Below are 57,671 nucleotides of genomic sequence, written 5' to 3'. Positions count from 1 at the left end.
GCAAAAAGCGTGAACCAGGTGATCGGCGCGGCGAGCGGGTGCGAGGTCGCGCGGACCAGCAAACGGGCATCGTCGGCATTCAACACCGCGCGCCCACGCGCATCGAGCGCATGGGTCACCACCCACTTCACCGCGAGCAACTCCTCCACGCTGCGCGAGCCGAAATCGCCGAGATGGTCCTCGCCGATGTTCGTGATCAGGGCTGCATCGGCCCGCTCTACGCCTAGGCCTCGCCGTAGCAAGCCTCCGCGCGCCGTCTCCAGCACGGCCACGTCCACTTCGCGGTGACGCGCGACGGCGCGCGCGCCGCCAGGGCCTGCGTAGTCACCGCGATCGAGGATTTCATCGTCGACGCCGATCCAATCGGTGGAGCTCAGCCCTGCCTTGAGTCCGGCGGCTCGGATCATCTGCGTCAACAGTCGGACGGTGGTGGTCTTGCCGTTGGTGCCCGTCACCAGTCCTACGGGAATGTCGAAGGTGTCCTCGGGAAGCTGCGAAGGAAGATCGCCGACGGGCCACGTGTGAGAGCCTCGGCCGATCCCTGTTGAGGCCTCGTCGTCATCGCAAAAGAACGCCACGGCGCGCTCGCGCGCCGCATCGCGCAAGGCGAGCAGTGGCGGATTGCGCTCCTCCTCGATGGCCCTGCGCAGGCGAGTCACCGCGCCGTCGGTGGCCTCCTCCACCGCCTCGCCGCCGAAGCGCTCCACGAGGAGGGCGACGGAGTACTCGATCAGGTCCACGGCGGCGTACAACGCGTCGATCGGTGCGGAGACCGCGAGGCACAGGCCCCCGATCACCTCGCGGGTGGTCGCCTGCTCATCGGCCCACCCCACCGAGGCCAGCACCTCTCGGGCGATGGCCATCCAGGCCCCGGCGATCGCCTCGCCATCATCGGCCTCAGCCAGCCCGAGGTTGGCGGTGGCACCGGGGTGATCCCAGAGCAGGCTCTTGCCCGTCAGCCGTCGCGCGTCGAGCAGTTCCATGGCGGCTCAGCCTCGTCGCCGACAGCGGGCGAGGCCGCCTTGCGCGATTGCACGAGCACGCCGCACTAGTCGCCGTCCTCGTCGTACACGGCGGCCAGGCGCACCCCCCGCTCGTCGCGGATCACCTCCACCTCCGCATCCATCTCGAAGCCGCGCAAGCTCGGCAAGGGGCGACGGGCAGGCTCGACCGAGGCTGGCTTGCTCGCCTCGCGCTTGGCCGCACTATCGAAGTAAATGATCTGCTTCCAGCAACGCTTGATGTTGTCACCTAGCACCAGCACAAGGTCACCGGCACTGGCGACACTCATCCCGCGCTGGGTCGCCTCCTGCTCGTCGGGCACAACCTCTATCGCATCCTCGGGCACGCCTTCCTCAATGAGCGTCGCCTTCAGGATCTTAGGCACCTCGCCTGGCTCACGGCCGCGCGGGTTGTCGTCCGACTTGCAGATGTAATGATGGAAGCCCTTGGCGGCCGCACGCGCGATGTTGACGATGTCCTCCTCGCGCCGATCACCGGGCGCGGCCAGCACCAAGATGCGCTTACCGCTCACATCGAGCAGCTGCACCAAATCGCAGATAGCGCCGACCGCCGCCTCATTGTGGGCGTAGTCGAGAATGACCTTGAACTCGTGCTCATCAAACACGTTCATGCGTCCCGGCGCTTGGAAGAAGGAGGACCCAAAGGTACGCAGACCCTGGCGAATATCGTCCAGCGCCACGTTCATGTTGTAAGCCATGGCGGCAGCGAACATCGCGTTTTGCACATTGTGCATCGCCCGCCCTTCCATCGTCGCCGGAATCAGGTGCGTCCACAGGAGCGGGATGTGATTTTCCTGATCGTAGAGGGTAATCATGTGACCATTGATACCCTCCTCCAGAGCGACCGCCTGGCCTCCAGCACGGATATGTTCCTTCACCAAGGGGTGCTGAGGGTTCATCGTGGCGTAGCAGATGCGCTTCGCTTCCGTATGGTCCGCCATGGCGAGACAGTTTGGATCGTCTGCGTTCAGCACCACTGCATCGCGGGCCACCTCGATCGGGATGCGCTTAATCTCGGCCAGCTGCTCGATCGTATCGATGCCTTTCAGGCCTAGGTGATCGCCAGAAACATTCAAGCAGCAGGAGACGTTGCACTCGCTGTAGCCCATACCGCCGCGCAGAAGCCCGCCGCGCGCGGTCTCCATCACGGCGACGTCGATCGTGGGGTCGCGCAGCACCATCTGGGCGGACACCGGACCGGTCATGTCGCCGGTCACGCTGAGCTGGCCGTTGATGTACACACCATCTGTGGAGGTCATCCCCACCGTATGGCCAGCGAACTTAAGCACGTGGGCGAGCATGCGCGAGGTGGTGGTCTTGCCGTTGGTGCCGGTGACCGAGGCGATCGGGATTCGCGCCGGTGTACCCGGCGGGAACAGCATATCGATGACCGGACCCGCCACATCACGCGCCTTGCCCTCACTGGGCGCCACGTGCATGCGGAAGCCAGGCCCGGCGTTGACCTCGCAGATAGCACCGCCAACCTCACGATAGGATTGGGTGATGTCTGTGGTGAGGAAGTCCACGCCGCCCACGTCCAAGCCGATCGCAAGGATGGTCTTGATCGCCATCTCACGATTGTCCGGGTGGATCACGTCCGTCACGTCGATGGCCGTGCCGCCCGTAGAGAGGTTAGCGGTGGTACGCAGGTATACGGTCTCGCCGGCGGGTGGCACCGTATCCGCCGTATAGCCGAGCTCCTTAAGGAGTCGCTCCGCCTGGTGATCGAACTCCAGGCGCGTGAGCACTTTTTCATGCCCGACACCGCGGCGCGGGTCTTCATTGACAATATCAACGAGCTGCCGGATCGTATGCTCGCCATCGCCCACCACGTGGCCAGGCACGCGCTTGGCCGCGGCCACGAGCTCTCCGTTTACCACCAGCAGACGATGGTCGAGGCCTTGGATGAAGCTCTCCACCAGAATGGAGCGACCGTGTTCGGCGGCCTTCTCAAAGGCCACCTCAACGTCTTCGGGGGTGAACAGGTTGGTGGTGACGCCGCGGCCATGGTTGGCGGAGAGCGGTTTGACCACCACCGGGTAGCCGATGCGCTCCGCGGCGCGTACGGCTCGGGCGGCAGACTGCACCGTGAACTGCTGCGGGACCGGCAAACCGAGATCGCGCAGGATGGCGTTGGTCTCCTCCTTGTCCGAGGCTAGCTCTACGGCGATGTTGCTGGTTCGGCCCGTACAGGTGGCCTGAATGCGTTCCTGGTAGCGACCGTGGCCAAATTGCACGAGGCTGTAGCGATTGAGGCGAATCCAAGGGATACCGCGCGCCTCCGCAGCCTCCACCAGGGACGCCGTCGACGGCCCCAAGGCGCGGCGCTGGGCGAAGCGAATGAAGTCGTCGCGCTCCTCATCGAAGTTCCAGTCCTCGCCAGGCGCGTCGCTCGGCTTAAGTTGCGCCGGTAGCAAGTAGTGCAACAGCTTCAGGGCCAGGCGACTGGACTCCCTGCCCACGTCGCGATCCTTGTACTGGAACACCATGGTGTAGTGGCCTGGCGTGTCGGGCACGGAGCGGGTGCGACCGTAGGTCACCGATTGCCCCGCCACGGACTGCAGCTCCAACGCGACGTGCTCCATCACGTGGCCGAGCCAGGTGCCCTCGTCCTCGCGCAGGCGGCGCACGAAACCGCCCGGCTCACGGTAGGAGCACCCGTGCTCGTCAAGGCCCGGCAGAGCTTTCAACAGTCCGTCTACGAAGGCGGGGCCGAGGCGTCCCGTGGGCCACTCCTCGAGCTCGCCCAGGTCGAGCACGTGGCGAATCACCGGGAAGTGGGCGTACTGGTTCGGGCCGACGTAGACGTTGGTGGAGAGAATCCGCATGGGTACCTTCCGTTGGTGGGCCGGGACTTCGAGCTCACCATGATAGGCGCGGGGGCCGGCGCGGATGCAAGGGGCCGCTTAGGGTCGGCCAAGGGGTGTGGGGCCTAGAAGACGACGCTGCGGCATTCGGCCGGCACGAACTTGATGTTCTGCTCCGAGGTATTGCCGTCCTGGCCGCACTGCCAGCGCATGGCGCTGCCGGAGGGCACCGGTTGCAGGCCCAGCTCGAGCTGCCCGCCGATGCCTAGGGCGGCCTCGTCGAACTCGATCTCGATGCGCTGGTCCGGGTGCCAATCGATGGACTCGATGTAGGGGCTCTCACTCTCGGCGCGCAGGCCAGCGCCCTCGTTGTCACCGCCTGGGGGCAGCTCGGCGAACACCGAGTAGTACTCACCGATCACGTTCTTCGCCGAAGCCGCGGCGAGCACGCCGTCCGTGACCTTGGCGCGCACGGCGTAGTCCAGGTAGGCGGGAATCGCGATGGACGCGAGGATGCCGACGATCGCCACGACGATCATCAGCTCCAACAAGGTGAATCCATTTTCCAGTGTGGAGCGCATCGGACGAACGGTAGCACCCGGACAGGCGGGGCCACACTAGTCGTTCCAGCGATTTGCGGAGGTGGAATCTCCAAAGTGTGAAGCGCGTCACAAGTTCGCTCCCCGGCGCCCGGACTGCGGCGATCGCGCTGCCCTCGTTTCGCCTATGCGATCGAAGGCCGAGAGGGCCTAGCCTCCACCACTAGGCGCTCGCCGCGGGCCGCTCCTCGGAGGACTCGCCGGACACGGTTGGAATGAGCATTGTCTGGTTGCGACCGGCTTGCTTGGCGCGGTAGAGCGCCTGGTCGGCGAGCTCCAGCAACATCGACATGGAGGCGTGCTCATCGCGAGGGGCTGCGGTGGCCGCGCCAACGCTCATCGTCACATGGGGGCTCAAGGGCGAGGCAGGGTGGGTGAGTTTTTCGGCTTCTAGGCCCTGTCGAATGCGCTCCGCGACGGTCTTCAGGTGCGCATCGCTCTGTACTTCGCGCAGTAAGACGACGAACTCCTCGCCGCCCAGGCGCGCGGGCACGCCCTCCCCTCGCCGATACAGCTCCTGGAGCACCTTCGCGACCTGCTGTAGGCAGTCATCACCCGCCTGGTGTCCGAGCGTGTCGTTGTAGGCCTTGAAGTAGTCGACGTCGCCGATGAGCACGCCCACCCGACGATCCCGCCGCTCGGCGGCGATCCAGGCCGACTCCAGCTCATCTTCCAGGCGCCGGCGATTGAACAGACCGGTCAGCGGGTCCCGCTCGGCCAGCCGACGCAGCTCGTTGGCCAATTCCTCGTTGCGCAGGCGCGAGCGCACAGCGTCCACGAGCGTGGTATTGACCACCCGAGAACACATAAAGATGAAGCCGAAGAACACCGTCCATAGGGCGAGGGGACCGGCCCATTGGCCAGATGCGATGTCCACCGTGCTGAGGGTGGCGAAGGCGAATGGCGCTACGAAGGCAGCAAACATGCTGCGCCATGCGGCCATCGATCCCAGGGAGGCACCGGCCATTCCCGTCACCGACAGCACCGCGTAGATGTGCATCGAGGCGTCGTCCAAGGTTAAGGCGCCGTGGATCAAGGGCATCCAGGCGATGCCGTGCAGGGCCACGCACCCAGTGAACAGCCAGCGAAAGGTCGTGGGGGCGAAGCGATCCGGCGAGTGCAGGTACAGCCCGTAGACTGCGAACCGAGCGACGAAGGCCGCGGCGAAGAGCGCCCCCCAGACCGTCAGCATCGCGCCCGGTAGGGCCTCGCGATACAGGTACAGATCGATCAGAAACACCAGCAGGGCACCCACGCTGGCCGTGGGCGTGTGCTTGAACATGATCTGCAGAAGCCGACGCTCGAGCTCCTCGGCGGCGGGGATCGCGTTGTATTCGTCAGCCGTAGCCGTCATGACCCGGTATCACGGTTGCAGCGGTCGATTCTCTCACCGTACGCGAGCCCAGGGCCCACACCCGGGCGCATGACTCGTTTCCGCAAGTGAGCGCGCCGCCGATGCCGGTAACCGCGAACTGGTGCACGGTTCGCCGGGGCGGACCTAACCGGCGCCGCGGCCCCGGCCACCATCGCCAGCCAGGGTGGCCGACGGGGAGCTACTCCGGATGCGCCTCGCGCGTCGAGATGTCGAAGCGTCCCCCGTGCACGAGGATATGCAAGCGCACGTTGATCAGGCTCACGGGCTCGCCACGGCGCGCACTGTCCATGGAGGAGTGGCTGAGCTCGGTAGGGTCGACGATGGTGATGCCACCGCTACCGACCACCTCCAGCGAGTCGCCGGGGCGAATGAACGCGGCCGTGTCCTCATCGAGACCGATGCCAACCACGAAGGGGTTGTAGGCCAGCGCCGTGAGCAGGCGTCCCAGGCGATCCCGCTGACGGAAGTGCTGATCGATCATGAAGGCGTTGGTAAGGCCAAGGCCCGGTGCCAGAGTGACCATATCCGGCATGGGCGTCGAGCCTTCGTAGCCGCCGGCGATCATGTGCTCAGGCATGAAGGCAGCCCCTGCCGAGGTGCCGGCCACGTGCATGCCTTCAGCGTTGCGGCGGCGGATGAGCCGTGCCACCTCCGTGCCACCTAGCGTGGTTGACAGGCGAAGCTGGTTGCCACCGGTCATGAACACACCGTCGGCGCGCTCGATGTACTCGAGATCGGCACCATCGGTGCACTCTGCGCGGGTCTCGAACTTGAGCACCTGCGCGTGGGGAATACCTAATCGTCGAAATAGCTTCTCGTAGTTGCGGCCCGTATCCTCGAGCTCCGAGGCCGTGGGGATGATCGCGATGCGCGCGTTGCCGCCGCCACACTCCTCCACGAAGCGATCCAGGATCTTCGGGTCCTGCAGCTTCTCCTCCGCGCCGCCGATAGGGATGATCAGACCGCGTTCGGTGTTCTCTACGCTCTTCGCCGGGGGCATCGGTGTCTGAGATCCTCGTTGCTATCGCTGTTCGAAGGGGCCGCGGACGAGCTGCTCGCCGTGGCGGCGGTGCCAGGCGCCACCCAGCATCACCGAGTCAATATCGTACTGCGCATCCAGCACCACCAGGTCCGCATCGGCGCCCTCGGCGATCACCCCCTTGCCTGGGAGGCGCAGCAGGCGGGCTGGGTTGGCCGTAAAGGCGGCCACCGTGCGCTGTAGGTCGGCGCCGTGCTGGAGCAGGGCCTTCAGCGTCCCCGCCAAGGTCGCGGGTGTGCCGATGTCCATGTGGGTCAGCACGCCGTCGGCATCGAACTGGGGCAGGCAGCCGCCGCCATCGGAGCTGATGGTGATGCGGTCGGCCGGCGCGGCGCTGGCCAGATAGCGTTGCATCGCCTCCACGGCGCCGTAGCCGGCGTCGCCATCGGCAAGTTCATAGGCCGTGATGTCGACGTAGCAGCCGCTTCGCGCGAGTATTAGCGCCTCTTCAAACAAGGCCACCTGGCGATTGATGTGCGTGGGGTTGAAAACGCGAGGTGGCAACTCGCTCAGGGCGAGCGCCTCACGCACCATGGACAGGCCACGCGGGCCGTCCCCAAGATGGAGGTGACAGATGCCGGCCTTGCCCGTGATGAGACCGGCCACGTGGCAGTCGCTCGCAACGCGCAGCAGCTCCTCCAAGGTCGGCTGGCTCGAGCGGTGGTCGCTCAGGGCGAGTTCGCCCACGCCCAAGATCGGATCGACGTTGACGATGTCCCCACGCACGCTGCCCGTGAGCGTGACCGGAGGCACATGATAGCCGCCCGTGTAACACCAGGCGCCGAGACCGAGCTCGCGCAAACCGTAAGCAGACGCCACCAGGGACTGGGTGTCGCGGGTGGTATCGTCCGTGCCGAGTAGACCAACGGCGGAGGTTACGCCCGCGGAGGTGTAGTGGCTCAAGGCCACCGGCGGTACGCGGCTGGCGAACCCGGACTCGCCACCACCGCCGGTCATATGCGTATGACCATCGATGAGGCCCGGCAGGGTGAGGGCGCCGTCCAGATCCACCACGTCCACTTCGAGCGCATCGTCCAGCCGCGGCGTATGGGTGCCGAACCACAACACCTTGCCACCGCCGATCAGCAGCGTGCTCACAGCGTCGGAAGGCGGCGCCGTCGCGAGACGGGCATTGAGCAGTAGGGTTAGCACAGGGCAGCTGCGAGTGCGATGGATAAAGGGCGCCATGGTATCACCGCAGCTCGCTGTTTCGCCTTGGCGAGCAGCACCTCGCGGCGCGGGTGACAGCACCGGATCGGGCCGCGCTCGCGGCACATGTTTCGAGTGGTTCGCCCGTGGCCTATTGACCTATAGCCAACCGGTTATATATTCTTCGCGACATGGACACCGTGTTTCGCGCCGTCTCCGACCCCAACCGCCGCGCCATCCTCGACCTTCTGAGCGAGGGCGAGCGGACCGTCAACGATCTGCTCGCGCACTTTTGCTTCACTCAACCCGCCCTCTCAAAGCACCTCAAGGTGCTGCGCGACGCCGGGTTAGTCGCCGCACGCTCGGCGGGGCGACAGCGACACTACTCGCTGCAAGCCGAAGGGCTTCGATCGGTGGCGGATTGGGTCGCACACTACGAACGCTTTTGGAACGAGCGACTGGATGCACTTGGCGCGGTGCTGGACGAGGAAGCCTCGTCGTGAGCACAGGAGGCGTCTGCCGCGTCGATCGCTTCTACCCCCATCCGCCTGAGGCCGTCTGGCGTGCCCTGACCACGCCGGAGCTCCTCGCGCGCTGGCTGATGCCTAACGACTTTGCGCCAGTGGTGGGACATCGCTTCACCTTTCGCACGGAACCCGGGCCGGGCTTCGATGGCGTGGTGCATTGCGAAGTGCTGGAACTCGAAGCGCCCAACACCCTGGCCTTCTCATGGCACGGCGGCCCCCTCGACACTCACGTGCGCTTCAGGCTCGCGCCGGAAGGCGACGGCACACGTCTGCACATGGAGCATTCAGGATTCCGCGGCCTCAAGGCGCGCCTGGTGCAACGGATCCTGCAGATCGGCAATCGCACGCTCTACGGCAAACGACTGCCCGCCCTACTCGACGACACGACCGGCCACACGCCGGACGATCAGGCTTGCATGGAGAGCGAACAAGGCCTTTGGGTCCGCATCCTGCGCCTATTCTCAAGGAGACGACGATGAGTGAAACCAAAGCCGAGCGCTTCATGACCATGCACCCCCAAGGCAAGAAGGGGGTGAACATCGAGAAAGCCAAGTACGATGGCATGCGTGCGGCGTTGCTGCGCGTAATCCCTAAGGACGACGAAGGCATCCCCTTTGGTGATCTCAAGGCGTTGATAGAACCCCACCTTGATCACGAAGTGTTTACCGCGGAGGTATCACGTGGCTGGTACGTCACCTCGGTGAAGCAAGACCTAGAAGCGCGCGGAGAGATCGTGCAGGTGCCGCGGTCGCGACCGCAACGCCTGCGTCGTCCCTAAACCTGGGCGGGAAGTCCCGCCGGGTGGGCATGATCCCGGCGGGCAGTGGCCCTCGCTACTGGCGTTGCTTGTGCTTCGACTGAGCGCTGGTCGATCGCTTGGGCTGAGCACGACTACTGCTACTGGACGAGCGAGGCTTTGATCGCGACGCGGACCGACTCGAGGACGACGCCTTCGGCTTCGATCGCGAGGAAGAAGCACTGGCGCTTCGGCTAGAGGAGTTGCTACGACTCGACGACGCGCCACGACTCGACGACGCGCTACGACTCGACGACGCGCTACGACTAGAAGTCGACCGCGCCTCCTCCCGCGTCGAGCGCTGCGGCCGCGCATCACGCTCCACGGCGATCGACCGCAGCCAGGTTAGCTCACGAGCGCTCGTCGGGGCGCGCTGCGGCTTCGCATCGCGTTGTGCCACCGACTGCTGCGGCCGCACCTCACGTGGCGTGCGCGCGGTCTGTGGCTTCGACTCACGCCTGCTCGTTGTCGTCGACGCACGCACAGCTCGTGCCGTTGTCGTCGACGCAGTCCTCGGCACCGTGCGCAGCGCTGCATCCGGGTCGCGCTCACTGCGCACGCTGAAGCGCTCCACACCGCCATCGCGCGCACCGCTGTTGTAGCGACGCGTATTGGCGGTGCGTGACGGTGCAGGCGAGATCGCCCGCGACGGCGGCGGTACCGCATCGCGCACATCACGCCCGCGATCGCGCCCCCGCGGCCGATCCCCGTACCGGGGTCCCGGCCGCCAACGGTTGGCACCGGGATCCACGATCACCGGCTGCACCACTACCGGTGACGCCACGATCGGCGAGCGGTAGAAGGGCGAGGCGTAGCGAGAGCCGTAGAAGGGGTGGGTTAGGTGCCAGCGATCATGAACGAACAGGCTGGACGCCCCCCAGCCGATGCTGAACCAGCTCGTTACGCCCCAAAAGCGCGACGATGAGAAGCGATAGCTTGCCGGATAGGGGTAGTAGTAGATCGGGCACGGGCGCGGGTAGTAACGAAACACTCGCTGCGGTTGGCGCTGGTAGAGCACCACTTGGTCCGGTTCGTAGTCCGGCACGTAGAGCACCTCATCATCCACAGGCTCCACAGTGATGATGTCATCCTCTACGTTGACCAGCTGATACTGATCCGAACGCAGGTTGCCCGCGTCGTAGGCGCGCAGGCGGAACTGCTCCACAGCGGCGAGGACGTCCTCGCGTTGGTGGACCACCGCATCACCGAGGCGCCAAGTAGCGTTGAGATCCCTGTCCATCAGATCGAGGACGTCGGGGTAGTTCAACAGGGCCACGATGGCATCGTCCCAGTGCTCAGGAACATCGCCTTGGACGCCCGCATCTAGATCCTGCAGGTAGCGCTTGGCCTCTACCAATTGAAGTGGATAGGTAGATGCAGGGAGCACGATGGCGAGCAGATCGTCCGGGTACAGGGCGTAGGGGCCGATCAGCGATTCCAACTCGGTCAAGGAGTAGCCGCGGGCGGGCGGATCGTGGGCATCCTGGCGCTGTGATGGCGCGCGCGCGTCAGCGTCCACCCACACGGTGCCCAGCTCGTCGGCGTAGGTCGACGGCGGATGATCGACGATCACCTCCTGGGCGAGAACGGGGCTGAGGGCCGTAAGGGCTCCCAACAGCATGGCGCTCGCCTCATGTAGTCGTTGAGGTTTCTGCATTTGCCCTCCCTTGCGGGGCAATTGGGATAGCTTGGGGGTCAGGATAGCGGTGTATTTCTGAACAGCGCCTGAACTGCCCTTCGAGCGGTCGAAAGTGTCCCCACAAGGGCTGCAAACGTGGTCAGTTGTAGCTACCCGCCCAAGGGGGGCGCGGTGACCTGGGGCCAGCAGCGCATCGTGTACACTCCGCCGCTATGCAGCACACGAGTGAGCACGCGCCTGAAAAAGGCAGTTGTCGAGGGGTGGCGCGGGCGATCCTCATGCTCGGGGCCCTGTGGACGACGGGCGCAGCAGCGCAAGCGGAAACCGGCCTGCCGACCCCGGTTATCGCTGCCGAGGTGTCGCTTGCCCCCAGCGCTGCGCAAGTGCCTCTGACGGGGACAGTGGTGGCTCGCCGAGTCTCGCAAGTCTCTGCCGAACTCGCCGGCTACGTCGCGTCCATCGCCGTGGATGTGGGCGATGAGGTATCCACCGGTGACGCCATCGCCCAGCTCGACGCCACTATCGCCCTGATCAATCTTCAGGCTGCGCAGGCCACGGTGACACAGTCTGAGACCGCCTTGGCGGATGCCGGACGGCGGCGCGACGAAACGCGTGAACTGGTGGCCAAGAGCAACGTGGCGGAGAGTCAGTACGAGTCTCTGGTTGCCGAGGTGGATCAGGCAGGTGCCGTGCTCGCGCGCAACAAGGCCGCCCTCGCACTACGCGAAGCCCTGCTCTCGCGTCATCGCATCACGGCGCCCTTCGCGGGCGTGGTCGCCACCCGCAGCACGGAGGCCGGCGAGTGGCTGCAACCTGGTGCCACGGTGGTGGAACTGCAGGAGTTAGACGTTGTGCGCGTGCGCGTGGATGTGCCGCAAGCACTGTACCCTCGCATCGCTGTAGGTACGGGCGCGCAGGTCACCTTCGACGCCTATCCGAACGAGCCTTGGCGCGCCGCCGTGAGCATCCGCGTGCCCGTGACCGACGCATCCAATCGCGCTTTCCCCGTGCTCCTCGAACTCGACAATCGCGACCGACTGCTCACGCCGGGCATGTCCGCCCGCGTCTCCCTGCAGGTGACCGGTGAGCGCCGCGGTGAGACCGTGGCCGTTCCTCGCGACGCCGTGTCGCGCGGGCCCGACGGCGTGACCCGCGTCTGGGTGATCCGTGCCGCTACCAACAGTGATCGCACGGTCCAGCCAGTCGCCGTGCGCCTTGGACGAAGCTTCGATGCCCTGGTGGAGGTCATCGGCGGCGATCCGCTGCAGGCTGGTGAGCAGGTGGTCATCCGCGGCAATGAGACGCTTCGCGCAGGGCAGTCCGTGCGACTTGTTAACACGCCGTCCGGCAGCAGCTAACGCTTTCGATCACTCGGCCGGGAGGGTCGCCGCTCGTGTTCCAGTTTCTCCTGCGCAATCCCATTCTGGTCGCCGTCGGCACGCTCCTCGCCTGCCTGTTCGGCGTGCTCGCCCTAGTGCGCGTGCCAATCCAGCTGATCCCCGACCTCGACGTGCGCGTCATCTCTATCGTCACCGGCTGGCCCGGCGCCACGCCGCAGGACGTAGAGCGCGAGATCCTCATCGAACAGGAAGACTACCTGCGCGGCATCACGGGCATCGAGCGCATGACCTCCCGCGCCTCCATGGGCCGCGCCGAGATCGAACTCGAGCTCGCCCGCGGCACGGATCTCAACGAGGCCTTGATCCAAGTCAACAACAGCCTCTCTCAGGTACCCTCCTACCCGGAGAACGTGGACGAGCCGCGTATCGTTGCCGACGCCTACTCCAATAGCCCCTTCATCTTCGTCGGTATCACCACCCTGGCGAGCAACCCCTTCGGCCTCGATCTCTACTCCATGCGGGACTATCTCGATGACAACGTGCGCCCGCGCCTGGAGCGGGTGGCAGGGGTAGCCGAAGCGGAGCTGCGCGGTGGCGCTGAACGCCAAATCCACATCCGCATCGATCCGGCGCGCCTCGCCGAGCGAGGCATCAGCCTCGCAGCCCTGCGCACGGCGATTCGCAACCGCAACCGCGACACTTCCGGCGGCGATCTCGACGCCGGCAAGGCCCGCTACCTTATTCGCACTATAGGTCGCTTCGAGTCTCTGAACGACATCGAGGACATGATCGTCGCCCAGCGCAACGGCGCCCCCGTCTACCTGCGCGACGTGGCAAGCGTCTCCCTGGATCAGTCGGAGCTGCGCTACGTCAACCGCGTCGATACGCGCCCGGTACTCAGCATGGCCGTGCGCCGCATCCCCGGCGCCAACGTGGTGGGCGTGCGCAACGCCGTGCGCGATCAGCTCGAGCGCCTCAACGAGGGCTACCTCGGCAGCATCGGCCTACAGGCGCATATCGTCACCGAGGATGCGCGCTACGTGGAAGATGCGGTCGTCAACGTGCGCAGCAACCTCGCCCTCGGCGGCGTGCTCGCAACGCTCGTACTATTCGCCTTCCTACGCTCGATCGGCGCCACGGTGGTGGGCGCCATCGGCATCCCCGTCTGCACCCTTGCGGCGTTTATCGGCCTGCTCCTAAGCGCGCGCACGGTCAACGTAATCTCCCTAGCGGGAGTCGCCTTCGCCATCGGTATGACCCTCGACAATTCAATCGTCGTGCTGGAGAACATCGCCCGCCATCTGGCGCGTGGGCAGCGCCGCATGCAAGCCGTTCTAGAGGGGGTCAGCGAGGTGTGGCGCGCCGTCCTCGCCTCCACGCTCACCACCGTCTTCGTGTTCTTACCGGTCCTGTTCATCCGCGAGGAGGCGGGGCAACTCTACTCGGACATCGCCGTGGCTATCTCCAGCTCCATTCTCATGTCGATGCTGGTGGCGATCGCAGTAGTGCCCTCAGCCGCTAAGGCCCTGAGCTTCCGTCCGAGGCAGCCCCCAGACGATTCGGGCGAGGCGAGAGGCCTCACCGCCCTGGTCCTGGCCAACGCGCGCTGGGTCGCCGATCGCCCCATTCGACAGCTAACGCTCATGATCGCTCTGCTCGCCACCACAGGTGCTGTACTCGCTTTCCTCACGCCCCAGGCCGAATATCTGCCCGAGGGAGAGGAGAAGAAGGCCTTCGCCCGCCTGTTCCCACCGCCGGGTACCAACCTTGAAGAGATCCGCTTGGTGATGGATGAGATCGGCGAGGAGCTCAAACCCCACCTCGGCCGCGATCCCAGTGAGTTCGATCGCGGCGAGATGGACTACCCAGCGATCGACTACATGTTCCAGTTCGCCCGCCAGACCGGCGTCACCTTCGTGATCGAGACCACTCGCCGCCAGGACATGGGCGCCCTGATCGAAAAGCTCACGGCGCGCTTCGAGCAGGTGCCGGGGATGAACGGGTTCGTCAGCCGCGGCTCTATCTTCGCCGGCAACGAGGGCGGCACGCGGAGCATCAACGTGGACATCACTGGCCCGGATCTCGCCGGTCTCTACGACGCCGCCCTGGCCCTGTTCAACGGGGCCAAGGCGGCGTTTCGCCAACCCCAAGTCCGCGCGGAGCCCTCAGGGCTGACCCTGGGCCAACCGGTACTCGAGGTGCATCCGGACTGGACTCGAGCCGCCGAACTCGGCTTCACCGCGCCGGAGCTTGGCTACGCCGTGTGGGCGCTCACGGACGGCGCGTTCGTCGACGAGTTCTTCCTCGAAGACGACAAGATCGACATGTACCTCTACGGCACCCAGGGCACCGTTCGCCAACCGCAGGACCTCGCCGATATCCTTGTGTTCGCCCCCGTCGGCGCGGTGGTGCCGCTCAACGCGATCGCTGAGGTGCGCGAGACCCGCAGCACGGACGTGATCCGCCGCGTGGACGGCTTCCGCACGGTCACCGTTTCCATCGTGCCGCCCCGAGACGTACCCCTGGAAGGCGCCGTCGCGCGCGTGGAGGAGAAGCTGATCCCGTCCCTGCGCGCCGAGGGACTCATCGCCAGCAACGTGGACATGCGCCTGTCCGGCGCCAGCGATCGCCTCGCGGCAACCCAGCGCGCCCTTGCCAGCAACTTCGCCATCTCCGCCATAATCGCCTACCTACTGCTGGTGGCGATCCTGCGCCATTGGGGCTTCCCGCTGGTCATCATGCTGGTAGTGCCGATCGGGATCTCTGGCGGCATCGTCGGCCTGTGGCTACTGAATCAATTCGGCGCGGCGTTGCCGCTAGTGGGACTCGAGGGCTTCACGCAGCCCTTCGACATGATCACCATGCTCGGCTTCCTGATCCTCATGGGCACGGTGGTGAACAACCCCATTCTCATCGTGGAGAAGACCATGAGCGGGGTGCAGGCAGGACTCGTGCCCCGTCAGGCCATCCTCGACGCCACGCACTCGCGCCTGCGCGCCGTGCTCATGTCGACGATCACCACGGTGATCGGCATCTCGCCGCTCGTGTTCATTCCCGGCGCGGGCACGGAGCTGTACCGCGGCGTGGGCGCCGTAGTGCTCTTCGGCCTGCTGTCCTCGGCCGTGGTCACCCTGTTCTTCCTGCCCGCGGTACTGGGGCTCGTGTACGGCGTTGCCGGCCGCCAACGGCGAGGGTCGACCGCGGTGCCTAACCCAGGTAGCGGCGCCGCTTGGTCGCCGGCAGATCCGCCGGCGAAACGCTGAGCAGCAGACCCGGCGTCGCGGCGAAGGTCTGATCCACGGCCACGGCATGAAAGCGAGCGTTGAGGCCGACGTAGTGGCGCAGGAGCACCGGCACGCCCTTGCCGTCCGGTTCGCGGGCAGCAATCAGCGCGTTGAGGGTCGCGAGATCCACCGGATGCTGGCGCCGGTATTGATGCCACTCCGCCGGCAACACATCGGGCAAGGGCACGCGGGCGCTCACGCCCTGCGGCGCATCGATGAGTACATCGCACATCATGGCGATGGATACGGGGTCGTAGCGCCGGGTCAGGGAGACCGTGCCGTACATCAGCGAATAGCGAGGATGCGCCCTCAGGAAAGCACCGATGCCGCGCCAGAGCAGGTCCAAGGCGTAGCGACTGCGCTGGTACTCGGGCACCACGAAGGAGCGACCCAGTTCGATCGCCGGCTGTCTCGCCGCAACAAACGACTCTTCAAAAGCGAACACTCCCGATAGGTACGTACCTCCTTCGGCCGCAAGGGTGTCGCGACAGGCGATACGATAAGCGCCAACTAGGGCCTGAGCCTGCGTATTCCAACAAAACAAATGAGTGACGCGCTCATCGAAGTGATCCGTATCGACCGGCTCACCGCTGCCCTCTTCCTCGACGCGATAGGTGCGCTCCCGCTCGCGAGTGATCTGCGCCACCACCTCAGGCAGCTGCGCGGCACGCCCATAGGCGACGATGCAGTCGTGGGCATCGAGCAGGCGCTGATCGGTGGGTAACGCGGCCACTTCTCGCTCGAGCACGGCGGGAGATCGCGCAGGGGCTAACGCTCTCTCGCGCACCGCCGCGATGCCAAGAGCTACTGGGGCGGCCAGTGCGGCGCTCTCCACCTGCAGGTATTGGGTCAGCGTGGAGCCATCCAGCCGATCGACATCGCGCGCCGCGATCGGCTGGCCTACGCGCAGTGCGATTGTCTGCCCCACTTTATTCATCACCTCGCGCGCCAGCATCAGCAGGCGGAAGCGGTACCAGAGGCTGCCAAGGCCGTAGAACAACCGGCTGTTCTTGCCCATGAAGCGGATGGGGAGCACCTGTGCATCGGTACGCCTCGCCAGGCGCCCCAAGGCCGTGCTCCACGGGCTGTCCGCGATGTAGCCGAGATCGGGCTGGTGAAAGGAGGTGCGGCCGGCCGGGAACATCACGAGCGCGCCGCCGTCGCTCAGGTGACCGAGGCACGCGCGCAGGCCCTTGCGATTAGCGGGATCGCCCGGCGCCAGCGGGTTGACGTAGATCGACAGGGGCGCGAGCTCTGAGAACACGCGCAGTGCGGTGTTCGCGAGGATCTTCACATCCGGCCGCAGGGCGGCCAGGAGGTGAACCAGCACAAGCCCCTCGATCCCGCCGTGCGGATGGTTGGAAGCGACGATCACCGGCCCCTCGCGGGGCAGCAGCCTCGAGAGGGCACCGCCGTCATCCACCCTCACCGCAAGGGCCTCGAGCGCCCGATCGGCAAAGGTGGCAGGCGCCAAGCCGTACAGACGATGCTGCTGGCAGAAGCGATCGATGGCCTGGATGCCCAGCACCCGATCGAGCAACGGCGCGAAGGTGCTCAGACGCCGACCGAGTTGCGTTGAGGAGTTGGCCACTGCGCGGAGGGAGACGCGTTGGGAAGCAGGCGCGTTCGCGCTCATGACAGCTCACCCAACGACGGCTCGCACTCGCGGTCGCTGCGGGTCAGGGCCAGGGCGTAGGCCACCGCGTAAGCGGAGCCGAAGATCCAGCTCGGCAACACGGTCAACCACAGCTCGGCTGTGCCCGCGAGGAGATGGATGGCCACGGAGGAGACCACCAGCAGCGCCACGCTGCCGATTACGCAGCGCGCGAATCGCAGGCGCCGTGGCTGACGCCCTCGGTAGAGCAACTCAACCACCGAGGTGAGCGCTAGGGTGACCGAGGCGCTGTACGCCCCCTGCGTGAGGGCAGCGGTCTGCTGTGCGCTGGGGGAATGCAGGCGATTCGCCCACCACGCCCACAGGGCGTAGAAGGTGAACGCGACGGCGGCCGCCGCGAGCGAGCGGATGATGGGGGAGTGCTGCAACTGCACGATGTTCGATCTTGCACCTTGGCGGCTAGCGCAGCGTGGCGCGGCGGGTGACCGCTGCGGACACTAGCCCGACACGGATTGGATCGCTACCCCCTGGAGTCGTTCCAAGCGGGCGGCTCTCTGGCTTCTCGAAACCCGGTGAACCCTCGAAGAGGCTGGGAGGTACCCACGGGGGTGTGTGCTCGCCAACACCCGCGCAGCTTGTCAGGCCCGTCGGGCAACGTAACATCGGATTTTATCGCGCTCAGCACACGGGATCGTGCGTTGTACAGCTGCCCTGTGAGGGATCATGTCAGCCCCTAGCGCTGTTGCTCTAAGGACCCGAAGGATCACCCGGTGCGCACCCCAACGGACGAGACCGCTGGCCCCGACATCTTCCTGAGCTACAAGCGCGAGGAACGCCGCGAGGCCAGCGCCATGGCTCAGGCCCTCGAGCAGGTGGGCTGGGATGTATGGTGGGATCCGGATCTGCGCGGCGGCGAGCACTTCGACGATGTGATCGGCGACGCGCTGACGCGCAGCGGCTGCGTCGTGGTGCTTTGGTCGCGAGCGGCCGTCGAGTCGCGCTACATACGCGACGAGGCATCCTTTGGCCTAAAGGAAAGGAAGCTCGTGCCCGTGCGGCTCGACGACTGCCCGTTGCCGTTCCGCTTCGAGGGGCTACACACGCTCGATTTTTCGCGCTGGGCGGGGAAAGTCGACACGCCGGAGTTCGCCCTGCTGCAGCGCGATCTGCAGCCGCACATCGGAACGCCACCCAACGCAACCGGACACACCGATCCTCCACTGGTCATCGATCCGCCTAGACGCAACCAGAGCCTAACCTTTGTAATCGCTAGCATCAGTACCCTGGCCCTGGCGACCGCACTCGCCTGGAGCTGGATCGACGGTGGGGGCGAGAGCGGAGAGTGCATCATCCGGTTCACCGTAGACAGCACCGGCACGCGCGTGACGCCGCGCGCCTTGGAGCTTACCGACGAAGCGGATCGATCCCGCGCCCTGCCTCTCCAGCGCGATCCGCAAACGCAGGCCCGAGTGACCACCACCAGCCTTGAGCGACAGGCCTTGAGCAAGTGGCGCGTGAGCGTGCGGTGGGATGACGGCACACAGTCTCAGTTTCCGGTACGCAACGGCTGCGAGAGCGGCGAGGAAGTCTCCAACGATGGACTGGCAAGACTACGCATCACCACGCTCTAGGCGACGCCGCGAGCTTACCATTGCGCTCGCTGCAGGCGTGCTCCTGGGCGCTTGCGTGAACGCCTATGCGATCGACGCCCTGCTCGCCGGCGACCTCACCAACGCCGCGACCGGCCAACCGGTGGTGGGCGCCACGCTTACCGTGCGCTTCGAAGACGAGCGTTGGCAGGTGGCCAGCGATGAGCAAGGCCACTTCAGCGCGACGATCGACTTGCCGGGCGAGCAACGCCTACACATCGTGCAGGTGAGCGCGGAACACCCTCGTTTCGCAGCGAAAACCCTCGAGGTGGCGATCGTCGACGGCGTCCCCGAGGACCCCATCACCCGCCTGCATCTATTCCCCGCAGCCCTCGCCGAATGCCTGCTGAAGAAGGACAACCTGGTGGTGGTCGGGCATTTCCGTTCGCCACTTGGCGAGGACATTCCGGATCTCCCGGACCGCCTGGCCGAAGCGCTGCAGTTCGATCTACTCACGGTGATGCAACAGCTGCACTTGCCGCCAGCCTTACAGCCCGTGTTCGCCCCCTGCCGCGACGCCAAACCGCGTGTGATCACCCAGGCTGGCACCCTAGCACGCGCCCTGCGCGCCCACGCGGTGGTGCACGGCGATGTGAGCCGAAGCACGGGCGAGTTTCTGGTCCGCTCTCACGTGAGCGACGCCTACGATATCGTATCGGTACCGGTGACCACACAGAACCCGGCCGTAGACCTGGCCAACCCGAGCGCGGCGCAGTTGAATCCGCAGACCTACGGCGCGGTCCTAATGGCCGTGGCGGCCGGCATCGCCAGCCGGCGCGACTGCCCGGGTGCGCTCACGGTGATCGCTGCCGCCGAAGCGCTCGGAGAAGACGTCTCCGCCCTCACCGCCCTGATGGAAGGCAACTGCGGGATGAACCCATGAGCGCGCTACACCGCCTACCGCTGTCCAAGCCTCACCGCATCCACCTTGCGCTAGCGTTGGTGGCGGCTTTGATGATGAGCGTCGCACCTAGCGACGCCGCAGTCGATGTACCGATGGACGATGAGATCAAACGTCTGCAGACGTTGGAGTCGCTCCTGAAGGACATCGAAGCCGCCCACAGCGAAGAGGATCTACGCGACCTGCGACGGCGCTGGGAGTCCGTGCGCCGCGATCTCGATCGAGCGGAGAGCGGCTCCGCGCGGCGGCGCGCGCGCAGGATCGTCAACGTGGGGGAGGCGCTCGACGCGCTCTCCTCAGACGTGGAGCAGCTGCGCGATGAGGTGACCCGTTACTTTCCCAAGGCAGACAACCGCGTGGCGGTGTTCACCCTGGACGATCCAGACGGGTTGGGCTTGGGCGATGACCTCAGCTTCCTGATCGCCAAGCAGCTGTTGTTCTCCGCCCGCGCGCCATCCTTCGCCGTGGTCAACTTCCAGCAAGGGGTGACCCCGGCGCGAGCGGGTGACCTCGGCTACTTCGACAAGGTGGAGCGCCTCACGCGGGATCAAGACTATTCGATCGCCCTGTGGGGCCGTCTGGTCCGCGCGCGCGACGGCGTGCGGCTCAGTCTCTTCGCCCAGGCCTTCCCCAAGATGGGCGAGCGCACGCGCTTCGCCCACCGCGTTGCGATGCCCACGGCCCAGGGCAGCCAGTGGCTCACCGCGGAGCTCACGCACGATCGCTTCAAACTCCTGGATGTGATCCTGCCGCAAGCCTTCGTCGAGCGCTTGCCGGCCATCGCAGCGCAGACCCGTACCCTTCGCGCCGACCCGCAGCTGGACGCCCGAGGCGTCGGCAAGCTCACGGACAAGGCACCCCACTACATCGCCGAGGCTGCTGGCGACTGGGTGCGCCTGCAGGTGCGCGGTGGTGCCGGCGGGTGGACCTCCGTGCGCGCGCCATGCCGGGGCGAATGCAGCGCGCTTCTCGATGCGGTGGCCTTCGCCAGCGAACTGGTCGCGGCGGGCGCAGGGCTGGCGCCGCGCGCACCGGCCGCCTCCTTGAGCGCTGACACCAAGATCGTCTTCGAAGAACTTTCAGCGTTGCATGCACTGGAGCGAACGGACTACGCGGCAGTGCAAGCGCGCGCTGAGCGCAGCGATGCACCGCGAAGCCAAGCGGCGGGCCTCGCGAACATGGCTGCAGTGGCCCAGCTGGCCGAGCGCTTGCGCACCGCCAGCACCGTGGACACGCCCACTCTGATGGCCCAAGCCGACACCTTGGCCTCGCTGCGCGCCTACGCGCCGGAAGCGAGCCGCAACCTGCGCGTGCTCGCCGATGCTGTCCCCAGCAGCAGCGGCGAGGGGCCCCAGTCATGGAAGGCGAGCACCGAGCGCCAGGCGTTCTTGGCCCAGCGCAAATGGGCCTTGGTGATCGGCGTAGCCGACTACGCGCATCTCAACGCGCGCCAGCACTCGGTGGAAGATGCCCGGCGCGTCGCGACGGTGCTCGGCGACAGCGGCTACCGAACGGACCTGCTTATCAACCCATCGAAGCGCGAGGTAATCGCCGGGGTACGCGCCCACGCCAGCGACGCGGAGGTGGTGATCTTCGTGACCGGCTACGTACGCGCCGTAGATGAGGTGCCATCGCTGTTGCTACCTAGCTTCGACCCCACTGCCCCGCACACGGCCGACGCGGTTACCCTCGCCACGCTGGCCACGGGGCACGGCCATCGCACTCTGGTCCTCGCCCCACCGCTGGGGCCGCCCCTGCTGCGGGCCTTGCCCCTGGATCAGGGCGATCTCCTCGCCAACATCACGCCACCCGACGCACCGCGCGTCTCGATCGGTGCAGGCCCCTTCGCCTACTTCTTTGCCCGCAGCCTGCGCCGCCAGGGCGAACTGGGCGGTCGCCACGACGGGTTGGTGACCCTGCAGGACCTCGCCGAGCAGATGAACGCGGACGCAGCACGTCTCGGGGTATCGCTCCGAGCGGGGGCGCTAGTGGGCAACGGGCGCGCATCCACGGCCACGGGCCTTCTCGCGACGCCTCGGCAGATCCGGACGACGGGTCGAATGGATGGCCCCTAGCCATCTCGAGCACGCCAGAAAGTAATATTTCGCTGAATTACCTAATTTATTCCTAGAACTAATATTCTATAAATAAGTTCCTAATCAGAGGACCAACACGACTTAGATCACGTTTGACCCGAGTGCTCGTTCTGAGGTCGGACGTCGCACGCCGCCCCGCTCCCGCTCGCCCCTGCGTAGCGCCGGCGCTACGCCTGCGGCACACTTTCTACGACATTGATCGCATACATTCCTTGCGCTTCGATTCCCCCAGGGAGGGTTCCCCATGCACGCCCACTCGCTCACTACCCCTCTAAAGACGCTCGACCGCGCGGCCGCGGCGCTACTTCTCCTAACGCTCATCGCCGCCCCAGGCATGGCCCACGATGATGGGGACCACGCCCCCGCGTTGGCACCGCTTATCGACCACGCCGGCGAGCAAATCCCCGCCCACCTAATAGCGGCCGTCTGCGGAATGCCCGGGCGGGCTAACGATCGAGGGTTTCAGCGCCGCCTCGACCTCGCGCAGTTCCTACTCGCCAAGGCCGAACGGGCCGTGGACACACTCGCGCCTGCACGCCCCCCACTGCTAGAGGGCATGGGCGTCTACCATCGCGACATCACGACGAACGCCCCCCTCGCCCAGCGCTACTTCGATCAGGGCCTTCTCCTTGCGTACGCGTTCAATCACCCCGAGGCGGTCGCGTCCTTCCGCGAAGCGCGGCGCATCGATCCCCAGTGCGCTCTGTGCTGGTGGGGTGAGGCCTACGCCCTAGGCCCCAACATCAATGCCGCCATGGAGCCGCAGGCCGCCGGCCCGGCGATCGCCGCCCTCGAGCACGCGCAGGCCGCCGCGCAGGGTGCTACTCCAGTCGAACGCGCGCTCGTCACCGCCATGACCCGCCGCTATGACGATTCACCGCAAGCGGACCAAGGCGAGCTCAACCGGCGCTTCGCTGAGGCGATGGCACAGGTCGCCAAACGCTTTCCCGAGGACGCCGACGTCCTCGCAATTTACGCCGACGCCCTGATGAACACCCAGCCCTGGGACTACTGGGAGGCCGACGGCAAGACCGCGCATCCAAACTTGCAAGCCCTGGTGCCGACGCTCGAAGGCTCCCTCGCGCTCGACCCAGACAACCCAATGGCAATCCATCTCTATATTCACGCCGTGGAGGCCTCCAACCACCCCGAGCTCGCCGCGCCCCACGCCGACAAGCTGGTCACCGCGGCGCCAGGGGCTGGCCATCTCGTGCACATGCCCTCTCACCTATTCATTCGCTTAGGAAGATTTGAGGACTCGATTCGAGTCAATCGCCTTGCCATGGTGGCGGATGAGGCCTACCTCGCGCAGAAGGACGAGGACACGCCCTACCGCTACACCTACTACCCTCACAACGTGCACTTTGTGCTCGAGTCTGCACGCTTAAGTGGCGATAGCGCGAGTGCCCTGAGCGCGGCGGAGAAGCTCGGCAAGCTGACCGACCTGGAGATGTCCCTCACCCTGCCGTGGGCGCAGCTGATGGACGCCGCACCCTACTTCGCCCATGCGCAGTTCAGTGCTCCGGAAGACGTGCTGGCGCTGGCGCCACCGAATGAAGCCCTGGTGTACGTCACCGGCGCGTGGCACTACGCGCGGGCCCATGCATTCACGGCGCTCGGACGGCGCGAGGAGGCACGCGCTGAGGTCGCCACCCTGCGCGAGATTGCCGCGGTGCACGATTGGGAGACGCTGCTGCCCGACACCCCGGGCCAGGCCCTGCTCAACCTCGCGGCCTACGTGATCGAGGGACGTCTAATGCGCGCGGAAGGCGACTCGGAGGGCGCGATCGACGCGTACCGCGCGGCCGTCGCGCTGCAGGACGAGCTGCCCTACCTCGAACCGGCCATGTGGTACTACCCGGTGCGCCAATCCCTGGGCGCTGCGTTGGTGGAAGCACAGCGCCCCAGCGAAGCGGTCGACGTGTTCGAGCAGGCACTCGTGCAAGACCCAGACCAGGTCCTGTTGCTGTTCGGTTTGTCGCAAGCGCTCAAGGCCGCGGGGGATCAGGAGCGCGCGCGAGAGATCGCCTCGCGGTTCGCCGAGCGCTGGGCGGGGGAGCAGAGGGCATCGCCTCGCCTAGCGGACATCTAGTGTTCTGAGTTCTGTCGCTTCGAACATCGCTACGGTCGAGGGCGAAGCGCCCGCCATCGCCTCGTCAGCGGGCGAGGGGAGCAGGGCCCAGGGCGCCGCCACCGCCATCCCTGCCATGGCCAGGAGCACGCTTACGACCGGCAAGCGGCGCCGGCGCGTTCGGGTCGGGCGGCGCCCACTCGCGCGCACGAAGGCCTCGACAAACTGGGCGACGGTTGGCGTGCGCGAGGCGCGATCGAAACGCAGGGTGCGTTCGAGCGCCGCCCATTCACGGCGGTTCAGCTTTGCTGGCCTAGGCGGGCGATGGCCTAAGTCGCGCGCTTGGTTGGCAGGCATTCGACCGAAGGGATGGGTGCCCGTGAGCGCCTCGTAGGCGACGCAGCCAAGGGCGTAAACATCGTCGCGCGGATCGGGGGCCTTGTGCTCGAGCATCTCCGGGCTGGCGTAGGCAGGGGTCATCGCACCCAGCGCCCGAGGATCGAAGCGGGTCTGTTCCAGGGCTGCGGCGTTAGGTTGGTAGGCGCGGGCGATGCCGAAGTCGATCACCTTCGCGTCTGCGTCGCGGGTCACGAACACGTTGCTGGGCTTGAAGTCCGCGTGGAGGATGCCGTTGGCGTGCGCGTAGGCCAGCGCCTCGCCGGCCTGGCGCACGAGGCGCCGCGCCAGCGTGGGGGCCAGCCCACCTGGGCCGGCGGCGTCGATGCGCTTGCGCAGGGAATCGCCCTCGAGCAACTCCATGGTGGCGAACACCGTGTCACCATCGCGATCGAAGTCGTTGACTCGCACGATATGACGGTGCGTAAGCGACTGAGAGCGTTGTACTTCACGCTCCAACGCGACGGTCGCCGCCTCGACCCCGATCTCCGCCACGGTCATCACCTTGATCGCCACATGCGGGGCTCGCGAGTGGGCCTCCAGCTTGCGCTTGTCCAGGGCCTTGAACACCCTCCCCATGCCGCCGCGACCGATCTCTGCCTGCAACAGGAAACGGCCGTTGATCTCATCGCCCACGGCCGCGGTCTTGCGTCTCGGGCGCGCGGGAAGGTGAACGCAAGTGCTGGCCAACTCGGTACCGGCAGGGAACACTTGGGTTTGCGTGTACTGATCGTCGACCAATTGCAGGGCGAGGGCGGCGGAGGCAACCATGATGTCAGGGCTCACTCGAGTGAATGCGGATGGACCTGTGGGCGCGCGCACTGCGCTGCTCGCCCACGCTTACCCGTTATGTCCCAGCCCACTCGTCGGCGGTTCAAACGCCGCGTCGAGCGGCGATGAACGGTCGCTTGAACCTTTTCGGGGTGGGGCGGTACCTACGAGCAAACCAGCAACGTGAGTGGTAGCGAAGGGATGACCCGGCGAGACGCAGGCGACGACAACCAGTTGATGTCGAGGATCTCCCGCCAGGACAAGGCGGCGCTGCAGGCGCTGTACCTGGCCTACCACGGAAAATTGATGCGCTTCGCGCTGCGCGTAGTCCGCCGGCCCGAAGACGCGGAGGAAGTGGTCAATGATGTATTCATGGTGGTCTGGCGCGACGCCGGCACCTTCGAGGGACGCTCCCGCGTGTCCACCTGGCTCATGGGCATCGCCTACCGCCGGGCGCTCAAGCACCTGCGCCGGGAGACGAGTCGCCTTCGCCTCGTCGCCTCAGGCGGCGGCGAGCGCGATGAACCGGACCAGTACCTGGAGAGCGCCGAAGACGATGGCCCCCTCCCTGACGACGCCCTCGTCCAGCAGGAAGTGGCCAACGTCGCCCTCAAGTCCCTACCCGCCGACCAGCGACTCATGGTGGAGCTCGCCCTGGTCATGGGTCACTCGTATCCGGAGATTGCCGAGATGGCGGATTGTCCGGTGAACACGGTGAAGACACGCATGTTCCACGCTCGGAAGCGGATGCGCGATGCGCTCAAAGCGACCGGCCTGGGCACCGACCTGGCAGACGCCCTGGGAGCCTGACGATGAGCAACCCACAAGACGACGACACGAATCGCGCCCGCCTAGCGCCCGAGCTGGCAGACGATGCAGGATGGAACCTGCTGGCCCGCTCCCTGCACCAGCGCAGCGATGAGGAGATGGCGCGCAGCGAGGCCGCCGGCATGAGCGCCGAGCACGGGCTTCAGAACCTGATGTCGCGCATCGACACACAGGCGCCGGCCGAAACCACGAGCACTCTCCCCACCGAGGAGCAACCCTCACCGGGCGAGGGGGCGCCCTGGTGGATCGTGCGCACGCAGACGGCGGCCATCGTCGCCCTCGCCGCCTCCCTCGCCGTCGTCGCCCTCTGGCTCCCGAGTCTGCAGGGCCCGACTATCGGCTACGAGACGTATTCGGATCAGCAGGGACCTGCGCCGAGCACACAGCTGCGCGTGGTGTTCAACCCCGACACCTCGCTCGCGGAATTGCGCTCGCTGCTGCAGTCGATAGACGCCCAGGTAAGCGCAGGCCCCACCTCGGGCGGTGTTTTTGATCTCTCCCTCGCCGGTGCGGATGATCGCGCTGTGGAGGTAGCCTTAGAGAGCTTGCGTGCTGACGATCGCGTCGTATTCGCCGAGCCGGTGACCGACGCCCGCGGCAGCGGCGACGGCAACGATGGACGTCCTTAAGATGTTCCCGCGCACGCTCATGGCGAGCCTACTGCTCCTCCTGGGGCAGGTGACCGCCTTCGCCGGGGCTGTGGAGCCCCACCAGCCGCAGAACGACGGCGACGGTCGCATGCTGATCACTATCGTCGATCCCCACCACAACCAGCGCGTGGCGATTCCCGGCGAGACGGGTGCCTACGCCGTGCGCCGCGGCTATGAACCCTCGGCACTAGTGCAAAGGCGCTTGCGCGGCATCGCCCGCCGCCACGCACTGCAGATCATAGATGGCTGGCAAATGGCCTCCCTAGGCGTGTACTGCGCGCTGGTGGAGGCGAAGGCCGAACCTGTGCGCACGCGCCAACAAGTGCTGCAGGCCCTGCGCGCGGATCGACAGGTGGAGTCGGCACAACCGCTAAATGCCTTTGACGTGCGCGGCACGATGGCGCCCGACGATCCGTACGCCGCCCTACAAGCCGCCCATACAGCCATGGCCATCGACAAGGCGCATCGCTGGGCCACGGGCAAGGGCGTGCGCGTCGCCGTGATCGACACGGGAATAGACGCGCGCCATCGCGATCTGCGCAAGCGCATCCGCGAGTCGCGCAACTTCGTGCCTGGCGAGCACGCGGCAGAGGTCCACGGCACAGCCGTGGCAGGGGTCATCGGCGCCATCGCAGGCAACGGCCTAGGCGGCTACGGCGTGGCACCGGACGTGGCGCTGTTCGCCTACCGCGCATGCTGGGACGCGCCAGGCTCGGCAGGCAGCGTGGGTCGCTGCGACTCCTTCACCTTAGCCCGGGCCCTGGACCGCGCCATCGACAAGTCCGTTGACGTGGTGAACTTGAGCCTGGCGGGGCCAGCCGATCCGTTGCTGACCCGCCTCGTGGACGAGGCGCTCGCGAAAGGAATCGTCGTGGTCGGCCCCCAAGTGGCGGACACTCGCGCCCAGTTCCCCACCGCGATCGACGGCGTCATCGCGGTCACATCGGCGCCCGTGGACGGCGCGATCTCCGCCCCGGGCGCCGACGTCCTCACCACCGTGCCCCGCGATGCCTTCGACTTCATGCAGGGCGTGTCCTTCGCCACCGCACACGTCAGTGGCGTGGTGGCCCTCATCCGCGAGCGACAGCCGGACGCATCACCCGGCGCAGTTTACGAAGCTCTTAGGTCGAGTGCCGACACGGTACCGGCGGGCGCCGTCGTGAACGCTTGCCGCGCCCTCGATTCGATTGCGGGCACCTCCTGCGAGTGAGGATCGAGCGGCGCTAGCGGGCGTAGCTGATACTCAGGACTAGGCGCGCATCCCCGCGATCGCCCTGGATACCGTTCACATCTCCCAGCGTGCCCTCGCCCGCCAGCTGCACGGCCACCCGCTGGTGCAGCCACTGCACGCCCAGGCGCCAGAAGCCGTGATTGTTCCAGGTATCACGATCGAAGAACTGGGCGCCACCGGTGGCCGTGAGGCGCCAACGATCGGCGAGCGGATAGTGGCCGCTCAGCTCTACAGCACCGCCCGGCTCGTTCTCCCCGAGGGCGTCGCGCGTGTAGGTCAAGCGGCCAGAGATGGCCTGGCGAAAGCTCCAGCCCAGGGCAATCTCCGTGTAGCTGAACTCGAGCGCGTTGGGAAAGTCGTAGCGCACCAGATCACCGCGCAAACGCCAGTTGTCGCCCACGCTTACGCTTCGACCGAGATAACTCTCCACCAGCGTGCGACGGATCTCGTCAGGCCGGCCCGGCAGGTCGATGGTGGCAAATGTCACGCCTAGGTACGCCGCATCCCCCAAGGGCTGATCTATGCTGATGGCTGCGGCAGGGTGCCCTGCGGAACGGCTCAGGCCGCGATGCTGCAAGCTGGTGGTGGCCTGCAGCAGCAGCGTTGGCGGCGCGGACGCGGCGATCGGCGTGATCGAAAGCAGCGCGGTCGCACCAAGCAACGCGCGAGGACAGGGTAAACAGGTGAAGCGCATGCCATCCTTTGGCGGTCACGGGCTAGCGGACCCTCGAATTATACCCCGCATGCGTAAGGCTGACCGCTCCGTTGATCCGCTCGCCCTCGGACCGCGCCAGAATGACGACACGGCCTCAGCGTGTTGTCGGCGCGGCCTCGAGGGTGGCTTGCTCGTTGACACGCCGGCGAGCCTCCTGCAGCTCCCGGTAGGAGGCATGGGGATGAAGGGTGGACTTCGCCAGCTCGACGTTGCCACCGAACCCCTCGATGAGAAACGCGAGCCCGCTGTAACGGAGCGTGCGCGAGACGTATACAGTGACGACGATGCTCAGCGTGAGGTAGACGAAGTAGGTGAACGAGGTCAGCACGAGGGGATTCCTCCTGGTGGAACGAACGGGCACAGCACGGCGACTGCGCAAAAGCATCCCTCCGCCGCGAACACTCGACTTCCAGGCTCCTCGCTTTGGAACAAGCCACTCAGCGTCTTTTTCAACTCAGTGAGTTACAGACTTCCAGGAAGATAGTCGGGAAGCCCGCGGCGCGCACGCTCGCGCGGGCCCGCAAGCGGGGGCCGTGCTCGACCGCCTGGCGCAGCCGGACATGCCCGTCGTGCTCGTACGCCGCAAGGCGCTGCCCCTGCGGTCACGAGGGCCCGCCATGTCCCCGGCGGCGCGGCGACCGTGGTCGAATCGAGGTCTTCATCGTGCAGCGGCACGATGCCGGTGATGGTTTATCCTCGCCTAGGCCTCGCCGGATCTCCGCCCGAAGAGTCCAGCTGCTCGCTCGGCCAAGGGCAGGCGAGCGCCGTAGGCCTGCGCGGAACACGCCAACAAGGCGAGGCCCTCCGCCACGAGATCGCGCCGCTTCGGTAGCCGCCAGCTTGGGTGATCGTACTGTGCAGCCAGATCAGTCGAGGCGATGCGACGTAAGAACCCCGCCTCCACGGTTGGCGGTGAGTGCACCGACACGGCCAAACGCTGGTGACTGGCGCCGGAACCATCCAGCACCTCAAGCGCAATGCACAACATCCACTCCCGCACCTTCTCCATTCACTACCTCTGGACTTTCGGGTCGTTCTTCAGAGAGTTCACTCTATACCGATTGCTTTCACTAGCCCGTTCGGCCTGCTACTCGTCATAAGCGAGCGGTTGACTTTCCAGAACGCCGGCGCCGGACCCGCCAAATCGACTTGACCCCTTGCTTATGCGGAGCGCATCACAATGGACCCGAAACTCCATCGCGAAACGTCCGCGCCAGTTCCCGCACGAGGCGCTGAAATACAACGGCCTGCAGCAAACGTGGCTGCCAGCAAGACAACCGGGAACCGAACAATGAAAACTTCACTCCAGATTGCCGCGGTCTCAACCGCCCTTGTTGCCGGATACGTGTGGTCCATCGCTCACACGCCCGCCAACGAGTCCTTCGCCGGTCCGCTGCACGGTCCGCTGTTTGGCAGCACCGTAACGGTGCCCTCCAACGCAGTGGCGCCTGTCGGTGGTGCACCTGACACTTCCAACACGATTGGCGTCGACGCCGACACCGTCGCTCTCGCCATGCAGACGGCTAACGCGACGGTCTCTGCGCCCGTGTCCATCGATTTACACAGCACCCTGTCACCGTCGCAGATCGACGCGGCTCGCGCGAAGATGAGCGCCCCCCTCGCCCAGCTCGCGGCTGCCGGTGGCAACGCCCCCGTGAGCGTGGTGGTGAGCTACGAGACGCACCCGGAGCTGTTCGACGACGCCAAGGTGGCGCAGCTCGGTGGCACGGTGACCCACAGCTATCGCACGCTCGACATGCGCGCAGTTACCCTGCCAGCTGACGTGATCGATAGTCTCGCGATCGACGAGAACGTCGACCATCTCGCCCTCGACGAGGTGGTGAGCGTCGCGTCGGTAGCCTCTCGCAACGCCGCCAAAGTGCCGCACACCAGTTCGGCCAACAGCGCCTTCTCGGGTACCGGCGTCAATGTCGCGGTGATCGACACCGGTGTGTCCCAACATGCGGACCTCGACGCCCAGATCTTGCAGTACGACTTCGTTGGCGGTAACTATCCCGCGCCCGAGATCGACGACGGCGAGATCGACGACTACGAAGATACGGGCCGAGCCGACGTGTACGGTCACGGCACCCACGTGGCAGGCATCATCGCCGGCCATGGCGGCAACTCCGGTGACGTATTCCGCGGCGCCGCGGAAGGTGCCGGCATACTCTCCCTTCGCGTCCTCGACGGTACCGGTCAGGGCGGCGTATCCGACACCTTAGCCGCCATCGACTGGCTGCTGACCTACGGCCAGTACTTCGATATCAAAGTCGTGAACATGTCGCTCGGCAAGGGCGTCACCGAGTCGATCGATACCGATCCGCTGGTGGCCGGCGTCGAGGCACTCTGGGATGCCGGCATGGTGGTGATCGCCGCTGCGGGCAACCTGGGCAACAACGGGCACTTCACCATCAAGAGCCCAGGTATCTCGCGCAAGATCATCACGGTCGGCTCTCTGACCGACATGGGGACTGGCCTCGACTACAGCGACGACTTCATCTCATCCTTCTCCAGCCGCGGGCCGACCCTCATCGACCACGTGCTGAAGCCGGATCTGGTGGCGCCGGGCAACCGCGTGGTGGCTCCGATCCCCGATGGCGCCGCCCTGCGTGCGGATCTGCCGGACCGCGTAGTCGCCTGCAACGTAGCCGGCTGCGACGACGACTACCTGTCCCTGTCGGGCACTAGCATGGCAGCCCCGATGGTTGCCGCCGCAGCTGCCTTGATGCTGCAGAAGGACCCGAGCCTGAGTCCAGCCACCGTGAAAGCACGCCTGATGCTCTCCGCTCGCAAGCTGGACGTGGACCCGACCGAAGGCGGCGCAGGACTGCTCGATATCGACGCGGCCATGAACGAGACCGTCGTGGTCTCCGGCCAAGCCCTCTCGCCGCTGATGCAGCACGTGCCTGGTCAAGACGGCGTGCTGGTGGAGGACACCGCCAACCTCTGGGGCAACACTGCCTTCGCCTCGGGCTACCTGTGGTCCGATGGCTACCTCTGGAGTGACGGCTACCTTTGGAGCGATGGCTATCTGTGGTCCGACGGTTACCTATGGTCCGACGGCTACCTCTGGAGCGACGGCTATCTGTGGTCCGACGGCTACCTCTGGAGCGACGCAGTCGGTAACGGCGACCCACTCTACGAGCGCACCGGGGCCTCTAGCCTGATCTTGAACGACGACTAGGCAAGATCCGCCTACCACCACCCTAGAAGGAGGGGCGGCGCAAGCCGCCCCTCCTTCGTTGTTTCCGTGTATCCGACATCGGTGCGCCCGGCGCCTCTGAAGCCGCCCCGCCCGCCTGCCCGCCCCAGTGCGCGAGCCGCCCACCCTGAAGCACCGCGTACCATTTCTAGCTATTTATTCAATTAGCAATTTCCATCGAGCGTAACGCACATCTCGCGCCGCCGATGCTGAGAAAGCGGACTTGACGCATTCGTTATGCGGATCACATCACACTCTCGCACCACACCGCCCCTGAGAGATACACGCCGGCTGGCCGGCAAACGGGTGAAATGGCTCCAGCAAACTGAGTCGCATGAAGCTAACCTCCAGACCGGGAACCGAACTATGAAGCCCACCATGCAGATCGCCGCGATCTCCACCGCCCTTGTCGCTGGGTACGTGTGGTCCATCCACACTGAAAGGCCTCTCGACGGCGCATCGCTCGCCCCTTCGCCCCAGGGCATGCTCCTCGGCGCCAACGCGCAATCGCCAGCGGGCGCGGACGGGCTCCGCCCAGCTGAGGCGCTAGCCGTCGACGAGTACGGGTTGCGTGTGGACAGTGAGGGAGCCATCCCAGCCATGCAGAGCGCCAACGCATCGGCGGCAGTGGCCGCCACGATCGGCGTGCCTGAAGCGCTCACGCGGTCGCAGATCGACGTCGCGCGCGCCAAGATGGTCCCGCCCCTGGCCCAGATGGCTGCGGCTGGCGGAACCGCGCCCGTAAGCGTAGTGGTGAGCTACGAGGCGCATCCGGAGCTGTTCGACGATGCGAAGGTGGCCCAGCTGGGCGGCACGGTAACCCACAGCTACCGCACCCTCGACATGCGCACGGTCAGCCTGCCCGCGGGAGCGATCGACCGCCTGGCGATCGACAGCAACGTCGACCACCTGGCGCTAGACGAGGCGATTAGCGTGAGCTCGGTAGCCTCGCGCAAGGCGGCCAGGCTGCCGACGGTCAACTCAGCGAACTTTCCGTTCAACGGTTCCGGCGTGAAGGTGGCCGTAATCGACACAGGCGTTGCTGCCCACGATGACCTGAGCCATAAGATCGTCTTGCAGTACGACTTCGTCGGCGGCCAATACCCCACGCCCACGATCCTCAACGGTCAGGTCGCGGCCTACAACGGCAGCCCGCGCGAGGACGTGAACGGCCACGGCACCCACGTGGCGGGCATCATCAACGGCCGCGGTCGCAACTCCGGGTGGGACTTCCGTGGCACCGCCCGCGGGGCCCAGGTGCTGTCCCTACGCGTACTCGACGGTCAGGGCCGCGGCGGCGTCTCCGATGCCTTGGCGGCGATGGACTGGCTGCTTACTTACGGCAGCTACTTCGACATCAAGGTGGTCAACCTGTCCCTGGGCAAGCGCGTCAGCCAGTCCGTGGACACCGATCCCCTAGTCGCCGCCGCTGAGGCACTCTGGGATCAGGGTATGGTGGTCGTCGCAGCGGCGGGCAACCTTGGCCGCAATGGCAACTTCACCATCAAGAGCCCCGGCACCTCGCGCAAGATCATCACAGTCGGATCCATAACTGATCATGGCACCGGCGATGACTTCAGCGACGACTTTATCTCGACCTTCTCGAGCCGTGGTCCGACCCTCATCGATCATGTGCTGAAGCCAGATCTGGTAGCTCCGGGCAACCGCGTGGTCGCACCGATCCCGGACGTGGCCCAGCTACGTAGCGATCTACCTAACCGTATTGTCAACTGTACTCGGACGAACTGCCACGACGACTACCTGGCCCTGTCTGGCACCAGCATGGCCGCGCCCATGGTGGCGGCTGCTGCTGCCATGATGCTGCAGAAGGACCCTAGCCTGAGCCCCGCCACCGTGAAGGCCCGCTTGATGCGCTCCGCACGCAAGCTCAGCGCCGATCCTACAGCTGCCGGCGCCGGTCTACTCGATGTGGAAGCGGCGATGAACGACACCGCCGTGGTCACCGGCGAAGCCCTCTCGCCGCTGATGCTGCACGTGCCTGGGCAAGCGGGCGTGCTAGTGGAAGACACCGCCAATCTCTGGGGCGATGCGGCCTTCGCCAGCGGATACCTCTGGTCTGACGGTTATCTGTGGAGCGACGGCTACCTCTGGTCCGACGGTTATCTGTGGAGCGACGGATACCTCTGGTCCGACGGCTATCTGTGGAGCGATGGCTACCTCTGGTCCGACGGCTACCTGTGGAGCGATGCCGTGACCGAAGGCGACCCCCTGTACCAAGGCACTGGTGCATCGAGCGTCCTGATGCAAGACGACGACTAGGCAAACGGTCGATCGGGCTTGAACGACCGAATAGGGGGCGGCAACACTGCTCCCTTTTCTCTTTGCGAGCCCTGACTGCATGGTCCCCGCTGCGATCTGCGATGGCGCATACTGTGCGTCCATTGCTAGCAACACTCGGGAGAGGCGACCATGGCAAACGCACGCGTGACCGGTCTCGGCGGCCTATTCTTTCGCAGCAAGGACCCCAAGAGCACCATCGAGTGGTACCGAAAGCACTTAGGTATCGACGCTGCTGATTGGGGAGGTTTCGCTTTCCAGTGGACCGACAAGGACACGCCCTCGGAGACTGGCTACACCGTGTGGAGCGCCTTCCCGGACGACACCAACTACTTCGAACCCTCAAGCCAAGAGTTCATGATGAACTTCCGCGTCCAGGGCCTCGACGAGATACTTTGCGCCTGTCGCGAACAAGGCATCACCGTGGTGGGCGACGTGGACGCTCAACCCAACGGCCGCTTCGCCTGGATCCTCGATCCTGAGGGTCGCAAGATCGAACTGTGGGAGCCCGTACCCTCGAAGGAAGATCCTTACCTCGCCTAGCGCTTGTAGGTCGTATTCCTCGGGCTGCTCGTCGCCGGCCTAGTGACGACGGCGATCGTTTTGGCACTGGTCACCGCGGTGGGCGTACGCCTTGCCGAGCGGCGTGCACCACCCTGTGAGAGCCTTCCTCGAGGTAGGTTCGCAGCGCCTCCACTACACCGACCGAGGGGCAGGGCCCACGGTCGTGCTCACCCACGGCGCCAGCTCCAGTCTATTGGAGTTCGAAAGCTCGATCGCCCCGCTGCTCGCCCGTCGCCATCGGGTGCTCTGCTTCGATCGTCCAGGCTGTGGCCACAGCCCACGCTTGCGATACCGCAGGTGGCTGCTACCGCTCAATCGCCCATCCTATGCTGGCGATTCACGGCGACCAGGATGACATCGTGCCTTACTGGAATCATGGCCAGCGACTTGAAGCGATCATCGAATCCAGGACCTCGCAGGTGCTGCCAGGACAGAGCCACGCACTGCATCATGTGACGCCGGAGCATATCGCCGCCAGCATCGAGGCCCTCGTGGCGACGCTTCCGCCCCTTGAAAGCCTGCCCCGCGGGCGGCGAGCGAACAACTGACGTATGCTGGCGCACGAGCCATCGTCAAGGAAGGCAACATGCTCAGCACTATCCTCGCTTCGCTCTATCTCGCCAGCGCCGGCCCGCTCAACGTTGAGACGCACGACCCGCTGATCCTGCCCGGCAACGAGGCAGGCACGATCGACGATCTCGTCTTGCGCGTCACCGTGCCCGAGGGCGTCAGCGATACCCCGGTGATCGTCTGGTCCCACGCCTACGGCGGCAGCCGGCAAGCCTACGTGCCTCTGGTGGCACACTGGGCTTCCTGGGGCTACGCGATCGTGCAGATCGACCACAGCGACTCCTACCTGCAGCAGGACGAGCTGCCCGCCGATGGCTGCTCCCAGCAGTTCGACTTCTCCAACTGGGACGAGCGCGCCTACCAAGTGCGCTATGTGCTAAATCGCTTGGACACGATCGAGGCGCTCGCGGACGCGAGCTTCGATGGCGATCGCGTGGTCATCGGCGGCCACTCCATGGGCGCGCTCACGATGCAGCTGATCGCCGGCGCCAGACCCTTCGACGGCCGCGACTTCCAAGACCCCAAGCCCATCGCCGCCCTACTGCTCTCCGCCGTCGGCACGAATGTGGGACTGTTTGACGACGGCTCACATCTTGGCGTTTCCCTCCCCTTGATGGTGATGACCGGCACGGAGGATGGCGAGGAGGACTTTCCCTGGTACGAACGCACAGACCCATACTTCCTCGCCAGCTCGCCACTGAAGTACCTCCCTATCCTGGTAGGTGGCGATCATGCCTTCGGCGGCATCTTCGGCGACCTGCCGATCGAGACCTGTGACCTCGCGGACGACCCCCGTCAGCTGGACATCACGCGCTCGGCCACCATGATGTTTCTCGATACCCATGCGCGTCGGTCGCCCGTGGCGCGGGCCTATGCGCGCGGGGACGCGCTGCCGCGGGAGGCACCCGGCGAGGTGATCTACCTCTGGCAGTAGACGTCAAGGAGATCCCTGGGCGCAGCAACACCGGTCCCCCATCGCGCAAGGGGTCGCTGAGCGCCACACCCAGCGGCCCTCAAACAGCGGACGCTCACTCGCTCAAGAACTCCGCCGTCACCGTCCGGTCACCGGTGAGGATCGAGGTGCAAGCACCGGTGAAGAAGTTCTACGTGTCGCACTGCTCATCGACCCAGCCAATGAAGAAGTTCGATCCCTCCGCACGTGGGATAAGATCGAAGACCCCTGCATTGGGCAACAGATCCACGGTGCAGACGCCATCGACGCAGTACTCGGAATCCGGCAGTACGATCCCGAGGGGGCAATCTCCACCTACACGGGCCACGTCGATGCCGTGCCGCGTGCCCAGAGCGATCAACTGCGGGCCCGCATCCTGCACCGCCAGGGTGAGCTGGATCAGGCGAGGCCGCTGTCCCAACGAGCACTGGACGCAGCCCACAAGAACGCTGCGGAGCACCCAGATTTCTTAACCGATGCGGTCATCAATTTCGCTAGCTTTGCCCTGAGCGACGGCGACGCGCAGACCTCCATCGCCTTGAGCTGCGAGGGGATTGAGCGTCTGACAAGTGACCACGGGTCCGGTGACATCCGCCTCGCCGAGCCGCTCCACAACCTCGCCAACGCCCTCGCCAGCGCCCAACGCTGGGACGAGGCCGCGGCAGAATACCGCCGCGCTCTCGCGATCACCGACCAACACCTCTCCCCAAAGCACCAGACCAACGCGTTTCTACGCAACGGTCTGGCGCGCGCTGAGCAACGCCTGGGGAACGTGGAGGGGGCTCGGAATAGCTTCCATCTCGCCTTAGAGATCCTGCGCGCAAACTTCGGCGAAGTGCACCCGGACATCGGCATCACGCTCGCCAACGTGGGGCGCTTGGAGAGCAATGCGGGACAGATCGACGCGGCCCTATAGGCCTTCACCACCTCGCTTGCGATCCTAGATGAGACCTTACCGGAGCATTGGATCGGCCACGACGTACGCCGTCGACTAGGAGCCTTTCATTCGCTGTCGGAGCACTACACTGAGGCCGAACCCCTACAGCTCACCGCCTACGAGGGCCTGACGGCATCGCTCGGTGAAGCGCACGACGCCACCCGTGAGGCGCGCGCAGCACTCGCCACCTTGTACGCGCGCTGGGAACGAGCGAATCTGGCCGCGCGCTACGCACCACAGGAGACGCCCTAGGCCCGGGGCGGCGCTTGCTCCTGCTCAGCCAGCCACTCTCGGGCCTGCATCAGCCAGCCCTTCACCGTCACGTCATCGGGATTCATCGCCACCGAGGCCTCGAGAGCGCTGACGGCGCGGGCGTTGTCCTCAAGTCCCAGGTAACACAGGCCCATGTGGTAGCTGGCCAGCGCGTTCTCGCCGTTCTCGGCGCGCGAGCGCTCGAAGCACGCTAGGGCATCGTCGTAAAGCTCCATTTCCTGCAGCACGCAGCCGATGCTCATCAACGTGTCTGGCGTCTCGGGCACCTGGTACACCTGCGTGGCTGCGTAGCGGGCGCCATCGGCGAGGTCCTTCCACACGCTCGCATCCACCTCACGCACCTCGCTCAAGATCAACTCCAAATGCTGGTTGAACAGCTCCGGATCCCAGCGCAAGAGATTCATGTGGGCGACCAGCACTTCCAGCGGGCAATCGCCGGAGGTGTCGGCGAGGTGTGCTGAGACACGGAATAGATCTCCCGGGCTGAATCCGTTGAGGTGCGTCTCCACCGCTAGCCTCGTGCGCGGCAGGGCGTCGAGCCGCTTGCCTAGGAGGAACGCAGAGGTCGCCAGCCCTTGCTGAGTGCGCTGGTGGTAGACGTCGCCACCGCGCGCACGGCAGTACTCGCCGAGAGCCTCGAAGTTGACCATGATCGAGTGCGCTTCGTTGTGGAAGGCAAGCTCGGGCTCGTGGGCAGCGTATAGCGCCGCGTGGCCCGAGTAGGCCTTGTCGCTGCTGATCAGCAGCAGCTCGCGCTCGGCCAGCGCGGTGAGCTTGTCGATCACCTCCATAGCCGCGATCGGCATACAGAGGTAGCCCTCGCGCCCACTGTCGAGGTAGCGCTGGACCACGGCATCCTTCGCTTGGTCGGCGTAGTACGGCAGGGTCGCGCGCTGAAAGGTGAGCGGACTGTTGATGTCCTCCAGCGTGACCGAGTAGTTCTCGGGATAGTCCGCTTCGAAGGTGGGTGATGGTGGCACGCGGCCTTCCTCGAGCACGCCGCTCTCCACCCGGAAGACGTCGGTGGGAATAGAGTCGAACACGTAGTTCGCCAAAGCGATCATCGGCGTCCGTGGCCCATCGCCCTGGGCGATGAGGCTGGACAGGGGAGCACCGGCGAGCTCCAGAGGCGGGTCCGTGTCCGTGAGTAGATCGAGGGCGGCGAAATCGACCAGGCCGCTTTCGATGTGACTCTCCCAAGCGGGGTGGTGGCACCAGAAGTCCAGGTTGCGCTGGGCGACGTCGGTCAGCACGTAGGTGAAACGCAGGCGAGGATCGTCCAGCAACGCCAGGAGGTCCTTGAGGCGCTGCACGAGGTGGAACGCGAAGATCCCGGGCCCCGCCCCCACCTCTACGATCGGGAAGGTGAGGTGAACCTCGCCGGGCGTGCGCGCCGCCGTGTCTTGCATGTAGGCGAGAATCATCTGCGCGTAGGCGTTGGCGATGAAGGCGTTGCTGGTGGCGTAGAAGGGCACCTTGCCCTGCCAGGCAGCAACACCCTCACGGCAGTAGAAGGATTTCTGCCGCTGCCACAGATCGCTCTGCGAGAGACGCACGGCATCGCCAGCTGGGGGAGTGCTCATGGGAAGGTGGCGTCCGACGGATTGGTCTTGAGGGTTTGCGCCGCGACCCGACACACGGTGCCGCACGCGCGAGGCAGCCGATCATAGCAAGGGGTGTCGGCAAGCGAGGACGCCGCAGGTCACGATGTCTGCGCCGGCGAGGGATGACTTGCGCCACTCGTTGCCGCAGGATGCGCTTCTTCACCGCCCACCATGACCGCCGATTGCCATGACCCTTCCCGAGATCCTCGCCTCGCGCTACTCATGCCGTGGCTTTCGCCCGGCGCCCGTCGCGCCCGAACTGCTGAGGCAGATCTTCAGCGACGCTCAGCGCAGCCCCTCGAACTGCAACGTCCAGCCCTGGCAGGTGCTAGTGGCATCCGGCGAGGCCACCGCGCAGCTCAAGTCCGCGCTAGTCAAAGAGGTGATGACCCGGCAAACGCCAAACCCCGATTTCAACTGGGCCGTGGCCTACGAGAACGAACACCGCGAGCGGCAGTTCGGCGCTGCCAATGCCCTCTACGGCGCGCTCGGCATCGACCGCCAGGATAAGCCCGCCCGCCAGCAGGCGATGCTGCGCAACTGGCAGTTCTTCGACGCGCCCCACGTGGCGATCTTCACCATGGACACCTACCTCGACATCATGGGCGCCGTCGATGTGGGCATCTATGCGCAAACGCTGAGCCTGCTCATGCACGAGCGCGGTCTCGCCACCTGCATGCAGGGTGCCCTCGGCCAGTTCCCGGATCCGATCCGTGCGATGTTCGCCCTGCCGCAAGGGCGCGGCGTGCTGTTCGGCATGTCCTTCGGCTACGCGGATGAGGAGGCCCTGGCCAATCGTGCGCGCACCGATCGCGAGCCCCTCACCAACAGCGTCGTCTTCCGCGATTAGCCCGGCAGCGACGCGTCGTGTCTAAGGCCACCGGTGCGTCTCGGCACCCGATTCGTGACGGCATCCGCGACTGCATTGCGCTATTCGCCCCCGTGCTGCCCTTCGCCTTCGTCTTCGGCGTGGTCGTGGTGGAATCCGGGGTCGGGCACTGGCTGGGCTGGTCGACCTCGCCGATCATCTTCGGGGGCGCGGCCCAGCTGACGCTCCTGAGCCTGCTCGGCGAGGGCGCGTCGCTGGCGGCCGCGGTGACAGCTGCGCTGATCGTCGGCGCGAGGCATCTGCTCTACTCGGTGGCGCTCGCGCCGCGCTTCCACGGCCAACCTCGTTGGTTTCGCTGGATCGGGCCCTACGTGCTAGTCGACCAGGTTTTCGCCCTCAGCACCGTGCGAGATGATGATGAAGACCCGGCGACCTTCCGTGCCTACTACCTAGCGAACGGCTTCAGCTTCTGGACCTTGTGGATGCTATCGACCGCCGTCGGAATCTACGTGGGCCCTCTGCTACCGAAGACCGTTGATCTTGCTTTCGCCGCACCGGTTCTATTCACCGCGCTGCTGGTGATGGCTATTGATCGTTGGGAAAAGGCGGTAGTCGCATTGGTCGCCGCCCTTTGCGCGCTGCTCGCTAGCGGATTTCCCAATCGAGTGGGCCTACTGGTAGGGGCAGCGGTAGGAATTGCGCTTGGCATCGCTCTGGAGCTGCGGCGGCAGGGCCCACGGTGAGCATTGTAGTGGCCATCGTGGTGACAGGTGCGGGCACCTACCTGATGCGCGCACTTTTCATCCTGCTGCTAGCCGAACGCGAATTCCCCGCCCTAGCGCAGCGAGTGCTAGGCTATGTGGCCCCGGCGGTGATGGCCGCGCTGGTCGTATCGATGCTGGTGAGAGATGGCGAAGCCCAAATCGTTGGGTGGCCGGCCCTCGTGGGGTTAGCCACCACCGTCGCCGTAGCGTCTTTCACGCGTAGCCACGTGGTTACGCTAGTCGCCGCCATGGCGACCTATTGGGTGCTCAGCGCCCTGTAGCGGCGCACTCAGCAGCCAGGACAACGCGACTGAAGCCGAGTCACCGGCCGCTGGCTTGGCCGCGACAGAAACTCCAAACGGGCTTGCTCTGCAGCTGTTCGCTCTCGTGTCACGTACGCCAAGTACTCATTCAGCGGCATGCACGCACGACGTTTGATACGGCTATCAGGGCCCTTAACTTTTTGGCACACCATGTAGGTGCCCTCGTCTTTGGAAGCGCCCTTTCGATCGGAGCGCTGAAACCCCAACTCGTACTCCTTCAGCTGAGGAATCGCCTCTACCAACTCCTCCCACGTATACCCCGATTTCGCGGGCTTCGCTTCTTCCGCGACGTCTGACGCCACCGCCGACATCTCTGCGACATCCGCACAGCCTCCCTGGCGCTCGCACTCGGCAAAGCCGGCCGAGGGCACGAACAACAAACACACCACCGTCAGAATGACTCGCGTTATCTCCATCGCTATTCCCCTTTCGCTACGGACGAACTCCGACGACGGTTTCCGCTTCCCTTGCGACCCGCCGCAGCCACCCGCTCCAGTTATGAGGCGAGCACCACTGCGAAGTCAAGGTGACCAGATCCCAGATCAACAACTGCTAGAACCGTTCTGCATCGCGGCGTCAGCGTTGGCGTCGCGTAAGGGCTGGCGGTGTCCTAAGGGTTGTTGCGTGGTGCTGAGCGCATCGTTCTACGCTCCCGCGAAGGTCGTATTGAGCACGGGCAGGTGGGTGGCAGCACCTAGTGGTTAGCTGTCGAAGCGGTCGCTACCGCCTAGCTGATTGGAATCGTGCCGTGCCGCGCCGGCACGATGCCAGCGCTTCGAAGGTTTCGCGCGCGTCGACGATCAACAACCGGCACGCGAGAGGGCACGCCTCAGCGAGTCGAGGCGTTGGCGTTATCCTCGGTCGTGGTCTCACGCCAGCGCACGAGCACCGCCTCTACATCGCCTGCCTGCTCGCCGATCATCGCGTCGAACTGGTTGCGAAAGGTGAGCCCCAGGTTGATACCGCCCACGATCATGTTGCGGATCAACCAGCGGCCATCATCCTCCTGTCCCATGGAGTACTCGAGGGTGAAGTCACTACCGTTCGTGGTGGTGACGTCCATGCTCACCTGGGCCCGCCCCTTCTTGCGAATCTTCGCTTCTCGCACCTCTATGGTCTTCGCCTGGAGAGATATGAGCGAGTCTGCGTAGAGATCGACCAAGGAAGCCACGAAGACACTCCGGAAGCGCGCGCGCTGGTCGTCGTTGAGGGCGGCTTTGTGCTTGCCCACCACTCCGCTAACGATGCGATCGAAGGCCACGTACTGCTCCAGGATCTCGGTCATTCGATCATGCAGCGGCGCAGGATCTTCCGCGTACGTCGCGCGCTGCTCATCCAGCGCGCTCACGACCAGGTCAGTCGCCTCGCGCACCGTGTCGTCCGCGGGGCCGGCCACTGCCGCCAGCGACAGCCCGGTCAGCGCGCCGAGGCACCACAGCGCCGCGAGCCAACCAGTGCTGTGCGCAGGAATATTCGTTTGCATCATCACATCCTCATGTGCAAGCGATTAACGATAGAACTTGATAAGTAGCGCCGGCAGCACCACCAGGTTGGCCACTAGCGCGAGCACCATGGCGAGGGCCGTTAGCACGCCGAAGTAGATAGTGGGTACAAAGCTCGACAGGGCGAGAACGGAGAAGCCCACGACCACGGTGATCGAAGTGAAGTAGAGCGCATTGCCGATGCTCGCGTGGCTGTTGCGCACGGCGGTCAACGTATCGTGCCCCAGGGCACGTTCCTCTCGAAACCGATGTAGGTAGTGAATGGCGTCGTCCACGCCGATGCCGACGATGATCGCCGCCGTGGTGATCGTCATGATGTCGAGCGGAATGCCAACCAAGCCCATCACAGCCAGCACGCTCTCCGCAGCTAACGCCGTCGGCAGAATCCCGAGTATCGCTAGCCGTACCGAGCGCAGGAGCACGGCGAAGGTCAGCAGGATCGCGGCAAGCACAGCGAATAGCGTCGACTGCTGCGAGCTGAATAGGCGCTTGAGCATGTCGTTGAAGAGCACGGCCATGCCCGTCACGTGCACCTGCTCACGCTCCAGGCCGAGCTCCTGCACGGCGAAGCTCTCGATATCCGCAAACAGCTCTTCCTGAGAGAACTTCGGCCCTGTCTCGTGGATCCTCGCCGACAGGCGCAGCTCGCCGGTGGTGGGCGAGGCGTACGGGCGGATCAGCGAGGCCTTGATCTCCTCGGGCATGAGGGCGAGCACTGCCGTGATCTGCAGGTAATCGAGCGGTTGGTTGTCATTGAAGGCGCGGGCGATGTGCTCGAGGGTGGAGATCGAGATGACCTTGCCGACCTCGGCTCGCTCGCCGAGATAGGTCTCCAGGCGATCGAGCAGCGCAACGCGCGCCGGCGTAAACCAGTAGCGCTCGGGGAAAGCGTCCGGCTCTTCGTCTTCGAAGGCGGCGAAGTCGTCGTCCTCGTCCGTCTCCTCGGGCTGCCAGGGCGGCAACTCGAGAACCACCTCGAAGGGGATGGTGCCGCCGAGATTCTCATCGATGAACACCATGCCGTCGCGGATTTCACTGCCGCTGCGGAAGTAGTCCACAAAGCGATTGCTGACGCTCAGCTGCGAAATTCCAGCCCACCCCGCGGCGGCCAACGCTACGGACAAGACCAGGATAGCCGCAGGCCGCGCCGTTGCAATCTTGGAGAACGCTCCCGTTAGCAGCGCGGCCTGCGCCTGCGGCTTGGGCTTCTTGCCGTACGGGATCATCACCAAGATTCCCGCGAAGAAGCTGTAGGTCACCACCAGCCCCACGGCGATCCCGAGCACCATGATGAAGCCGAACTCGGCCACCGGGCGGATGTCGCTCACCATCAGTGAGGCGAAGGCCACCGCTGTGGTCAAGGCGGTGTACAGGCACGGGGCGAGCTTCGAGCGCATGGTCTCGTACACCAGGGCAATGTGGTCATTCGAGAAGCCGACGATGCACAGCTCGCGATAGCGCGCGATCAGGTGGATGGTGAAGGAAATCGTCGTGATGGCGAGCAGGGGAATGAAGTTGGAGGACACCGCCGTGGCTGGCTGACCCAGCAAGCCCAGCAGCCCGAGCATGATCAGCACGGTCACCGACACCGTGCCGAGGGGGATCAGCACCCAGCGCCACCGCCCGAAGAAGGCGTACAGCGCCCCTGCCATCAGCATCACCACCGCGCCGCTCAGCAGTCGCATGTCGCGGCGAACGAAGTCGATGATGTCCGCGCTTACCATGGGCACGCCACCCAGATACAGGCGGCCAGAGTCTTCGTAGGCGGCGCGGATCGTGCGGACGTTGGCGATCAGCTTGGCGCGCGCCACCTGATGGGCTGTCTTCAGCTCCCGGTAGCGATCGGCGGCCACCGCTTCCTCGATCATGTCCACGCCGCCACCCTCGGCCTCACGCAGCGCATCGAGCTCGCGTTTGGCCTCGCGCAGGGGCACGTTGTCTTCGAGCTCCACCTGCAGGGCCGTGGTGGTGCCGTCTGCGGACACCAGAAGATCGCGGAACAGCGGGCTGCCCGTGAGCTCGTCGCGAGCGAGGCCGAGATCCGCACCTTCGCGAATCGTGCCGTAGCCCTCGGCGAGTTCTGACAGCGCCACGGGCGGACTGCGCAAGAGCGGCACGTCCAGAAATGAGGTTACCTGGAGCACGCCGGCCACCCCCGCCAGCTCATCCTGCATCCGCTTCAGCACCGATACGTGCTGTTCAGAGAAGAGTTCTCCCTCGTGCGGCGTGTAGGTGAGGTACAAGGCTTCGCGCTGGCCGAAGCGCTCCACGAGCTGCTGAAAATAGGCGAGTTCCGGGTCACCCTGGGCCACCAAGGTGTCCGAAGACGCGTCAAAGCTGAAGCGACCCACGAAGGCGAGGGCCGCCACACAGGCCAGCAAAATCGCTAGCTGAATCAATCGCGCGTTGCGCAGGCACCCGCGGTAACACCCCTTCACCGTGCGACGCCACAGGGCCGCGAGGCCCGCGTGGATCGCGGACTCAGTCAAGGAAAGGGTCCTCTTCAATCTCGCCATCATTGATCAGGTACTCGCGACGCTGCAGGTAGGCATCGCGCACGAACAGGTATCGATCACCACGCAGGAGAGCCTCCGCGCTCAGGAATTTCGCTCGCGTTTGCACGACATCGGTGGCGAGCAGGGACCAGCGAACCGTATCGTCCTCGATGAACCTCACCGGGTAAAGCAGCGTATCGACGATGCCGGCGAGCCCATCTCGCAGGGTAGAGGGCCCGGCGAACGGCACCACCGCGTAGTTTCCGGACGGCACGCCCCAAACGGCAAGGGTTTGCCCGAAATCCTCCCGGTGCGCCTCTAAGCCCGAGTCGGTGGCGACGTCGAATAGTCCACCGATGCCGGCCGTCGAGTTCAGCAAAAACCGCCCCGTATCTGCCAAGGCCAGCTTTGGTTTGCCCTGAAGCAGCTGGTTGACCGCTGTCCACGGCGTACGCAGGTTCAGGAAGAAATTCGACACACCAGTCTCGAGCGGATTCGGCGTGATGAACTGATAGCCGCGCGCAAGGGGCTTGAGCAGCGCACGATCTGCGCCGTCGTTGAAGGCCAGAACCTTTCGGTTGATGCCCTCCAGAGGGTCTTGCGACGGCTCGCCGGTGCCGCCTACGCTCGCGCAGCCGCTCAGCAAGACGAATGCACCGACCGTCAGCAAAGCCCTAAGGCGCCAGGCGCCGAGTCTCGCGCGCGCGCCCACTCCCTCAATCTCCATCGCTCCGTCACCTCACTCCGCTACGACCGCTAGCACTGTAATGGGGGCGCCCGTGCGTATTCACCAGCACCTGGCGCCGGAGCTCTCTAAACCTTGCGGCCTAGGTCGCCCATCAGCGACAGGGCCACCGCGCTCGGCACCTTCTTTCAGTGCTTACAGAGCTGCGCCCTCTGCGGTTGCCGCCGCGCGCCAGAGCGTTACGCGGATTTGGCGCTTAGGGCGGGCAGTCGAGGGAGGGAGGGCAAGCGCCACCGCCCCGGAGGAGGGGGGGGTTTGGGACGGCGGCACTTGTGAACGGGCGAGTCGCGGGACGCGCGACTCGCGGGCGGATCAACCTTCGCCAGCGTGCGCTGGGCGGGCGGGCACGTAGGGCGTGGCGGCGTCCGGGTGCGCCTTGCGATGGGACTTTTGTCGCCTGCGTAGCAGTCGCTCGGCGATCGCACGGTTGAGCTCATCACCGCCAGCCAGCGGCACCTGCACGACGCCGATCGCGCCAGCGGCGGCGCGCTGACCCAGGGCAGCGAAGGTGGAGGGGTTGCGTTCAATTGTCTTGTGCATGGTTGTCGCTCCTCAAAAGCGAAGTTAGGGCACGTCGCTTCCAGCGAGGCTGGCTTCGATGTGCACATGCACAATATGCGGATACCCCTGGCGGAGAAAAGCGGGAAAAACTCACCCGATAGATGAGAAAAATTCAGCTGTCAGAGCAGAAGGTGGCCAAGATCCAGTCCCGCAGGCGACGCACCTCATCATCCTCCAAGCGGTCAACGCGGTATACGAGATAGTAGCTCGCATCTGTCACAAGCTCCTGATCAAAAAGGCGAACAATGCTGCCCTGGTGAAACCACAGATCGGCCAGAGGCACGGGCACGAGGGCAGCACCGACCCCCTGCTCGGCCGCCCGCACCGCTGCGATCATCGAGTCGAAGCGGATGGTTTTGCTCCCCCTCGGCAACTCGATTCCTGACGCTGCGGACCACCGCTGCCAGCCATCCGCATTCGTGTTGTGCACGATCATCGGGAATTCGCTGACTACCTTGGCGCCTTTGACGCGCACGCCCTTGGCGAAGTCTGGCGAACCCGCCACCACCACCCGCAAGGGCAGGAGTAAGTTGTACGGCAGATTGGCCGGTGGCGAGCGGAATAGGCGGATCGACAGGTCTACATCGGACGGGTGCTTCTCCGAGGACTCATCACTGGTGCCCACCTCGATATCGATGTGTGGGTTGGCCGTCGTGAACTCGGGCAGGCGTGGCGCGAACAGCTCACTGGCGAAAAACGGCTGCACGGAGATCCGAACCGTACTGTTCGCGGGCGTGGCGCGGTGCTTGGCAACCACCGCCTCTAACTGCTCGATCAGCGGGTGGACGTCTTCGTAAAGCGCCCGCCCCAGCGGCGTCAGACGCAGGCGGCGCGCATTGCGATCGAACAGTTGCGCACCCAGTTCTTCCTCCAAGGTTTTGATTTGGTGGCTCACGGCGGATGCCGTAACGAAGAGTTCTTCGGCCGCTAGACGAAAACTCTCGTGGCGCGCGGCCGCGCAGAAGGTGCGCAGGCCGCGAAGGGAGTGCTTGGAGGGAGTGCTCATGGCTGGATCGTAGGTGGCAGTTGGATTGCCCGCGTCAGCCTCCGTATGGGGCCATTGACGGCGACATCAATACACCATCATCCGAAAAGAGACAAAGTCGAGCGCCGCGATTTGCCGAGTGAGCCCGGCCACCTATCGAGACTCCACTCGTTTTCAAGGCGCGAGAGACCAGCACAGATGCCCAACGTGCGCGCTCAAGAGCGCGTAGACAGCTCGAGCGGTGCCCCGGAGCGCGCGCCCACGTACTAGAGCTTCGCGCACTCCGGGCCGATTAGCCTAGTCAGTACGATAGGCGATGAGTGACTCCGAGTGGTGCACGGCCTGGCGGTCTTCGCGCAGTTGCTGCAAATGAGGCGAGCGTGTGACGCCCTGAGGCTGCCGGCGCAACACCCACCACTCGACCACCACGAGATTCAGCACCCAACCGCCCCACGCGGCGATGACGTACGCATCGGACATGCTCAAGCCGGCGCCGTAGATCAGTAGCCCCAGCTGCGTGCGCATTGTGAGCGCCGTGCAGGTTAGGGCGTAGGAACGGATGATCCAGCGACCATGACCCTCGCGGTCGCCCGCCAGCGCATGAACCAAGGCCATCAACGTGCTCCCCGACCAGAGGATAGCCAGGGTAGCGAAGGCGACGCCCGTGGGGGGTCCTTCGAAAGTGGTCATCGACAGGTTCAAGCCTGCGCCGGCACTGAGCAATACGGCACCCACATAGGCGCACCCCAGTGTGCGGTGTTGGCTCAGCGTCATGGGCCAGCGGTGCCCCATGAACTGCACCAGACCCAGCAGCATCGCGGCGATCCCCGCGCCCACATGAAGCATCAAAATCGGCTGCTTCAACGCATAGATAGCGCGCTGTTGAACGAACGAATACTCCTCAGGGGGGACGACGAGGTAACGCGCAACGGCAACGCATAGGCCGAGTACGAGGGCCGCAGCGATCAGCATCAGCGCTGTCGAGCCTAGCGCTCGCAAGCCTCCAGCTGCCCTCATTGTAACGACAGCGGCTGCGCGGCGCGCTCAGGGGACGGCCAAGCGCTGCGCGCGACTTGCGTCGCCCGCCCCTCTTCAGTGACCGTAGAGGGCGTAGGGAACACGGCGACACCGCTGGTCGGCGGTGCGCACACGTTCGTGCACGCGCCGAGTAGCGGCACGAAGGCGCAGGCGACTAGCGTGGTGCGCCGAAGGCGACGGGGTAGGCAAGTTGGGGAGCTTTTCATCACTTGTGTTCGGTCCTCAGGAGGTATGCGGGCGGCGCCGCGACCGTAGAAGCGTCTACCCAGGGGCCCACCCACCAGCCTGCAGATACGTGAAAACATTGGAGAAGTTCGCGAGTGGCTAAGCGAAGACCACTGGCGAATCGTGAGTGAACAGGGGAATGCCCAAGGTCGCGCAGCTGCTGACCCACCCGCTGGGGCGGGCCACGGCCATCCTCCTCGCCGTCGCGGTGTTCTTCGGCACCGTATCGCCCTACGGGGCCGTGACGTACTTGCCGCTCTGGGCGCGCGCTAGCTACTGGTTCATGCTGGTCGTGGCCGTGGTGGCGGTGCAGTGGACCGCCGCACGCGCCCTGCGCGCACGGGTGCGCGCCCAGTGGGCCCGTTTTGCCCTGGAGACGCTCCTCTCAACGCCGCTCCCGTACCTGCTGATCTTGGGCACCCAGCAGCTGATCGGTCGGCCCGTGCCGCAGAGCTTCCACGGCCAACTCTGGGCGTACACCTGGGTGATCGTGGCTGCCCTCTGGGCCCTGCGTCCGCTGCCGTTTACGCCGTCCGGCGCCTCGCCACTCGAGGCCCCAGTATCCGACCGCGAGGCTGATGCAGTGCGCGCCTTTCGGGCCCGCCTTCCCTTAGCCCACCGCGACGCCGAGCTCTATGCGGTCTCCGCTGAGGACCATTACGTGCGCGTGCACACGGCGGCGGGCACCTCCCTGGTCCTGCAGCGCCTGTCCGACGCCGAACAGCTCCTCGCCACCCTCGACGGCGTGCGCGTACACCGCTCCTGGTGGGTGGCGCGCCGAGGCGTGGCCTCCATTGCTAGGATTGGGGGCAAACTCGACCTGCGCTTGAAGTCGGGGGCGTCCGTGCCCGTCTCGCGGGCCGGAGCGGCACGTGTGCGCGACAAGGGCTGGCTGTGACCCAGGGCGAAGACGCGCCACTGCGCCCCGTACGCGTTCGAGCTGACGGGCAACGCTAGCGATCGATTCGATTAACGCAATGCTGCGGGCCCCGCGCGGCGCTCGAGTGCGTACCGCTGACAACCTTCGGACCAGGCCAGGCGTCCGTAGGCACAGCCGAGGATGCCGTCCAAGTCGGCGCTCAAATCCGGTGCCGGGGCGCGCGGTCGAAGCGACGCACCTCATCGCGACGAGATCCTCGTGGTGGACATCCGTTGACCGAAGCGAGTACCGCTTGGTCGCTCAAGTTGTGCTGGGCTGCGACCCACGCTCACCAGATTGACCGGATCACTCGCCCGCTTTTCCTTCTCGAAGGAGAGCACATCATTGGCCCAGGCGATGACCAGAGATGGGCGCCCAGGCGACGCAGCGCGGGCGTGGCGACGGGCCATCCGTAGGCCGCGGAAGATCTGGGGGGCAGAGTCCACGAGTCGAGGGGGCGCGTAGCGGTCAGGGCAGTGATCCTCGTAGCAGGGCAGGTCGCTAACGCAGGCGCCAATCTCGATGCCGACGGCTCAACGCTGGCGAAGCGCTAGCGGTGCCGATACCCTGGCGGCCTCGATAGACGTCCATCATGCCTTTTGCCGCATCGCACCGGTGCCTGTGGACGTCCGGCTCCAGGAGAAGCTCCAGCATGAACTACTTCGTTACCGGCGGTACCGGCTTCATCGGCCGCTTCCTCGTTCCCAAGCTGCTGGATCGCGGCGGTACGGTACACCTGCTGGTGCGCCCGGGTTCCGTCGCCAAACTGGAGGCCTTGCGCGAGCTCTGGGGGGCGAGCAAGGAGCAGCTGCTGGCGGTCGAGGGAGACCTCGCAGAGCCAAATCTAGGGGTCAACGAAGCCTGGGCGAACGCGCACGGCGGCAAGATCGACCACTTCTTCCACCTCGCCGCCATCTACGACCTGCAGGCAGATGCCGAGAGCCAGCGCACGGCCAACGTGCAAGGCACGGCCCAGGCTATCAACCTCGCCCGGGCCCTGAAGGCCGGCTGCTTCCACCAGGTCTCCTCAATCGCCGCCGCTGGACTGTACAAGGGCACCTTCACTGAGGACATGTTCGAAGAGGCCGGCGCCCTCGATCATCCCTACTTTCTCACCAAGCACGAGTCTGAAGGACTGGTGCGCGAGGCGAACGATCTCAACTGGCGGATATACCGGCCCGGCATGGTGGTCGGCCATTCGCAGACCGGCGAGATGCTCAAGGTGGACGGCCCCTACTACTTCTTCGAAGCCCTGAAGAACCTGAGCAAGGTGGTGCCTCAGGGGTTCCCGCTGCTGCTGAGCAAGGCCGGCCTGCTCAACATCGTGCCGGTGGACTTCGTCGCCAACGCCATCGACCACCTGGCCCACGTGCCGAACCATGACCGCGAGTGCTTCTTCATCACCGACCCCGAAGGCATCCGCGTGGGCGACCTGCTCAAGGTGCTGATGAAGGTGTCCCGCGGTCCGAGCCTACTCGCCATCGATGTCGCCGCCCTCGACTCGGCCACGCGCCTAGCAGGCAAAGGCATCAGCATGGCTGGCCCCCTGAAAGCCCTTGGCGAGCAGGCAGTGGCACGCATGGGCATCCCGCCCGAAGTGATGGCTTACCTGCACTATCCGACGCGCTTTGATTCCACCAAGACCCAAGCGCTGCTTGCTGAGAAGGGAATCGAGTGTCCGCCCTTCGAGTCTTACGCCGAGGTGCTCTGGGAATACTGGCAGGAATTCCTGCGCCCAGGCGGTGAGCAGAGCCTGATCCGCGAGGTCGATGGCCTGTTCAACCAGATGATCGGTCGCCCGACGCTCTCCGCCCTGCGGCGCAAGGTGCGGGGCAAGGTGGTGGTGGTGACCGGCGCCACGAGTGGCATCGGCAAGGCATGCGCCCTGCGCCTTGCCGAGGCTGGCGCCAAGGTGCAGCTGGTTGCCCGCACCGTCGAGAAGCTCGACGAGACGCTGGCGGAGATCCAGCAAATGGGCGGCAGCGCCCAGGTACACTCCTGCGATGTCTCCAGCGAGGAGGCCTGCAACCAGCTAGTTGCGGACATCCTTCGCGAGCACGGCCATGTCGATGTTCTAATCAACAATGCGGGACGCTCGATCCGCCGCTCCGTGCGCTACAGCTACGAGCGTGTGCATGACTTCGAGCGCACAATGAACCTGAACTACTTCGGGGCCCTGCGCCTAATCCTGGGGTTCCTGCCGTCTATGGAGGCCAACGGCGGCGGACACATCATCAACATCTCTTCCATCGGTGTGCTGACCAGCCCGCCGCGCTTCTCCGCCTACGTGGCCTCGAAGTCAGCACTGGATGCCTTCAGCCTTTGCGCAGCCCCGGAGTACGCAGCGGAGAACATCACCTTCACCACCATCCATATGCCCCTCGTCCGCACGCCGATGATCGCCCCCACGGGCCTGTATAAGGCCTTTCCGACCCTCTCTCCGGAACAGGCGCGAGACCTGGTGATCAAATCCATCGTGTCCAAGCCGCGTCGCGTATCAACCCCGTTGGGCGTGACCGGCGCCGTCGCACAGGCCACGGTGCCCAACGTCACCGAGGCCTTTCTTAGCCAGGCCTACGCACTATTCCCCGACTCGGCAGCCGCCCGGGGCCTGTCCGATGAAGAGGCGGCTAAGGAGAAAGCGGAGATACCCTCGTCAGCCCTCGGCCTGGCGCAGCGCCTGTTCGTGCAGGTGATGCGCGGGGTTCACTGGTAGCGCCATCCCCGGATACTGAGCGCGCACGAATCGGCTCTCGATCGAGGTATCACCCGGGAGCCGCGCCGATGACTCTCGGTGAGAGGTCTCGCGCGTGGCACGCAACGATGCGGCTTTCCGGCGCAGATCCGTGCCGACGCCGCGTGTCCGTGGGCGCTGCCACCAGGGCCGGTCCCCGCTAGAATCCCCAGCGTTAGATCATTTCCAGGGGATCATCCGTATAACTTCCAGCAACGACACCGACGAAGCGCTGCTGCTCCGCTTTCAACGGCACGGGGATCGCCGCGCGTTCGACGTCGTCTACGAGCGATATCGCAAGTCCTTGCTGAGCTTCACGGTTGGCCTGTCGGGTAACCAGGCCGTGGCCGAGGAGGTCTCTCAGCAAGCCTGGCTGCAGCTGCTCGAGGCGACCGAGCGCGGCACCTTCACGCCGGGCGCGGGCGCTAGCTTCCGCGCCTATCTCTACACGATGGCGCGCAATCGCTACATAGATGACTACTGCCGCCGACCGCAGCCGGTGCGCAGCGAGAAGCTCGCCGGGGGGCAAGCACTTGAGGAGACGCTCGCGAGCGAGGATGCCGCCTTCGGTGGCGCCGCCGCCGAGCAGGGGCGTGCGCGCCTACTAGCGGCACTCGCCGAACTGCCGCTCGAGCAGCGCGAGGTCATCGCCATGTGGTCGGCGGGCATGTCGGCTGAAGAGGTGGCTAGCGCGACCGGAGCACCCCGCAATACGGTGCTGAGCCGTAAGCGCTACGCCCTGAAGAAACTCAAAGAGTCCCTGGGGACCACAGCGAGGTCACTACTCGATGGCTGAACAGCACGATGGCGAGCTGGACGACTGGGATGATGGCGATGAGTTCGCCTCCGTCCTGCAGGAGGCAGCGGACACCTCACGCCTTAGCGTGCAAGACACAGCGGTGGCGAGTGCCGCCGACGCAGCTGCCGGGCGCCTGCGCCCCACCGATCGCCGCGCCCTGGCGAGCTGGCCTATCGCCCTGGCCGCGGGCCTGGTGGCCGGCGCCGTGTTGTCGCCATTCTCTGCGCCCTCCGGAGGCCCCGCGAGCCCTATCCCGGGAGCCGGTCTCATCTTGCCAGCCGATGCCACTCGTTCTGCTGGCGGCGGGGTCGAGGTGGCCGTGGCCGAGGCGGATCCCGCCGTGTGGTACCGCTACATTCAGGAGCTCATCTACCGCGGCGACTTCGCCCTGGCGGAAGAGCACCTGCACGCCTTCAATCAGCTGCACCCGGACTATCGCTCCGATCGCTGAGGAACGCCCTCGTGACCCGTTCCACATGCGCTCAGCGCATTTCGCCCGCCTTGGCCCTCGTCTCGATCGCGTGCCTTGCCCTAGCGGGGCATGCACAACCGGGTGTGGACAACCCGCTGCACGCCGCGGCCAGCGAGGGCCTCGAACAGGGTAAGGCCCTGATCAGCGACGGCCAGTACAGCGACGCCATCGACGTCCTCTCCGGCGCCCTCGCGAACGCGCGTGACCCCCTTCTTCGCAGCGACATCCTCAATCGCCTCGCCTGGGCCCACGGCCTGCTCGGCGCGAGCAAGGAAGCGCTCCACCTCTACGACCAAGCCCGCCAGCTCCTGCCTCCCGATGATGTGGAGCGTGCCGCGCTGCTCGCCTACCGCGTGGGCCTTAGCCATCGCGACCTCGGCGAGTACGACCAAGCACGGGCAAAGCTAAAGCGGGCGTTAGCACTATACCGCGGCAACGGCGACAGGCGCGGCGAGACCACGGCCCTGGACGGCCTTGCCGGCATCGCTTTCTACCAGGCGGACTTCGCCGTCGCTGCGGATCTGTACGAGCAGGCTCTACGACGCATGCGCCAAAGCGAGGCGCCTCCGCGCGATATCTCCATAGGGCTCAACAACCTCGCCGGCGTCTACTACGAGCTCGGCGACATGGCGCGCGCGGAGATGCTCTACGGGGAAGCCGTGGCGATCCGCCGCAAGGTGCTGCCGCCAAAGCACCCGATGCTGCTCTCCGCACTGGTCAACCTCGGCTCGGTGTTCGAAGCCCAGGGTGATGCTGCCGGCGCTGCACAGCGCTACGAGGCGGCGACCGAGATCGCGGTAGGGGGTCCCGTAGAGCCCATCGCCCTCGATGCCCTCGGCCGAGCCCGGCGCATGCAGGGGCGCAGCGCGGTCGCTCTCGATCTGCACGAGCAGGCCCTCGCCCTGCGGCGCGAGCGCCTCGATCGCAACGACCCCTTCGTGGCCGAGTCCCTAAACAACATCGCCGAGGCTCAGCTCGATCTCGACTTACCCGAGCTAGCACGCCAGCAGTGGGTGGAGTCGCTACTGATCAGTGAGCGTGCCAACGAACCCCCGTTGATCATCGACGCCTACGACGGCCTCACGCGGGCGCTCGCGCGCCAGGGCCTAGGTCACGCAGCCGTGGTACTCGGTAAGCTGGCCGTGACGGAAGTGCAGGAGGTGCGCGACAAGCTCTACCCGCTGCCCGAAGATCTCGAACAGGGCTACACCTCTAGGCGCGAGCCCATCTACCGTTCCCTGAGCACCCTGCTGATCGACCTAGGACGCTTACCGGAGGCTTCCGCCGTACTCGACCTCGTGCGTAACGAGGAGCTGTACCAGTTCACGCGCGGCGGTTTGATCCAGCGCATGACCAACGCTCGCATCGCGCTTTCCGAGGCAGAGAGCGCCCTAGCGGAGCCGTTCCTCGACGCGCGCCGTGCCCTTCGCAACCCCCATGATGAGCGCGATAGCGAACGCCTCCAGCAGGCCTACGCCGAGGCTCTGGCCAAGCTCGTCGAGCGTCTCACCGCCGATCGCATAGGCCACGTGCCCGCACCGCCCACGACTGCGACGCCACCGACCGAACCGCCAGCCCGCAGCACAGCCAAGCTAACCTTCGTGCTCGATGCCAAACGTCTACGCGTCGTGGTGAACCTGTCGGACCATGCGTTTCAGCATCAGGTCTCCATCTCGGCTCGTGAGCTCAACAAGCGCGTGTTCGAGTACCGTCGCCAGATACGCGACCCGCACCAGGATCCGCGCCAGGCGGGCCAGGCGCTCTACCAGCTTCTCCTGGCGCCCGTGCTAGGTCAGCTGGAGAACCACGAGGTGACCCGCCTGCAGCTCTCGCTGGACGGCGCGCTGCGCTACGTACCGTTCACGGCCCTCTACGACGGGGAACGGTTTCTCATCGAACGCTACGCGATCGCGCGTACTTCCCACGGTGACGTGCCCGCCTCAGATCTCGAGTCTGCGCCGGCGCGCGCCGTGGCCTTCGGCGTGACCGAAGTGGATGAGGCCCTCGCCTTGCCGCCCCTGCCCTACGTGGAAGAGGAACTGGAGACCATCATACGGCGGGACCAGACGGACCCCGACGGCACGATGCCCGGTGAGATCTACCTGAACGAACGCTTCTCCCTGGGCGCGCTCACGCGGGCCACCGACCAACGCGTGCCAAACCTGCACATCGCCAGTCATTTCGTCTTCAGCCCTGGCCGGGTCAGTGACTCCTACATGCTGATCGGCAACAGCGAGCGGATCACCCTACCGGAGTTCGCCGAGCTGGACTTCTCTGGCGTCGACTGGCTAGCGTTGTCGGCGTGCGAGACCGCCCTCGGTGCCGCTGCCCAAGGCCGCGGCATCGAGATTGCCAGCCTCGGGGCCCTGGCCAGGGCCCGTGGCGCCAACGCCGTGTTGGCCTCCCTGTGGCGCGTGTCCGACCGAGCGACCTCCACCTTCATGCGTCGGCTCTACCAAGAGCGCGCCAGGGGCGAGGCGGGTGCCGCCGCCCTGCGTACGGCTCAGCTTGACGCGATCTACGGCGATCGCCCGATCGGTGCAGCCACACGGCGCTTTGATGACCCACGCGCTCCCTACGCCCATCCGTACTTCTGGGCCGCCTTCGTGGTTATGACGCACTAGCTAGCTAGTGTCCTGAGTTAGAAGTTCGTTGATGACTTCGCGGCACGTTTTCGCCCCTGAACACGTTGCTCCTCCTCCCGTGGGACCTGCCACGCTCGTCCTCGCGCCGCGCTCACGCACAAAAACTCGCGTGCGAATTCATCAACGAACTTCCAACTCAGGACACTAGCACCCCCGCCGCCGCTGGCCCGTAGATCACTTTTTTCTCATCTCCCGTATCACTCCTGCAGGCGCCTGAACCGGCGTTCCTCTGCGTCGATCACGCGTTAGGGAAGAGACGATCATGATGATGCGGCACACGACTGGGCACTTGGCGCGCCTGCTGCTACTGGTGACGGCGGCCGCCGCGCTAAGTGCCTGCGGCGGCGATGGCGGCAGCGCCAACCCCGCCAACGCGAACGTCGCCAACAACCAGCAGGCCGATGCTGGTGGTGGCACAGCTCCCTCCAACAAGGCGCGTTTCACCTTCGATTGCGACCTCCAGGGCATCCACGGCGTGCTGACCCTCGATGTGGAGATCCTCAACAACGCCGGGGTCGTCTTCGGCCCAGGCCCCAACCCAGACATCACGGCAGTGATCGGCACTGGTGATGTCACTGTCTTCACCTCTGGGGAGTTGGTGTCGTCCGCCGCCTCTTACATCTTTACCGGTGAGAATCAGTTTGCGGACTTCACCAAAGTCACCGGCACCATCGAGCGCTTCCTGGTCGAATGGGTAGAGCAGTCGGACGGGCTTACGCTAGTCATTAATCCCTTCGGCCCGGGCACCACGCGCCAAGACTGCCTGCTCACCGGCAGCGCCTTCCTATAGCCATCTGAAGCTACCGCAGTGTTGAGAACCACCCTATTAGCCGCAGCGATCGCATCCATCTTGGTCACTACTGGCCTCGCCCACCTGCGAGGTGAAGCGGCTCAAGCCAACGATCGCCTCGAATCGCTGGCGCGCGCTCTCGACGCCCAACGCTATGCGATTCGAGAGATGGAGCACCATCTCGCGCAGGAAATCGAAGCGCGCCGACAGCTTGCGAATGCGTTGCGGCCGCTGGCCGAGCACACGGCGCCGCAAGCCCCGACGGAGCTGAGCACCGTCGCAGCGCGCAATGTCCCGCCGCGCGCGCAGACCGCGCCCTTGGCGGCTGCTGAGGCGGAGCAAATTCATGACTCGCTGGCGCAGATCTCAGCGGACCGCGCCATGCAGACCTGGCAACGACGCCGGGAGGCCTTCCTCGCCTCGCCGGCGGGATTCCGTCTGGAAGTGCTCAATCCCCTGCGCGCCGAGCTGGGCGATGAGATGTACGAGCGTTACCTAGGCTCCCTCGGGCGTAGCACCTCGGTACTCGTAGGCTCCGTCGGCGAAGGTAGCGACGCCGTCGCGGCCGGGCTTCAGGGAGGTGATCGAGTCACCCACTACGACGGTCAACGCGTGTTCCACCTCCACGAGCTCCGCGCCCTCAGCGTGCAAGGTGAGCGCGGGGAGTACATCCATGTGCAGGTGTTGCGCGAGGGCGAACTCGTCTACCTCCTCCTCCCCCGCGGACCGCTCGGCACCTCGCCCGTCAACACCTTAGGCTGAGAGAGCCTCAGTAGCGCAGCTGCACCCGCAGCTGCAGCTGCGATTCATTGCGCTGCCTCGCCAGACCGGTAAACGCCCAACCTGGGCGTTCGGTACGGATGCGCAGCCATTCTGCTGCCAGATGCGTGTGCGGCGTGAAGGACCAGCGATAGGCCAGCGTGAGGCCATGCCCGCGCTCGT

51 protein-coding genes (2 of these 51 running past the window's edge) are annotated in these 57,671 nt (G+C 65.5%); 28 read left to right on the top strand and 23 right to left on the bottom strand.

The annotated features are described in order from the left end of the window. From AAGA68_07710 to iadA, 6 genes are all read right to left on the bottom strand, one after another. Window positions 1-983, bottom strand: the 5' portion of a protein-coding gene (locus AAGA68_07710) for a Mur ligase family protein (protein MEM9384933.1). The gene continues 715 nt to the left of window position 1, outside the view; only the first 983 of its 1,698 coding nucleotides appear in the window; its start codon is at window positions 981-983; its stop codon lies beyond the left edge, outside the window. A 65-nt stretch (window positions 984-1,048) separates the two neighbouring features. Continuing rightward, entirely contained in the window at window positions 1,049-3,850 is a 2,802-nt protein-coding gene (cphA, locus tag AAGA68_07705; protein ID MEM9384932.1) for a cyanophycin synthetase, read from the bottom strand. Between the two features lie 104 nt (window positions 3,851-3,954). Next, on the bottom strand, window positions 3,955-4,410 hold the full coding sequence (locus AAGA68_07700; protein MEM9384931.1) for a prepilin-type N-terminal cleavage/methylation domain-containing protein: 456 nt from the start codon (window positions 4,408-4,410) through the stop codon (window positions 3,955-3,957). A gap of 181 nt (window positions 4,411-4,591) precedes the next feature. Beyond that, window positions 4,592-5,782 (bottom strand): diguanylate cyclase, encoded by a 1,191-nt coding sequence (locus tag AAGA68_07695; GenBank protein ID MEM9384930.1) that lies wholly within the window; start codon window positions 5,780-5,782, stop codon window positions 4,592-4,594. 199 nt (window positions 5,783-5,981) lie between these two features. After that, window positions 5,982-6,803 carry a cyanophycinase gene (locus AAGA68_07690; GenBank protein ID MEM9384929.1) on the bottom strand — a complete coding sequence of 274 codons (822 nt, stop codon included), beginning with the start codon at window positions 6,801-6,803 and terminating at the stop codon, window positions 5,982-5,984. Window positions 6,804-6,824: 21 nt separating this feature from the next. Beyond that, window positions 6,825-8,030: a beta-aspartyl-peptidase gene (gene iadA / locus AAGA68_07685; protein ID MEM9384928.1), complete on the bottom strand. Its 1,206-nt coding sequence runs from the start codon at window positions 8,028-8,030 to the stop codon at window positions 6,825-6,827. Window positions 8,031-8,182: 152 nt separating this feature from the next. On the opposite strand from iadA, the gene AAGA68_07680 reads away from it, so the two are divergent. From AAGA68_07680 to AAGA68_07670, 3 genes are read left to right on the top strand one after another with little or no spacing between them, the layout of a single operon-like run. Continuing rightward, entirely contained in the window at window positions 8,183-8,494 is a 312-nt protein-coding gene (locus AAGA68_07680; protein MEM9384927.1) for a metalloregulator ArsR/SmtB family transcription factor, read from the top strand. Next, window positions 8,491-8,997, top strand: a complete 507-nt coding sequence (locus tag AAGA68_07675) for an SRPBCC domain-containing protein (protein ID MEM9384926.1) — start codon at window positions 8,491-8,493, stop codon at window positions 8,995-8,997. Before AAGA68_07680 ends, AAGA68_07675 begins: the two co-directional genes overlap by 4 nt. After that, window positions 8,994-9,296, top strand: coding sequence for a hypothetical protein (locus AAGA68_07670; GenBank protein ID MEM9384925.1), 303 nt, complete (start codon window positions 8,994-8,996; stop codon window positions 9,294-9,296). The genes AAGA68_07675 and AAGA68_07670 overlap by 4 nt, the downstream gene beginning before the upstream one ends. Before the next feature lie 55 nt (window positions 9,297-9,351). Here the strand turns inward: AAGA68_07670 and AAGA68_07665 are convergent, their stop codons facing one another. After that, complete coding sequence (locus AAGA68_07665) at window positions 9,352-10,971, bottom strand: DUF3300 domain-containing protein (protein MEM9384924.1); 1,620 nt, start codon at window positions 10,969-10,971, stop codon at window positions 9,352-9,354. Window positions 10,972-11,213: 242 nt separating this feature from the next. Between AAGA68_07665 and AAGA68_07660 the strand changes: the two genes are divergently transcribed. Next, window positions 11,214-12,311, top strand: a complete 1,098-nt coding sequence (locus AAGA68_07660; protein MEM9384923.1) for an efflux RND transporter periplasmic adaptor subunit — start codon at window positions 11,214-11,216, stop codon at window positions 12,309-12,311. A gap of 35 nt (window positions 12,312-12,346) precedes the next feature. Then, window positions 12,347-15,556, top strand: coding sequence for an efflux RND transporter permease subunit (locus tag AAGA68_07655; GenBank protein ID MEM9384922.1), 3,210 nt, complete (start codon window positions 12,347-12,349; stop codon window positions 15,554-15,556). On the opposite strand, the gene AAGA68_07650 is transcribed toward AAGA68_07655, so the two are convergent. Further along, the gene (locus AAGA68_07650) at window positions 15,501-17,213 is read right to left on the bottom strand and encodes a lysophospholipid acyltransferase family protein (protein MEM9384921.1); all 1,713 of its coding nucleotides are present in this window, start codon (window positions 17,211-17,213) and stop codon (window positions 15,501-15,503) included. The two genes, AAGA68_07655 and AAGA68_07650, sit on opposite strands and share 56 nt — an antisense overlap. Further along, a complete protein-coding gene (locus AAGA68_07645) occupies window positions 17,210-17,626 on the bottom strand; it encodes a hypothetical protein (protein MEM9384920.1) in 417 nt (138 codons plus the stop codon). The genes AAGA68_07650 and AAGA68_07645 overlap by 4 nt, the downstream gene beginning before the upstream one ends. A gap of 336 nt (window positions 17,627-17,962) precedes the next feature. On the opposite strand from AAGA68_07645, the gene AAGA68_07640 reads away from it, so the two are divergent. The 4 genes from AAGA68_07640 (at window position 17,963) to AAGA68_07625 (ending at window position 23,930) form a co-directional block, all read left to right on the top strand. After that, entirely contained in the window at window positions 17,963-18,823 is an 861-nt protein-coding gene (locus tag AAGA68_07640; protein ID MEM9384919.1) for a toll/interleukin-1 receptor domain-containing protein, read from the top strand. Further along, window positions 18,789-19,724, top strand: coding sequence for a carboxypeptidase-like regulatory domain-containing protein (locus tag AAGA68_07635; GenBank protein ID MEM9384918.1), 936 nt, complete (start codon window positions 18,789-18,791; stop codon window positions 19,722-19,724). Before AAGA68_07640 ends, AAGA68_07635 begins: the two co-directional genes overlap by 35 nt. After that, window positions 19,721-21,817: a caspase family protein gene (locus AAGA68_07630; GenBank protein MEM9384917.1), complete on the top strand. Its 2,097-nt coding sequence runs from the start codon at window positions 19,721-19,723 to the stop codon at window positions 21,815-21,817. The genes AAGA68_07635 and AAGA68_07630 overlap by 4 nt, the downstream gene beginning before the upstream one ends. 265 nt (window positions 21,818-22,082) lie before the next feature. Then, on the top strand, window positions 22,083-23,930 hold the full coding sequence (locus AAGA68_07625; GenBank protein MEM9384916.1) for a hypothetical protein: 1,848 nt from the start codon (window positions 22,083-22,085) through the stop codon (window positions 23,928-23,930). Here AAGA68_07625 and AAGA68_07620 read toward each other — a convergent pair. Further along, window positions 23,916-25,076 (bottom strand): serine/threonine-protein kinase, encoded by a 1,161-nt coding sequence (locus AAGA68_07620; protein MEM9384915.1) that lies wholly within the window; start codon window positions 25,074-25,076, stop codon window positions 23,916-23,918. The genes AAGA68_07625 and AAGA68_07620 overlap by 15 nt on opposite strands. A gap of 183 nt (window positions 25,077-25,259) precedes the next feature. Between AAGA68_07620 and AAGA68_07615 the strand changes: the two genes are divergently transcribed. The 3 genes from AAGA68_07615 to AAGA68_07605 are packed head-to-tail and all read left to right on the top strand — an operon-like array spanning window position 25,260 to window position 27,764. Then, window positions 25,260-25,886 (top strand): sigma-70 family RNA polymerase sigma factor, encoded by a 627-nt coding sequence (locus AAGA68_07615; protein ID MEM9384914.1) that lies wholly within the window; start codon window positions 25,260-25,262, stop codon window positions 25,884-25,886. 2 nt (window positions 25,887-25,888) lie between these two features. After that, window positions 25,889-26,533, top strand: coding sequence for a hypothetical protein (locus tag AAGA68_07610; protein ID MEM9384913.1), 645 nt, complete (start codon window positions 25,889-25,891; stop codon window positions 26,531-26,533). Then, window positions 26,520-27,764 carry a S8 family serine peptidase gene (locus AAGA68_07605; GenBank protein ID MEM9384912.1) on the top strand — a complete coding sequence of 415 codons (1,245 nt, stop codon included), beginning with the start codon at window positions 26,520-26,522 and terminating at the stop codon, window positions 27,762-27,764. Before AAGA68_07610 ends, AAGA68_07605 begins: the two co-directional genes overlap by 14 nt. A gap of 13 nt (window positions 27,765-27,777) precedes the next feature. On the opposite strand, the gene AAGA68_07600 is transcribed toward AAGA68_07605, so the two are convergent. The 3 genes from AAGA68_07600 to AAGA68_07590 form a co-directional block, all read right to left on the bottom strand. Next, window positions 27,778-28,479: a hypothetical protein gene (locus tag AAGA68_07600; protein ID MEM9384911.1), complete on the bottom strand. Its 702-nt coding sequence runs from the start codon at window positions 28,477-28,479 to the stop codon at window positions 27,778-27,780. A 115-nt stretch (window positions 28,480-28,594) separates the two neighbouring features. Continuing rightward, a complete protein-coding gene (locus AAGA68_07595; GenBank protein MEM9384910.1) occupies window positions 28,595-28,828 on the bottom strand; it encodes a hypothetical protein in 234 nt (77 codons plus the stop codon). 372 nt (window positions 28,829-29,200) lie between these two features. After that, window positions 29,201-29,509, bottom strand: coding sequence for a hypothetical protein (locus tag AAGA68_07590; GenBank protein ID MEM9384909.1), 309 nt, complete (start codon window positions 29,507-29,509; stop codon window positions 29,201-29,203). A gap of 282 nt (window positions 29,510-29,791) precedes the next feature. Between AAGA68_07590 and AAGA68_07585 the strand changes: the two genes are divergently transcribed. The 5 genes from AAGA68_07585 to AAGA68_07565 all read left to right on the top strand — a co-directional run bounded on the left by AAGA68_07585 (window position 29,792) and on the right by AAGA68_07565 (window position 36,071). After that, window positions 29,792-31,687: a S8 family serine peptidase gene (locus AAGA68_07585; protein ID MEM9384908.1), complete on the top strand. Its 1,896-nt coding sequence runs from the start codon at window positions 29,792-29,794 to the stop codon at window positions 31,685-31,687. A gap of 384 nt (window positions 31,688-32,071) precedes the next feature. Beyond that, window positions 32,072-33,985, top strand: coding sequence for a S8 family serine peptidase (locus AAGA68_07580; protein MEM9384907.1), 1,914 nt, complete (start codon window positions 32,072-32,074; stop codon window positions 33,983-33,985). A gap of 150 nt (window positions 33,986-34,135) precedes the next feature. After that, complete coding sequence (locus AAGA68_07575; protein ID MEM9384906.1) at window positions 34,136-34,546, top strand: VOC family protein; 411 nt, start codon at window positions 34,136-34,138, stop codon at window positions 34,544-34,546. A 287-nt stretch (window positions 34,547-34,833) separates the two neighbouring features. Then, entirely contained in the window at window positions 34,834-35,115 is a 282-nt protein-coding gene (locus AAGA68_07570; GenBank protein MEM9384905.1) for an alpha/beta hydrolase, read from the top strand. Between the two features lie 38 nt (window positions 35,116-35,153). Next, window positions 35,154-36,071 carry a hypothetical protein gene (locus AAGA68_07565; protein ID MEM9384904.1) on the top strand — a complete coding sequence of 306 codons (918 nt, stop codon included), beginning with the start codon at window positions 35,154-35,156 and terminating at the stop codon, window positions 36,069-36,071. A 169-nt stretch (window positions 36,072-36,240) separates the two neighbouring features. Here the strand turns inward: AAGA68_07565 and AAGA68_07560 are convergent, their stop codons facing one another. Next, window positions 36,241-36,417, bottom strand: a complete 177-nt coding sequence (locus tag AAGA68_07560) for a hypothetical protein (protein ID MEM9384903.1) — start codon at window positions 36,415-36,417, stop codon at window positions 36,241-36,243. 9 nt (window positions 36,418-36,426) lie between these two features. Between AAGA68_07560 and AAGA68_07555 the strand changes: the two genes are divergently transcribed. After that, on the top strand, window positions 36,427-37,005 hold the full coding sequence (locus AAGA68_07555; GenBank protein ID MEM9384902.1) for a tetratricopeptide repeat protein: 579 nt from the start codon (window positions 36,427-36,429) through the stop codon (window positions 37,003-37,005). A 269-nt stretch (window positions 37,006-37,274) separates the two neighbouring features. Here the strand turns inward: AAGA68_07555 and AAGA68_07550 are convergent, their stop codons facing one another. Further along, the gene (locus tag AAGA68_07550) at window positions 37,275-38,882 is read right to left on the bottom strand and encodes a tetratricopeptide repeat protein (protein ID MEM9384901.1); all 1,608 of its coding nucleotides are present in this window, start codon (window positions 38,880-38,882) and stop codon (window positions 37,275-37,277) included. A 208-nt stretch (window positions 38,883-39,090) separates the two neighbouring features. On the opposite strand from AAGA68_07550, the gene AAGA68_07545 reads away from it, so the two are divergent. Genes AAGA68_07545 through AAGA68_07535 form a run of 3 tightly spaced genes read left to right on the top strand, consistent with a single transcriptional unit; the run spans window position 39,091 to window position 40,777 of the window. After that, window positions 39,091-39,753, top strand: a complete 663-nt coding sequence (locus AAGA68_07545; protein MEM9384900.1) for a nitroreductase — start codon at window positions 39,091-39,093, stop codon at window positions 39,751-39,753. 17 nt (window positions 39,754-39,770) lie between these two features. Then, a complete protein-coding gene (locus tag AAGA68_07540) occupies window positions 39,771-40,475 on the top strand; it encodes an AzlC family ABC transporter permease (GenBank protein MEM9384899.1) in 705 nt (234 codons plus the stop codon). After that, window positions 40,472-40,777, top strand: coding sequence for an AzlD domain-containing protein (locus AAGA68_07535; protein ID MEM9384898.1), 306 nt, complete (start codon window positions 40,472-40,474; stop codon window positions 40,775-40,777). The genes AAGA68_07540 and AAGA68_07535 overlap by 4 nt, the downstream gene beginning before the upstream one ends. A gap of 8 nt (window positions 40,778-40,785) precedes the next feature. On the opposite strand, the gene AAGA68_07530 is transcribed toward AAGA68_07535, so the two are convergent. The 7 genes from AAGA68_07530 to AAGA68_07500 all read right to left on the bottom strand — a co-directional run bounded on the left by AAGA68_07530 (window position 40,786) and on the right by AAGA68_07500 (window position 48,079). Further along, a complete protein-coding gene (locus tag AAGA68_07530; GenBank protein ID MEM9384897.1) occupies window positions 40,786-41,235 on the bottom strand; it encodes a hypothetical protein in 450 nt (149 codons plus the stop codon). A gap of 413 nt (window positions 41,236-41,648) precedes the next feature. After that, a complete protein-coding gene (locus AAGA68_07525) occupies window positions 41,649-42,305 on the bottom strand; it encodes an ABC transporter substrate-binding protein (GenBank protein MEM9384896.1) in 657 nt (218 codons plus the stop codon). A gap of 21 nt (window positions 42,306-42,326) precedes the next feature. Further along, complete coding sequence (locus tag AAGA68_07520) at window positions 42,327-44,810, bottom strand: MMPL family transporter (protein MEM9384895.1); 2,484 nt, start codon at window positions 44,808-44,810, stop codon at window positions 42,327-42,329. Next, window positions 44,803-45,543, bottom strand: coding sequence for a VacJ family lipoprotein (locus tag AAGA68_07515; GenBank protein MEM9384894.1), 741 nt, complete (start codon window positions 45,541-45,543; stop codon window positions 44,803-44,805). Before AAGA68_07515 ends, AAGA68_07520 begins: the two co-directional genes overlap by 8 nt. Window positions 45,544-45,873: 330 nt before the next feature. Then, entirely contained in the window at window positions 45,874-46,101 is a 228-nt protein-coding gene (locus AAGA68_07510) for a hypothetical protein (protein ID MEM9384893.1), read from the bottom strand. A gap of 133 nt (window positions 46,102-46,234) precedes the next feature. Next, window positions 46,235-47,128, bottom strand: coding sequence for a LysR substrate-binding domain-containing protein (locus tag AAGA68_07505; protein MEM9384892.1), 894 nt, complete (start codon window positions 47,126-47,128; stop codon window positions 46,235-46,237). A gap of 276 nt (window positions 47,129-47,404) precedes the next feature. Continuing rightward, window positions 47,405-48,079, bottom strand: coding sequence for a DUF2306 domain-containing protein (locus AAGA68_07500; protein ID MEM9384891.1), 675 nt, complete (start codon window positions 48,077-48,079; stop codon window positions 47,405-47,407). A 430-nt stretch (window positions 48,080-48,509) separates the two neighbouring features. On the opposite strand from AAGA68_07500, the gene AAGA68_07495 reads away from it, so the two are divergent. From AAGA68_07495 to AAGA68_07465, 7 genes are all read left to right on the top strand, one after another. Next, the gene (locus tag AAGA68_07495; protein MEM9384890.1) at window positions 48,510-49,268 is read left to right on the top strand and encodes a LytTR family DNA-binding domain-containing protein; all 759 of its coding nucleotides are present in this window, start codon (window positions 48,510-48,512) and stop codon (window positions 49,266-49,268) included. Window positions 49,269-49,941: 673 nt separating this feature from the next. After that, window positions 49,942-52,005, top strand: a complete 2,064-nt coding sequence (locus AAGA68_07490) for an SDR family oxidoreductase (GenBank protein ID MEM9384889.1) — start codon at window positions 49,942-49,944, stop codon at window positions 52,003-52,005. Window positions 52,006-52,099: 94 nt separating this feature from the next. Further along, window positions 52,100-52,819, top strand: a complete 720-nt coding sequence (locus AAGA68_07485; protein ID MEM9384888.1) for a sigma-70 family RNA polymerase sigma factor — start codon at window positions 52,100-52,102, stop codon at window positions 52,817-52,819. Next, entirely contained in the window at window positions 52,812-53,273 is a 462-nt protein-coding gene (locus AAGA68_07480) for a hypothetical protein (protein MEM9384887.1), read from the top strand. The genes AAGA68_07485 and AAGA68_07480 overlap by 8 nt, the downstream gene beginning before the upstream one ends. A gap of 11 nt (window positions 53,274-53,284) precedes the next feature. After that, a complete protein-coding gene (locus tag AAGA68_07475; GenBank protein MEM9384886.1) occupies window positions 53,285-55,918 on the top strand; it encodes a CHAT domain-containing protein in 2,634 nt (877 codons plus the stop codon). Between the two features lie 283 nt (window positions 55,919-56,201). Then, window positions 56,202-56,729, top strand: coding sequence for a hypothetical protein (locus tag AAGA68_07470; GenBank protein MEM9384885.1), 528 nt, complete (start codon window positions 56,202-56,204; stop codon window positions 56,727-56,729). Between the two features lie 18 nt (window positions 56,730-56,747). Next, entirely contained in the window at window positions 56,748-57,491 is a 744-nt protein-coding gene (locus AAGA68_07465; protein ID MEM9384884.1) for a PDZ domain-containing protein, read from the top strand. 7 nt (window positions 57,492-57,498) lie between these two features. Here the strand turns inward: AAGA68_07465 and AAGA68_07460 are convergent, their stop codons facing one another. Then, a protein-coding gene (locus AAGA68_07460; GenBank protein ID MEM9384883.1) for a hypothetical protein crosses the window boundary here: on the bottom strand, window positions 57,499-57,671 show its 3' portion. It continues 1,078 nt past the right edge of the window; only the last 173 of its 1,251 coding nucleotides appear in the window; its start codon lies off the right edge, out of view; the stop codon is at window positions 57,499-57,501.

The sequence above is a fragment of the Pseudomonadota bacterium genome (assembly GCA_039193195.1).
Taxonomy (GTDB): domain Bacteria; phylum Pseudomonadota; class Gammaproteobacteria; order Steroidobacterales; family JBCBZW01; genus JBCBZW01.
This window is presented reverse-complemented; position numbering and strand designations above follow the sequence as displayed.

What these genes read in the sequence shown, in the direction of transcription:
- AAGA68_07690 (MEM9384929.1), bottom strand. Translation starts at nt 6,803, where the DNA reads ATGCCCCCGGCGAAGAGCGTAGAGAACACCGAACGCGGTCTGATCATC.
- AAGA68_07590 (MEM9384909.1), bottom strand. Translation starts at nt 29,509, where the DNA reads ATGGAGAAGGTGCGGGAGTGGATGTTGTGCATTGCGCTTGAGGTGCTG.
- AAGA68_07620 (MEM9384915.1), bottom strand. Translation starts at nt 25,076, where the DNA reads ATGGTTGCCTCCGCCGCCCTCGCCCTGCAATTGGTCGACGATCAGTAC.
- AAGA68_07530 (MEM9384897.1), bottom strand. Translation starts at nt 41,235, where the DNA reads ATGGAGATAACGCGAGTCATTCTGACGGTGGTGTGTTTGTTGTTCGTG.
- AAGA68_07680 (MEM9384927.1), top strand. Translation starts at nt 8,183, where the DNA reads ATGGACACCGTGTTTCGCGCCGTCTCCGACCCCAACCGCCGCGCCATC.
- iadA (MEM9384928.1), bottom strand. Translation starts at nt 8,030, where the DNA reads ATGGCGCCCTTTATCCATCGCACTCGCAGCTGCCCTGTGCTAACCCTA.
- AAGA68_07550 (MEM9384901.1), bottom strand. Translation starts at nt 38,882, where the DNA reads ATGAGCACTCCCCCAGCTGGCGATGCCGTGCGTCTCTCGCAGAGCGAT.
- AAGA68_07480 (MEM9384887.1), top strand. Translation starts at nt 52,812, where the DNA reads ATGGCTGAACAGCACGATGGCGAGCTGGACGACTGGGATGATGGCGAT.
- AAGA68_07670 (MEM9384925.1), top strand. Translation starts at nt 8,994, where the DNA reads ATGAGTGAAACCAAAGCCGAGCGCTTCATGACCATGCACCCCCAAGGC.
- AAGA68_07600 (MEM9384911.1), bottom strand. Translation starts at nt 28,479, where the DNA reads ATGCGCTTCACCTGTTTACCCTGTCCTCGCGCGTTGCTTGGTGCGACC.
- AAGA68_07695 (MEM9384930.1), bottom strand. Translation starts at nt 5,782, where the DNA reads ATGACGGCTACGGCTGACGAATACAACGCGATCCCCGCCGCCGAGGAG.
- AAGA68_07470 (MEM9384885.1), top strand. Translation starts at nt 56,202, where the DNA reads ATGATGATGCGGCACACGACTGGGCACTTGGCGCGCCTGCTGCTACTG.
- AAGA68_07525 (MEM9384896.1), bottom strand. Translation starts at nt 42,305, where the DNA reads ATGATGCAAACGAATATTCCTGCGCACAGCACTGGTTGGCTCGCGGCG.
- AAGA68_07700 (MEM9384931.1), bottom strand. Translation starts at nt 4,410, where the DNA reads ATGCGCTCCACACTGGAAAATGGATTCACCTTGTTGGAGCTGATGATC.
- AAGA68_07650 (MEM9384921.1), bottom strand. Translation starts at nt 17,213, where the DNA reads ATGAGCGCGAACGCGCCTGCTTCCCAACGCGTCTCCCTCCGCGCAGTG.
- AAGA68_07665 (MEM9384924.1), bottom strand. Translation starts at nt 10,971, where the DNA reads ATGCAGAAACCTCAACGACTACATGAGGCGAGCGCCATGCTGTTGGGA.
- AAGA68_07605 (MEM9384912.1), top strand. Translation starts at nt 26,520, where the DNA reads ATGGACGTCCTTAAGATGTTCCCGCGCACGCTCATGGCGAGCCTACTG.
- AAGA68_07565 (MEM9384904.1), top strand. Translation starts at nt 35,154, where the DNA reads ATGCTCAGCACTATCCTCGCTTCGCTCTATCTCGCCAGCGCCGGCCCG.
- AAGA68_07500 (MEM9384891.1), bottom strand. Translation starts at nt 48,079, where the DNA reads ATGCTGATCGCTGCGGCCCTCGTACTCGGCCTATGCGTTGCCGTTGCG.
- AAGA68_07610 (MEM9384913.1), top strand. Translation starts at nt 25,889, where the DNA reads ATGAGCAACCCACAAGACGACGACACGAATCGCGCCCGCCTAGCGCCC.
- AAGA68_07585 (MEM9384908.1), top strand. Translation starts at nt 29,792, where the DNA reads ATGAAAACTTCACTCCAGATTGCCGCGGTCTCAACCGCCCTTGTTGCC.
- AAGA68_07580 (MEM9384907.1), top strand. Translation starts at nt 32,072, where the DNA reads ATGAAGCCCACCATGCAGATCGCCGCGATCTCCACCGCCCTTGTCGCT.
- cphA (MEM9384932.1), bottom strand. Translation starts at nt 3,850, where the DNA reads ATGCGGATTCTCTCCACCAACGTCTACGTCGGCCCGAACCAGTACGCC.
- AAGA68_07490 (MEM9384889.1), top strand. Translation starts at nt 49,942, where the DNA reads ATGAACTACTTCGTTACCGGCGGTACCGGCTTCATCGGCCGCTTCCTC.
- AAGA68_07505 (MEM9384892.1), bottom strand. Translation starts at nt 47,128, where the DNA reads ATGAGCACTCCCTCCAAGCACTCCCTTCGCGGCCTGCGCACCTTCTGC.
- AAGA68_07510 (MEM9384893.1), bottom strand. Translation starts at nt 46,101, where the DNA reads ATGCACAAGACAATTGAACGCAACCCCTCCACCTTCGCTGCCCTGGGT.
- AAGA68_07625 (MEM9384916.1), top strand. Translation starts at nt 22,083, where the DNA reads ATGCACGCCCACTCGCTCACTACCCCTCTAAAGACGCTCGACCGCGCG.
- AAGA68_07515 (MEM9384894.1), bottom strand. Translation starts at nt 45,543, where the DNA reads ATGGAGATTGAGGGAGTGGGCGCGCGCGCGAGACTCGGCGCCTGGCGC.
- AAGA68_07545 (MEM9384900.1), top strand. Translation starts at nt 39,091, where the DNA reads ATGACCCTTCCCGAGATCCTCGCCTCGCGCTACTCATGCCGTGGCTTT.
- AAGA68_07495 (MEM9384890.1), top strand. Translation starts at nt 48,510, where the DNA reads ATGCCCAAGGTCGCGCAGCTGCTGACCCACCCGCTGGGGCGGGCCACG.
- AAGA68_07575 (MEM9384906.1), top strand. Translation starts at nt 34,136, where the DNA reads ATGGCAAACGCACGCGTGACCGGTCTCGGCGGCCTATTCTTTCGCAGC.
- AAGA68_07630 (MEM9384917.1), top strand. Translation starts at nt 19,721, where the DNA reads ATGAGCGCGCTACACCGCCTACCGCTGTCCAAGCCTCACCGCATCCAC.
- AAGA68_07635 (MEM9384918.1), top strand. Translation starts at nt 18,789, where the DNA reads ATGGACTGGCAAGACTACGCATCACCACGCTCTAGGCGACGCCGCGAG.